We start from the raw sequence: 55,611 nt of genomic DNA on the forward strand, positions 1-55,611 counted from the left end.
CGGGAGCACGTCCGGCGGGAGCGGCTTTGCCGCGATACGGGTCAGTAAGGCGGTATATGGCTTGGTGGGAGCGGCTTTAGCCGCGAAAGCGCCAGGAAATTCACTGCATCTGTCGTGAACAGGCGGTCGCTTCGCGGCTAAAGCCGCTCCTACCCGGTCTAACTGACCCGTATTGCGGCTAAAGCCGCCCTCACCTGAGGCTGCGACCGCCCAGCCGGGCGCAACAACAGACTGGCAGGCTCACGCCACCTCCCCCTTGAGATACATCCCCGCCCTGAGTAACGTGGCGGCACCTGTCCTTGAGGTTGCCCCATGTCCGCTTTCCGCTCTGCCCTCGTCTTCTCCCTGCTGCCCCTGTTCGCCGGCTGCCAATGGCTGGGCGTGCAATCTGCTGCACCGGCCAAGGTCTCCATGGTGGGCATGACCCGTATGCAGGGCACGCTCAGTGGCGAAAATGGCAAGTTGCTGTTCCAGCCCTGTGGCGAACCACGCCGCTACGTGGTGATCGATCGCGGCGACACCGCCATCCTTCAGGAAGCCGCCAGCCTGGCCGACGCCCAGGGCAAGGTGTTCGCCGACCTGCGCGGACGCTTCAACGCCAGCAAGGCCCAGGGCGGTGACGGCCAGCTCGACCTGTACCAGCTGTATCGCGTCGAACGCCCCGGCCAAGCCTGCGAAGACCCGAACTTCAAGCGCCTGACCCTGCACGCCGACGGCCTGAATCCGGTATGGAACGTCGAGGTCAGCGGCAAGGGCATGATCATCGATGTACAGGGCCAGCCGCCGGTCGCGCTGCCTTACCTCGAAGAGCAACTGCCCGACGGGCGTTTCAACCTCAGCAGCGAAGCCAACGGCCAGCGCATCGACATGTGGGTCGCGCCACAACGCTGCGTCGACAGCAAGAGCGGCGCGGTGCGCCACCTGAGCGCCGAGCTGCGCATCAACGGCCAGGCAGTGCGCGGCTGCGGCTATTACGGCGGCTCGCGCAACGACTGAACGGCCGCGCCCGTCAATTGGGCATAACGGTCCAGGCCTCAGGCCGCATATAATGCCCGGTTCTTGTAGTGCTGCCGGGCTGAACCTGCGGCCCGAAACCGGACCCCTGAATGTTACGAATCAACGAACTCAAGCTGCCTCTCGATCACCCTGACGAAGAACTGCGCAGCGCCCTGGTCCAACGCCTGGGCATCGCCGACAGCGATCTGCTGGATTTCACCGTCTTCAAGCGCAGCTACGATGCGCGCAAGAAATCCTCGGAAATGCTGTTCATCTACACCCTGGACTTCAACGTCCGCGACGAGACCGCGCTGCTGAAGAAACTGGCCGGCGACCGGCAGATCGGCCCGGCTCCGGATGTCAGCTACAAGTTCGTCGGCCACGCACCGCAGGGTTTCCCCATTCGCCCCATCGTCATCGGCTTCGGCCCCTGCGGCATCTTCGCCGGCCTGCTGCTGGCACAGATGGGCTTTCGGCCGATCGTCCTCGAACGCGGCAAGGAAGTGCGCCAGCGCACCAAGGACACCTGGGGCCTGTGGCGCAAGAGCGTGCTCAACCCCGAGTCCAATGTGCAGTTCGGCGAAGGCGGGGCCGGTACTTTCTCCGACGGCAAGCTCTACAGCCAGATCAAGGACCCGAACTTCCTCGGTCGCAAGGTGCTGCACGAATTCGTCAAGGCCGGTGCGCCGGACGAAATCCTTTACGTCAGCAAACCGCACATCGGCACCTTCCGCCTTACCGGCATGGTCGAGAACATCCGCCAGGAGATCATCGAGCTGGGCGGCGAGGTGCGCTTCGAACACAAGGTCACTGACCTGCTGATCGACGATGGCCAACTGGTCGGTGTCGAGCTGGACAACGCCGAGCGCATCGAGTCGCGCCACGTGGTGCTGGCCCTGGGGCACAGCGCTCGCGACACCTTCCGCATGCTGCACGCCCGTGGCGTATACATGGAGGCCAAGCCGTTCTCGGTAGGTTTCCGTATCGAGCACCCGCAGTCGCTGATCGACCAGGCGCGCCTGGGCAAGTACGCCGGCCACCCGAAGCTGGGCGCCGCCGACTACAAACTGGTCTATCACGCCAGCAACGGCCGTTCGGTGTACAGCTTCTGCATGTGCCCTGGCGGTACGGTGGTGGCGGCCACTTCCGAACCCAACCGGGTGGTCACCAATGGCATGAGCCAGTACTCGCGCAACGAGCGCAACGCCAACTCGGGCCTGGTGGTCGGCATCGACCCGGAACGCGACTACCCCGGCGGCCCGCTGGCGGGCATCGAACTCCAGGAACGCCTGGAGTCCCTGGCCTTCGAACTGGGCGGTGGCAACTACGAGGCACCGGCGCAACTGGTCGGCGACTTCATCGCCGGCCAGGCGTCTACCGCGCTGGGTAGCGTCGAGCCGTCCTACAAGCCCGGCGTCAAGCTGGTCGATCTGGCCCAGGCCCTGCCGCCCTTCGCCATCGAGGCGATCCGCGAAGCGCTGCCGGTGTTCGACCGCCAGATCAAGGGCTACGCTCTGCACGACGCGGTGCTCACCGGCCTGGAGACCCGTACTTCGGCGCCAGTGCGCATCACCCGCGGCCAGGACATGCAAAGCCTGAACGTCAAGGGCCTGTACCCCGCTGGCGAAGGCGCCGGCTACGCGGGCGGCATTCTCTCCGCGGGCGTAGACGGCATCCGCATCGCCGAGGCGGTGGCCAAGGACTTGCTCGGCCTGCACGACTGAGCCCCTCACCTGCAGCGTCGTCCAGCCAGACTGGTAAGGCGCTGCAGGCAATTTCGGAAAATCCCTACACCACAAGATGCCCCTTCCTCGCCAGCCGGCGCACGCAGCCTTGTTAGGCTTGCTGCCGGCCCGGTCCCGCCTTCCGCTTCTGCCCTTCGGGCACTCCAGACCCGGCCTCTGCCCTCACACGCCACCTGGAGAACAGCCCGGCCATGCGTAACACCCTGATGCGTTTCTTCCAGCTCGAAGCAGCCGGGGGGCTGCTGCTGATCGCCGCCGCCGCGGCGGCACTGATCGCCAGCAACAGCACCCTGTCCAGCCTCTACGCCAGCTTCCTGGACATTCCCGTGACGCTGCGCCTCGGCGCCCTGCTGATCGACAAGCCCCTGCTGCTGTGGATCAACGACGGCCTCATGGCCTTGTTCTTCCTGGTCATCGGCCTGGAGGTCAAGCGCGAGGTGCTCGAAGGCCAGCTGTCCAACCCGGCGCAGATCGTCCTGCCCGGTGCAGCGGCCATCGGCGGCATGGTCATTCCCGCCCTCATCTACGTGCTGTTCAACCTCGGTAACCCCACGGCGCTGGCCGGCTGGGCGATTCCCACCGCCACCGACATCGCCTTTGCCCTGGGCGTGCTGGCCCTGCTCGGCAAACGCGTGCCGCTGTCGCTCAAGCTGTTCCTGATGACCCTGGCGATCATCGACGACCTGGGCGCCATCCTGATCATCGCGCTGTTCTACTCGGGTGAACTGTCCAACCTGGCACTGGGCCTGGCCGGCGCCACGCTGGTGCTGCTGGCGCTGCTCAACCGTACCGGCGTCACCCGCCTGGCGCCTTACCTGCTGCTGGGGGCCGTGCTGTGGGTGTGCATCCTCAAGAGCGGTATCCATGCCACCCTGGCCGGCGTGGCCCTGGCCCTGTGCATCCCACTGCGTGTACCACAAGGCCAGCCCGCCCCCCTGCTGACCCTGGAGCACGGCCTGCATCCCTGGGTCGCGTTCGCCATCCTGCCGCTGTTCGCCTTCGCCAACGCTGGCGTATCCCTGAGCGGCCTGAGCACCGGCAGCTTCCTCCATCCGGTGTCGCTGGGCATCAGCGCCGGCCTGCTGCTGGGCAAGACCCTGGGGGTGTTCGGCCTGACCTGGCTGGTGGTCGCCAGCGGTCTGGCGAAGCTGCCGGCCGGCGCCAACTGGGGGCAGGTGCTGGGGGTTTCGATCCTGTGCGGCATCGGCTTCACCATGAGCCTGTTCGTCGGCACCCTGGCCTTCGATGCCGGCACCAGCCCCTACACCGGCACAGACCGCATGGGCATCCTCACCGGCTCGTTGCTGGCGGCCTTGCTGGGTTATGGAGTGATGGCGCGGGCGAGCCGCAAGACGGCTTGAGGGTATCGGGCATTGGCGAGCAAGCTCGCTTCCACACAACGCTTCCACACAACGCTCAGGCAAAAAAAACCGATCCAGAAGGATCGGTTTTTGGGTATTGCGAGCTGGGTCAGTGCGTCACGCGGCTGGTGCCGTTGACGGTCATGATGCGAACCCGGTCGCCAACACGGAAAATCTCGTTTTCCTGCACTTGCTGCACATAGGCGCGCATGCTGCCGTCGTCTTCGCGCACGGTGATTTCCACGCCTTGGGTACGGGTCAGGCCTTCTTCGGTCATGGAGCCGAGTACACCACCGGCCACGGCACCGATGACCGCCGCGACGACACTGCCACGGCCACCGCCGATGGCGCTGCCGCCCACCCCGCCGACCACGGCACCAGCACCGGCACCGATCGGGGTCTTGGTGCCTTCGATCTTCACCGGACGCAAGGACTGTACGGTACCCAGACGGACGGTCTGCACGGTACGCGCTTCTTCACGGGAATAGGAATCACCGGTCAGGCTGGAGGTACAGCCCCCAAGGGTCAATGCCATCGCAGTGAGCGAGGCAACCAGCAGAACGGACTTGCGCATATAGGGTATCTCCTGAAATCGAGTCTCCATTAGACTCCCGGCGAGCGACGCCGTCACGGCTACCGGAGCGGCATCATTGATTCATTCAGGCGCCATACAGCGGGGGCGCCTACCCAGCCTAAGACGGCGACGGCCTGGAATAATTCATCGATGCTACGGAGCCAGGCGCTGCCGAATCCACCCCTCATTTGTTAAACGATAGTTCAAACGATCGTGCAGGCGGCTCGGCCGTCCCTGCCAGAACTCGATGCGGTCCGGCACCAGGCGGTAGCCGCCCCAGTGTTCGGGGCAGTGCGGCTGGGTGTCGTGGAAGCGCTGCTCGGTCTCGTGCAGCAGCCGTTCCAGCTCGGCGCGGTCGGCGATGACCCGGCTCTGCGGCGAAGCCCAGGCCCCCAGGCGGCTGCCCAGCGGGCGAACCTGGTAATAGGCGTCGGACTCGGCGGCGCTGACCTTGGCCACCAGCCCTTCGATACGCACCTGGCGCTCCAAGGCGGGCCAGAAGAAGGTCATGGCGGCGAAAGGCCGGGCCGCCATCTGCTGACCCTTGGCGCTGTCGTAGTTGGTAAAGAAGGTAAAGCCCTGGCTGTCCAGCGCCTTGAGCAGCAGCACGCGGCAGTGCGGCCGACCATCGGCGTCCACCGTGGCGAGGGTCATGGCATTGGCTTCCACCGGCGCCTGCTCGGTTTGCACCGCGTCGGCGAACCATTGATGGAACAAGGCAAAGGGTTCATCCGGTGCCTGGATTTCGGTCAGGCCGTCACGGGTATAGTCACGGCGCATATCGGCCAGGGATGAGGTCATGGCGGGGTTCCTTCGCGGCAGTTCAGCAAAGCTGTTGAGCACGGCAGTTAAGCACATTGGCCTGCCGGCGAACAACGCGAAGTGCCGCCGGCCCGGCACCGGTCAATGTTTGCGGTGCCGGGCTGGCGCTCAGGTCAGTTGCTGGCCTGGGCGTCGCTCTTCTTGGCCACGGTCTTGGCCGGTGCCGCGTCTTTCTTGGCCGGAGTAGCAGCCTTGGCGGTGTCTTTCTTCACCGGCGTGGCGGGCTTCTTGGCGGTGTCCTTCTTGGCCGGGGTGGCGGCCTTCTTCGCGGTGTCTTTCTTGGCGGTTGCGGCCTTGGCCGGCGCGGCTTTCTTGGCCGCCGGTGCCGGGGCAGCGGCGGGCTTGACGTCCTGCACGGCGACCATGGTCGGTGCTACGGCCGGCACGTCGTAGCGGCTCATCAGGGCGCGCATGGTGTCCTGACGGGTGAGCAGAATCTCCACGCGACGGTTCAGCGCACGCCCCTGGGCACTGTCGTTGGCCGCACGCGGCATTACCGCGCCCATGCCACGCTGGCTCAGGCGGTTACGCTCCAGGCCGCTGAGGCGGAAGATCGCGGCGATCGACTGGGCACGCTCCTGGCTGATCTTCTGATTGACCGCAGCCGCGCCGGTGGTGTCGGCGTGACCAAGAATCAGCACGGCGGTTTTAGGGTCGGCTTCGACCGCCTTGGCCAGACGGGTGATCGGACCCAGCTTGACCGGCAGCAGCATGGCCGGGCGGTCAGGGTTGAAGGACGAGTCTACCGGAGCGGTAACCACCAGCAGGTCTTCACGGCGCTCCAGCTGGAAGTCGCTGTCCTGAATGGCGGTACGTACACGCGGCTCGTACTCGTCCAGCCAGGCCTGGGTGATCTTCGGGTCAGGCATTGGCGCGGCCTTGACCTCTTCCTTCTTGTCGCTGCTGCCGAACGGCCACCACCAGTGGCTGTCGGTCTCCGACTTGGCGACCATGGCCGGAGCGGGCTTGGGCTCGGGCTTTTTGGCGACCGCCTCGGCAGGCGCATCGGGTTTGGACTCGGCCACCTCGTCGGAACCGAACGGCCAGTACCAGGGGCTGGATGCCGCGGCAGATTCGGTTTTCGGGGTTTGGGCGCAACCGGTAACGGCAGCGATGCACAACGCGAGAGCGAGACTTCTTTTCGAGGACATGGACGACCTACAGCGAAATGGACCAGACGAATGGACGCGAGCAACGTCCGTATAACACGCCTCAAGGCAGAGTGGAAAAGGAAACCGTCCTACGGTTCAGTTTTCATCCACGAACTGACAATCGGTATTAAACAAGCACTTATGAGCGATAGTTACTGCAAAGCTTCACGCAGTATAGCCACCAGCCGCTGGGCACGCGGATCCATCAGTACATAAGGCCCCAGGGTGTTGGTGACGAAGCCGAACGCCACGTCGTAATCGGGGTCGGCGAAGCCCACCGACCCGCCCGCCCCCGGATGCCCGAAGGCACGCGGACCCAGGCCATAGGTGGCGTTGACGAGGCCGGGCTGGTCGAGCATGCAGCCCAGGCCAAACCGCGTGGAGGTCAGCAGGGTCTTGTCCTCACCGAGGCTGTGCTCGCGGGTCATTTCGCCGAGCAGCTCGGCTTCCAGCAGGCTGCCGTCGAGCAGGCCGCTATAGAAGCCGGCCAGGCTGCGCGCGTTGCCGTGACCATTCGCGGCCGGCTGCTGGAAGCGCCGCCACTCGGGCTTGTTGGTACTGGTGAGGATCGACGGCGGGTTGGTGAACGCCTTGCAGGTGATGGAGTCCGGCTCACGCAGGGTGGCCTGCAGCAGGCGCTGGGCGGCGGCATCGCCGAGGTTGCCCTTGCCACGCGCGATATGCGCAACGCGGTGGAACTGCTCATCAGCCAGGCCGACGTGAAAGTCCAGACCCAGCGGACGTGCCACCCGGCCGACGATGGCATCGCCGGGCTGGCGGCCATCGGCACGCCGCAGCAGCTCACCGATCAGCCAGCCATAGGTGATCGCCGCATAACCGTGACCTTGCCCCGGCGTCCACCAAGGTGCTTCGGCGGCCAGGGCGGCGGTCATGGTGTCCCACTGGTAAAGGGCTTCGGCCGGCAGCACCTGACGCAGTGCCGGCAGGCCGGCCTGGTGGCAGAGCAACTGGCGCAGGGTGATGTGTTCCTTGCCGGCAGCAGCGAACTCGGGCCACAGCCGCGCCACGGGCTCGTCCAGGCGCAGCTTGCCTTCGTCAACCAGTTGCAGGGCAGTGACTGCCGCGAACGGCTTGGTGCAGGAGAACAGGTTGGCGATGGTGTCGCTATGCCAGGCCTCGCTGCCCTGCTGGTCGGCGGTGCCGGCCCACAGGTCGACCACGGTCTCGCCGCCGATCTGGATGCACAGCGCGGCGCCACGCTCCTGGGGATCATCGAACAGGGCCGCGAAGGCCTCGCGGACGGCTTCGAATTCGAGCTGGAAATGACCCTGGATCTGCAACGCGTGGCTCCTGGCAGGCTGACGTGAAAAAACAGCGTGCATTGTTCCAGTGATCAGGCCGGTTGTGAACCGGCACGGCGCTCAGGAAATCTCACGGTGGAACGGCGGCAGGGCATTGAGAATCGCCTTGCCATAGCGTTGGGTGACCACCCGACGGTCCAGCAGGGTAATGGTGCCGCGGTCGGCCTCGGTGCGCAGCAGCCGTCCGCAGGCCTGGATCAGACGCAACGAGGCGTCAGGTACGGCGATTTCCATGAACGGATTGCCGCCACGCGCCTCGATCCACTCGGCCAGCGCCGCCTCCACCGGGTCGTCCGGTACGGCGAAGGGGATCTTGGCAATCACCACGTGTTCGCAATAGGCACCGGGCAGGTCGACGCCCTCGGCGAAGCTGGCCAGACCGAACAGCACGCTGGACTCGCCGCTGTCGACCCGCGCCTTGTGCTTGTTGAGGGTCTCCTGCTTGGACAGGTTGCCTTGGATGAACACCTGCTTGCGCCAGTCGCGGTCCAGGCCGTCGAACACTTCCTGCATCTGCTTGCGCGACGAGAACAGCACCAGGCTGCCCCGCGAGCCTTCGACCAGTTCCGGCAGGTCGCGGATGATCGCAGCGGTGTGCTCGGCGGCGTTGCGCGGGTCGGCCTTGAGGTCGGGCACCCGCAGCACACCGGCATCGGCATGGTGGAAGGGGCTCGGCACTACGGCGGTCACGGCATCGCGGGGCAGGCCGGAGCGCATGCGGTAGCGGTCGAACTTGCCCAGCGCGGTGAGCGTCGCCGAGGTCACCAGGGCGCCGTAGGCGACGTTCCACAGGTTGCGGCGCAGCATGTCGGCGGCGAGGATCGGGCTGGCGTTGACTTCGATGTCGAACAGCGCGCCGCTGTCGGCCAGGGTCAGCCAACGCGCCATCGGCGGCGTGTCTTCGGGGTCTTCGGCGGTGAAGGCGGTCCACAGCTCCCAGTTGCCCTGGGCACGGGCCAGCAGGCTGCCGAACAGCGGATACCACTCCTCGGCCTGGTGGCTGGCGATGCCGATGTTCACCTCGCCGTCCATGCCTTCCTTGAGCAGGTCGGCCAGGCGGGTGAACAGGTCGTTGAGGCGCGAGAAGCCCTTTTTCAGTTCGATGCCGATGTCACGGATGTGCTCGGGAATCACCCCGCCCACGAAGCGGTGCCGAGGGCGCTCGCGACCCTCCATGTCTTCACCGGCGCGAAAATCGGCCAACTGTTCGCAGGCGGCGAACATGAACTGCTGCTGGTTCTTCACTTCCCGCGCCAGTTCCGGCACCTGTTCGATGAGCCGCCCCAGGTCGCCGGGCAACGGGTGCTGGGCCAGCAGCTTGGTAAGGTTCTTGGCGGTCTGTTCCAGCCAGTCGGCGGTGGAACGCAGCCGAGTGTAATGGGCGAAGTGACCGATGGCTTTGTCGGGCAGGTGATGGCCCTCGTCGAACACGTAGATGGTGTCGCGCGGGTCGGGCAGCACGGCGCCGCCGCCCAGGGCCAGGTCGGCAAGCACCATGTCGTGGTTGGTGACGATCACGTCGACCTTGCCCATGCCTTCGCGGGCCTTGTAGAAGGCGCACTGCTGGAAGTTCGGGCAATGCCGGCCAGTGCACTGGCTGTGGTCGGTGGTCAGCCGCGCCCAGGTCGGGTCGTCCAGCTCCTGGGGCCAGCTGTCGCGGTCGCCGTCCCATTTGTTGCCGGCCAGCTTCTGCAACATGCTGTTGAAGAGCTTCTGGCTGACTTCGTCGACCTCGATCTTGAAGCCTTCTTCTTCGAACAGCTGCGCTGTGGCGTTGGTCTGGTTGGTTTCCTGCAGCAGCAGGTCGAGCTTGGACAGGCACATGTAGCGGCCACGCCCCTTGGCCAGGGCGAAGCTGAAGTTCAGGCCGCTGTTGCGCATCAGGTCGGGCAGGTCCTTGTAGACGATCTGTTCCTGCAGGGCCACCGTGGCGGTGGCGATCACCAGGCGCTTGCCCGCCGCCTTGGCCGCCGGGATCGACGCGATGGTGTAGGCGACGGTCTTGCCGGTACCCGTCCCGGCCTCCACCGCGACCACCGCCGGGTCACCGCTGCGTCGCCCTTCCTCGTCGGTCTCGACATCCCCCAGCACCTTGGCCACCTCGGCGATCATCAGGCGCTGGCCGTAACGTGGCTTGAGGCTTTTGGCTTCGAGAAAACGCGAGTAGGCGCCCTGGATCTGGGATTTGAGTTCGGTACTGATCATCGCTCGGGTTCGGGATACGGCAGAAAGGCTGGATAAATTTTCAGTGTTTCGAAGTGGGCGCTATCATAGCGCGCTAATTCCATCTGCGCTGGACGCATCGCGGCAAAAGCGCCTTCATTGGTCGGACGACCGGCTCGTTCGCTCATCGCTCCCGAGGTTTCCATGACCCTTTCCAGCCTTGTCTACACCTTGCACGTCCTGGCCGCACTGGTCTGGGTCGGAGGCATGTTCTTCGCCTGGATGGTCCTGCGCCCGGCCATCATCGCAGCCCTGGAGGGGCCGCTACGCCTGAAACTATGGGTCCAGGTGTTTCCGCGTTTCTTCGCCTGGGTGTGGGCGGCGGTGCTGATTCTGCCGGTCAGCGGTGTGCTGGTTGCCCGGGACAAATTTCCCAGCCTGGAGCTTGCGCCGCATTACGTGCAGGCCATGATCGGCCTGTATGTGGTGATGGTCGCGCTGTTCCTGCGTATTCATTCGTTACAGTTGCCGGAGCTGAAACAGGCCGTGGCCGCCGAGCAATGGGCTGACGGCGCCGCCGTGCTGGGGCGCATCCGCCGCATCGTGGGTATCAACCTGCTGCTGGGCCTGGCCGTGGTGGCGTTGGCCGCCGCACGACCGATGCTCTGATCAGAAGCGCTGCACGTTGACCGCACCGGCAGGCCCGGCCATACCGGCCTGCCCTGCCTGGCCACCATTACCGGCCTTGCCACCGGCCGCACGGTAGACGATGCAGCCCTTGGACTCACCGCCACGCCCGGCCTTGCCGCCCTCCCCGCCAGCGCCACCGGCACCGCCCTGGACATTCACCTCGATACGCTCGGCCGGAAAGGCCACTGGCAGCTCCAGGCGCACCAGACCGCCGGCGGCGCCATCATGGCCGTTGCCGCCATTGTCGCCGTCATAGCCGCGCCCGGCCTGGCCCCAGGTGCAACCCGGCGCCTGGCCGTTGGCGCCATCCAGGCCGACGAAACCCGGCGCCCCGGTGCCGCCACGCGCGTCCACCGACAGGCGTTCGGCCTGCAGCTCATGCATACGCAGGGTCAGGCTGCGACCGGGGGTCGGCGCCTTCTCGAAGGTGCCAGGCGCACCGCGGGCGGTGATCTGGCTACCGCTACCCAGTTGCCCCTGCCCCACTTGCAGGCTGAGCGGCTGTGCGCTGGGCACGATGGCGATGCGCGCCTCGTGACCGAGCACCAACTGGCCGACCTTCAGTTCCGTGATATTGCCGGGCACCAGCAGGGTGCCGTAGTCGGCAACCTCCAGGCGCTGGATATCCAGCGACGTACCGCCAGCCGGCAGGCGCAGCAAAGAGTGCGACTGCACCAGGATGTCCTGGGCCATCGCCAGGGGGCTGCACAGGGCAGCGAGCAACAGCAGCTTACGCATGGCGAACCTCGGGTGTACCAATGGCCTTGATATGGAAAATGCCGAACAGGATGATCTTGCCGCGATCTCGCCAGGGCTGGGGGCGACCGCGCAGGCGGGCGTTGAACACAAGGATGTCCAGCACATGGACCGCCAGCAGCAGGCCGCCGGCCAGGTCGAACAGCACATCGAAGGGGCCCGGCAACCTCACCGCCAGGTTGAGCAGAATCACGGCCCAGACCACCAGCATCAGCAGCTTGCCCAAGCCCCAGAACAGTTTCATCGTTGCTCGCCCCTGATATGCCCCCGGCGATCGCCGCCGCGTTGGTAGCGCACAGTACCGCCAAGCCGGTACGCGGCGCCAGCGGAGTTTGCCGAGCCATGGCGCAGGAACGAAAAGGCCCGCCCGGCGCGCTGCGCCAGTCGGGCCTTGGAACACGCAGCCGTGAAGATCAGCGGTTGATCTTGATCTCGACGCGACGGTTCAGGGCACGGCCTTCGGCGGTGCGGTTGTCAGCCACAGGATGGGCCTCGCCTTCACCGGTTACCGAGACGAACGAAGCACGCGGCACGCCGGTGCTGATCAGGTAGTCGGTCACCGAATGGGCACGGCGCTCGGACAGCTTCTGGTTGTAGGCGTCACTGCCGACGCTGTCGGTATGGCCGGTCACACGCAGCTGCACGTTGGCGGCTTCTTTGCGCAGGCGCCCGGCGATCACGTCCAGGTTGGTGCGGTCCGAAGCGGTCAGGCGTGCCGAGTCGAACTCGAACAGCACTTCCTTGTTGATGTTGATGACTTCTTCACGAGGCATCGGTGTAGGGGCGACCGGGACCGGCTCTGGCGCCGGTGGCGGGGCCAGCGGGCAGCCCGAAGCGTCGACCGGCGTGCCGCGTGGGGTGTTCGGGCACTTGTCGCGGCTGTTCGGTACACCGTCGCCATCGTCGTCACCGTCGCCATGCACGTAGCAGTAGGCGCCGGCCATCACGCCGACCGCGCCACCCAGGCTGGCCGCCACCGCCGCGGTCTGGAACGCGCCCACCGCCGCGCCGCCGAGGAAGCCGCCGGCCGCACATTTTGGCCAATCTTCCTTCTGCAGACCCGCACAACCCGTCAAAACACTGCTCACCAGAATCAAAGGTACAGCTGTCCGAAGCATATTCATTGTTCTGCACTCCCTAGGGGGCGGCGAGTCTGCCGCTGATGACGTTGCGAGGGCAATTTGCCACCGCGCTAGCGTTTGTCCTTTATCGATTCAAGAAGGTTCACCGCCCGGGCAGATAAAATTGCCGATTTTGCGAGCGTTTCGTCCTTTGCCGCTCGGCATTTGCCCCCCAGGGTGCAGACTAGAGGGGCTGGGAGGGTCGAGCGAAAAAACCGCCGATCCAGTAGACTTTTCGCCTGTCCCACCACCCTGTACCTGTCGCTTGCTCAGGAGAGCGTTTCGATGACTGCCGGTTTTTCCACCCGCACCCCGCAGCAAGCCCTGGCCGCCCTGCTCGACCGCTACGTCCCGGCACGCTTGCTGCTGATCGGCGCCGAAGACTTTCCGGCCCTGCAGGCGTTCCGCGAGGCACACCCGCAAACGCACGTGGCCGTCGCCGGCCCCGGCCCGCTGCCCGCCGAGCTGGCCGCGCAGCGCTTCGACCTGGCGCTGGTGGTCGATTGCCTGGAACACATGCCGCGCCGTGACGGCCTGCAACTGCTGGGCGGCATCCGCAACCTCAACGCCAGCCGCATCGCCGTACTGGCCGACCTGGCGGCCTGCGGCTGGCAGGAAACCGACTTCTTCGCCCTGGCCCTGCAGGCCAGCGAGCGCTTCGCCCGGAATGAGCAAGTGCTGACGCTGTTCACCTACGACCTGCGTGAATACAAGCAGGTGCCGGACTGGCTGAATGCCAAGTTCTGGGCCAACCCGGAAAACTTCGGCAAATACTGGTGGTAAGACCGCCGTTGCCCCCAGGCTGACGCCTGCAACGCGGCGTCAGCCGCGATAGCGACCCGGCTTGTGCCAGCGGATCAGCACCAGATTCATCGCCACGGTGCCGATCAGCGACCAGATCAGCTTGTCGGCCGGCATGAAGAACGCCGCCACGCCGAACAGGATGCAGTCGCAGACCAGCTGGGAGATGCCCGCGTTGATCGCGAACCGGCGCTGAATCCACAGCACCATGGCCCCCGTGCCGCCCATCGACGCGTTGTGCCGGGCCAGGCACAGGATGCCCATACCCAACAGCGTGCCGCCAATTACCCAGCCAATCTCCGGATTGATTCCCGAAGCATTGAGCGCCGGTGACACCAGCTTGACCCCCGCGCCCAACGCGAAGCTCACCAGCACGCTCTTGAGGGCGAAGCTGCGGCCCATGGTGAACAGGGCGAACAGCAGGAACGGCACGTTGATCAACGGCACCAGCAAGGCGGCCGAATAAGGACTGAGGAACGAGCCGAGCAGCGCCATGCCGGCGATACCGCCGGTAATCAGCCCGCTTTGACCGAGGATGGCGATGCCGGTAGCGGCCAGGGTGATGCCGGTGAACAGCCCGTAGGCATCGTCCACAGCGGTGTGCCGGGGGTAGGTGGTAGGGCTGTCGAGTGGCGTGTCTGTGCGGCCTGCTCCCCTGCTCTCGGCGTGCGGGCCGGCGGGGTTGCCAGAGCGGCTGTGTAGCGAGTGGACGGGATGGCCGACGAGGGCCTGCGGCGTCTGCTGATCGAGTGGATGCATGGCATGTCCTTGTGGGATTCCTGCCCTTGGCACCGCCCAGGTGGATCGCACCATCGGGCCTGCGCTGAAACCTTCTGGGTCTCGGGGCTGCGCCGCTATTGTGTGCGTCTTCGCACAAAAAGTGCTTCCGATTTTTTTGGCTGAAACCCTAAGATCCGAAAATATTTTTCTCGGTGGCCGGAAAATGCAAAAAAACCATCTCGACGACATAGACCGACGCATTCTCCAGATCCTCAGCCGCGATGCCCGCGCCAGCCTGCAGGAAATCGGCAAGCAGGTCGGCCTGTCGTCCAGCCCTTGCTGGCAGCGGATCAAGCGCATGGAAGAGTCCGGCCTTATCCAGGGCTACCAGGCACGTATCGACATGGCCGGGCTCGGCTATGGCGAAGGCCTGATCGTGATGGTGACCCTGGACCTGCATGGTGATGAAGCCATGCAGAAGTTCGAACAGGCGGTGGCCGAGATACCCGAGATCATTGAAGCGTGCCTGGTGTCGGGCGAGTACGATTACTTCCTGCGCCTGGCCGTGCGCGACACCCGCGACTACGAGCGCCTGCTGCGCGAGAAACTGTACAAAATCCCCGGCTTGCGACACTCGGTGTCGAGCTTCGTACTGCGTCAGCTAAAGGCCACCACTGCCCCGCTGTAGCGAACGCTGCGGGTCAGATCGCCCTTGCGGTCTGCCCGTCTCTCACCAACACTGTCTGCTGCTTTGTCCCGTTGCCCCGAGGTTTGCGATGCCCCCAATGCCACCTGGCTGTATGTCCATCAACGCCCTGCTACCGGCTTGGCCGCTGCGAGTGCCGAGCCATGAATAGCGCCAGTTGCCCCTGCGGCAGCGGCGACCTGCTGGCCAGCTGCTGCGGACGTTTTCATGGCGGGCAGCCGGCGCCCTGCGCCGAACGGCTGATGCGCTCGCGCTACAGCGCCTACGTGCTGGGTGAAGTGGATTATCTGCTGGGCACCACCTTGCCGGCGCAGCAACCAGGCCTCGATCGCCAGGCCATCGCCCAATGGAGCGCACAGAGCACCTGGCTGGGCCTGGACGTGGAAAGCACCGAGGTGCTGGGCGGCAAGCCAGAGCATGCCTTCGTGACCTTCACCGCGCGCTGGCACGACGAACAGGGCGAACACAGCCACCGCGAGCGTTCGGCCTTCGTGCAGAACCAGGGGCGCTGGTATTTCATCGACCCCACCGTGCCGCTCAAGGCTGGCCGCAACGACGCCTGCCCCTGTGGCAGCGGGCAGAAATTCAAGAAGTGCTGCGCAGCTTATCTATAAGTTCGGGGCGGGAACGGCTTTAGCCGCAATACAGGTCAGTTAGACCGGGTAGGAGCGGCTTCAGCCGCGAAGCGACTGTCTGTTCACAACAGATGCAGTGAATTTCCTGGCATTTTTGCGGCTAAAGCCGCTCCCACCGGGCCACATGACGCCTAACCGAACAGTATTGGCTTCAGCCGCGAATTCCCCAGCCCGGAAATCCGTCAGAGAATCTTGAGATGCGAGGTATCCGGTGCAGGGGCGGGCGCCGGTTTTTTCGCTTCGCCCATGTCGCTGCCCGGCGGGGCCAGGGTGATAGCGGACAGGTCAAGCTGTGGCGCCGGGGCGGGCGGAAGCGGGTCCTGCAGGGCGGCGCCCACCTCGGCCAACGGCAGGTCGGGCGCATCGACCGCACTGAAGGCAGCCATATAGACGTCACGCGGGGCGACTTCCAGACGCCCGGCCGCGGGTTTCTCACGCTGCAGCCAACTGGATGGGCCAGGCGGTGGGGCCAGCTCCACCTCCTCGATACGCGGGTGCATGTCGACCACTTCGCACAGCGCCCCGGCACGCTCCAGGGTCGAGCGGTACTTTTCTGCCGCCTGGGCATCGAGGTTGTTCTTGAGCACCAGGCGGCGGCCGGAAAACAGCAGCGCCATGCGTTGTTCGTCGGCCTGGAACAGCCGCGCCAGGTTGGCCTTGACCTTGTCGGGCTGCGCGCCTTCGAGCAGCCGACCGCTGAAGACGATTTCATAAAGGGTCATCGCGGGCCCTCCGGGTACATGTCGGCCGAGTATGGCCCAGGGCTGTTCGCGGGAACAAGACGATGGCTAAACTGGGCTCACAGGCAGGGTCACCGATGTCCGCTGCCATCGACGGAGCCCTGCATGGCGAACCCGGCATTGATCTGCACCCGCATTGGCCTGCTGGCCCTGCTGCTCGGCGCGCTGGGCGGCTGCGCCAGCTGGTGGGGCGGCGAACCCTATCAGCCACCGGGCCTGCGTCTGGTGAAGGTCGAGCCGGTGAAAATGCGTCTGCTGCAGCAGGACTTTCGCCTGTATTTCGAGATCGACAACCGTAATGACTCGCGCCTGTTCGTGCGCGGGCTGCACTACAAGGTGATGCTCGGCGAGCTGACCCTGGCCGAAGACCGGGTCAGCGACTGGTTCTTCGTCGCCCCGCACAGCCATGAACTCTACGAGGTGCCGGTGCGCACCAACCTGTGGCGCTACGCCAAACCCATCGCCGAGCGCCTGCGCCAGCGTGACCGGCCGATCCCCTACCGGCTCGAAGGCCGGCTCAAGACCGGGTTGCTGTTCAGGGACAGCGTGCGTATCGGCATCAATGGCGAGATAATGGGCGCCGATTCAATCATGGAGTTACCCCGATGAACCAACCCCACGTCCACGGTCCTGACTGCAACCACGATCATGACCACGACCATCATCACCACGGCCATGTACATGGTCCGCACTGCAACCACGAGCCTCAAGAGCCGGTGCGCAACGCCCTGAAGGACGTCGGTCGCAACGACCCCTGTCCCTGCGGCAGCGAGAAGAAATTCAAGAAGTGCCACGGCGCCTGACGCGCCGCCCGGTATCCACGGCCGGCCCCTCGCAGGCCGTTTTTGTTTGTGCCGGCAGCGCCCTGGAGGTAAAACAGCCGTTGCTTTCGGGTCATACCTTCAATGGAGCTGCCGATGATCGACCTGTATTACTGGACCACCCCCAACGGCCACAAGATCACCCTGTTCCTTGAGGAGGCCGGGCTGCCTTACCGGGTCATCCCGGTGAACATCGCCAAGAACGAGCAGTTCGCCCCCGCCTTCCTGGAAATCGCCCCCAACAACCGCATCCCGGCCATCGTCGATCAGGCACCGGCCGATGCCGGCGAGCCGCTGAGCCTGTTCGAGTCCGGGGCCATCCTGCAGTACCTGGCAGAAAAGACCGGGCGCTTTCTGCCCGCCGACCTGCGCGGCCGCCAGGAAACCCTGCAATGGCTGTACTGGCAGATGGGCGGGCTGGGGCCCATGGCCGGGCAGAATCACCACTTCAACCGCGCCGCTCCGGAAAAACTGCCCTACGCGATCAAGCGCTACGTAGACGAGACCGTACGGCTGTATGGCGTACTGAACAAGCGTCTGGCGGACCGACCGTTCGTCGCCGGCAGCGAGTACAGCATCGCTGACATGGCCATCTATCCATGGATTGCAAGGCACCCGTGGCAGAGCCTGAACCTGGACGACTTCGCTCACGTCAGGCGCTGGTTCGACACCATCGCCGAGCGGGACGCCACCCGCCGCGCCTACGCCGTGGCCGAGCGCATCAACCCTACCCCGCCCTGAAAGATCGCCCCCGGCGCAGGGCGCGGCGTGAGGTGCGGAAAATCCCGGCTGAAGCCGGTCCCACCGGGATGAGCGAGAGTCAGCCCGGCAGGCCCACTCGAGCGGGCGCGCCAGGGCCGAAATATTCCGCAATAAACCGCCCTGTCACGCTTGCGTGGCGCCGGGCGGCTCACTAACGTAGCGGCTTTTGCAGTTGCCACGTCGCCGGAGTTTCGCCATGGCCTCGCTTGTCCCTTCCCGTTCGCCTTCCCGCCTCGGCCTGGCCGCCGCCACCGCCGGTTTTCTCGGCCTTGCCGGCTGCCAGTTGGGCGGCGAAGACGCTTCGACCCTGCTGCCAGCTTCCGGCACCGTGGCCATCAAGGGCCTGGCCCAGAATGTCTCGATCCGCCGCAACCCGCAGGGTATGGCGCTGATCGAGAGCAGTTCGTTCCACGACGCGCTGTTCAGCCTCGGCTACCTGCACGCCGGCGAGCGCGCCGGGCAGATGTTCGGCATGCGCCTGCTGGCCCAGGGCCGCCTGGCCGAGGTCGCCGGTGCCGAGGCGCTGCCGGTGGACCGCCTGATGCGCGCCGCCAACCTCAAGCGCAGCGCCAGCGAGCTGTACAAGTCGGCCTCGCCACGCCTGCAGAAGTTCTTCGAAGTCTATGCCCGCGGGGTCAACGCCTACCTGTTCCGCTACCGCGACAAGCTGCCGGCGGAATTGGCCGACTACCGCCTGGAATACTGGCAACCGGAAGACTCGGCGCTGATCTTCGCGCTGCTGAGCTTCAACCAGTCGGTCAACCTGCAAGAAGAACTCGGCGCCCTGGCGCTGAGCCAGAAGGTCAGTGCCGACAAGCTCGCCTGGCTGCTGCCGACCTGGCCCGACGAGGCCCTGCCGTTCGCCGAGGCCGACAAACTCAAGGGCCTGAGCCTGGCCGGCCAGGGCCAGGCGTTGAACGACCTGAACCGCGTGGCCCGGCAACTGGCCGACCTCAACCTGATGGGCAACGCGCTGTCCAGCCAGTGGGCGGTAGGCCCGCAGCGCAGCCGCAGCGGCAAGAGCCTGCTGGCCAGCGAGATGCAGGTGCCTGCCGGACCTGGCGCTGGCTGGAGCCTGGTGCAGATCAACGCCCCCAAGTACCAGGCCTCTGGCGTGACCCTGGCTGGCCTGCCGCTGCAGCTCAGCGGCTTCAACGGCAAGCTGGCGTGGAGCATGGGCAGCCTGAAGGGTGACAACCAGGATCTGTTCCTGGAAAAGCTCAAGCGCGACAACGGCCGCGTGCAGTACCTGGCCGACGGCAAATGGCTGCCAGCGGCCAGCCACCAGGAAACCTTCCTGGTCAAGGGCGGCCAGCCGGTGCGCGAAACCGTCTACAGCACCCGCCATGGCGACCTGCTCGACACCGGCAACGGTGCCCTGGGGCTGGCCCTGCAGCTGCCGGACTTCAAGGATGACAAGAGCCTCGACGCGTTCTTCGACCTGTCCCGCGCCACCAACGTGGAACGCGGCTTCGACAGCAGCCGCGAGATCCGCGCCATCGGCCTGAACATGCTGTTCGCCGACGCCGGCCATGTGGCCTGGCAGGTCACCGGCCGCTACCCGAACCGTCGCGACGGCCAAGGCCTGCTGCCCTCGCCGGGCTGGGACGGCCGCTACGACTGGGACGGCTTCGCCGACGCCATGCTCCACCCCTACGACCAGGACCCGCAGCAAGGCTGGCTGGGCACCGCCGGCAACCGCGTGGCGCCCAAGGGCTACGGCATGCAGCTGTCCAACAGCTGGGGCTACCCGTCACGTGCCGAACGCCTGGCCGAGCTGGCCAACGCCGGCAAGCAGGACGTGCGCAGCAGCATCGCCATGCAGTACGACCAGAACACACCATTCGCCACGCGGCTCAAGCAGATGTTCGAGGCACCGGGCATGGCCAAGCCGCTCAAGCAGGCCATCGACGCGCTGCCCGAAACCGAGCGCGGCAAGGCGCGGGAAGCCTACAGCCGGCTGATGGCCTTCGACGGCAACCTGAGCGCCGGCTCCGCCGATGCCGCCCTGTTTGAGCTGTTCTTGCAGGAAAGCGCACGGCTGACCTTCCAGGACGAACTCGGCGGCGCCGACAGCCCGGCCTGGCAGGCCCTGGTGGCGCAGGCGCGTTCGACCTGGTCGGCGCAGGCCGACCACCTGCTGGGCCGCGACGACAGCCCGTTCTGGGACGACACGCGCACCGCGCAGAAAGAAGACAAGCCAACGATTCTGGCACGCAGCCTGGCTGCGGCGATCAACGCCGGGGAAAGCCAGTTGGGCAGTGACCACAAGGCCTGGCAGTGGGGCAAGCTGCACCGCTACGACTGGAGCCCGTCGCGCAACCCACTGGCCCGCTACCTGGGCGGTGAAGGCCGCTTCGAGCACGCCCCGGTGCCTTTTGGTGGCGACCACGGCAGCCTGGCCGCCGCGCCTTACGCCTGGGGCCAGGACTTCAACGTCCTGCCGGCCGCCAGCCTGCGCATGATCATCGACTTCAGCCAGAGCGAACCCTTGCAGGCGGTAGTCAGCACCGGCCAGTCGGGCAACCCGGCCAGCCCGTACTACGCCAACAGCATCGACGCTTGGCTGAAAGCGCAGTACAGCACCCTGCCGGTACAGCAACAGAACTACGAACGCGGCTACGGCAAGCAGCGCCTGACCCTCACCCCCGGCAAATAAGCCTGGGCTCTGTATGAAAAATCGCCGAGCGAAGGTCTGGCGTCATGGGTCTCGGGTTGGCTTTAGCGGCGAAAGCGCCAGGAAATTCACGGCATCTGTTGTGAGCAGGCGGTCGCTTCGCGGCTGAAGCCGCTCCCACCGGGCCATATGCCGCTTAACCGAACAGTATTGCGGTTAATCCCAATGCAGGTCAGTTAGGCCGTGGGAGCGAGCTTGCTCGCGAAGGCGGCGTCACGTTCACAACAGATGCAGCGACTTTGCCAGCTTTTCGCGAGCAAGCTCGCTCCCACTAAAGCCGCAAAGCGCTTAACCGAACAGTATTGCGGTTAAACCCAATACTGGTCAGTTAGCCGGGAAGCGCTTGATCGAAGGGGATTGAGCCTGAGGATGGATCACTCAGGCGCGGGTTGGTTTTTTCCGGGAGCAAGCCGATTGCCCCCCTTCAAGCCTTCAGCCGGCCCCGGGCACTGACGGGGCCGACCGGCCCGGCGCCGCGCCCTTCACCCACTGCTCATAGAACGCCAGGCTGGCCAGGTTCTTGTCCTTGGCTTCGATCATCATGTCGAAACGGTCGAGGAACTGCAGTGCATAGCGGTTGCTCCAGTGGTTCCACATGCGCTCGCTATGCCCGTACAGGTCACGCTTGGACACGCGTCGCAACAAGCGCTCCATTTCCAGCTTGCGGTTGGCAGCGAAGCCCAGCGCCTGCAGGTCCTCGGGAGGCTGCGAGTAGTGCATCACCGGGCGCACCCCCCGCCAGCTGTCGATGATCTGCGCCACCCGTGGATCGTGCGGGTCGATGTAACCTTCCTCGTGAATCCAGCAGTGATGGATGTCCAGCACCACCGGCGCCAGGTCGGCCAGCTGCAGGCAGTCGTCCACGCCGTAGGTCTTCTCTTCGTTCTCGAAGGTGATGCACAGACGCGCCACCTGCGACAGGCGTGGCCACAGCCGGCGGATGCCCTCCACCCCCAATCGCCCGGCAACATGCACGTTGCACTTGAAGTCCTGGAACTGCCGCCCGTAGCCCAGCATACGGATCACGTCGGCGTGGTACTCGAACTCGGCCAGGCTGTTCTCCACTACCGCTGGCTTGTCCGAACCCAGCACGCAGTATTGCCCGGGATGCAGCGACAGACGAATGTCCGCCGCCCTTGCCCGCTCGCCCACCGCCGCCAGACAACGCGCCAGCCACTGCTCGATGGCCGGCTCACGGTAGAAGTCACGCCATTGCGGATGGCTGTAGAACGGCAGCAGGTCGCTGGACAGCCGCAGCATATGCAGCCTGGGAGGCAACTGCGCCACGTAGTCGAGCAGGCGCAACTGCGCGTCGAGGTTATGCGTGACGACCTCCACCAGTTTGGCCCGCGCCAAGGCAGGCTCGACGCTGTTCAACCAGCGCAGGGTTGTCGTACGCGGGTTGAACGGCGCTTCCACCCGCTTGATGGAGGCCGCAGAAAGGCCTCGCTCGGGGTGGCGATACTGACAGGCGAAGCCGATTCGCGGTGCGGTCATGGCAACTTCCGGGATGAGGTCATTTCCCTCAGACCGCGCCCATCGGCACACGTCCCCGGAAAATAATGGCCAGTAGCTACATATAGTGACGCCACACCCTAGCCAGTTGCCATACACCGCGACAAAAATACCGCGCCAGCCACCCGTCAGTCAGCATCCCGGGCACGAGAAGCCCCTATTGGCCCCTGTCCACCCGCTCAGATGACGAAGCGCCCCACCAGCGTGTCGAGCTGCCCGGCCAGGCGCGACATTTCCTGGCTGGCCGCCGAGGTCTGCCCGGCAGCCGCCGCACTGCGTGCCGACAGGTCGCGGATGCTGACCAGGTTCTCGTCTACCGAGCGCGCGACCTGGGCCTGCTCCTCGGACGCCGTCGCGATGAGCAGGTTGCGCTCGTTGATGTCGCTGATGGCTTCGGCGATCTGGGCAATGGCCTCGCCGGTGTCGTTGGCACTGGCCAGGGTTTCGCCCACTTCGCTGTCGCTGCGGCGCATCGAGGTGACCGTTGCTTCGGAATTGCCCTGAATCTCGGCGATCATCTTCTCGATCTCCTGAGTCGACAGCTGGGTGCGGTGCGCCAGCGCCCTGACCTCGTCGGCTACCACCGCAAAACCTCGCCCCTGTTCACCGGCCCGCGCCGCTTCGATGGCCGCGTTGAGGGCCAGCAGGTTGGTCTGTTCGGCAATGGTGCGGATCACATCCAGCACCTTTGCGATGTCGTGGCTTTTCGAAGCCAGGTCTTCGACATCACTGCGGGTCTTGCGCACGCTGTCGCTGAGCCGCTTGATCGAGGCGATGGTGGTGTTGACCTTGTCCTTGCCCAGCCGCGCGGCCTGCTCGGAACGCTGACTGGACTGCGAGGCCGCCGAGGCGTTGCGCGCCACCTCCTCCACCGCTGCGGTCATCTCGTTCACGGCCGTGGCGGCCTGGTCGGTTTCCATGCTCTGCTGCTCGGCCGTGGCGGTGGTTTCGCGGGTAACGGTATTGAGCTGGCCAGCGGCCTGGCTGAGTTGCATGGACGACTGGCCGATCAGGTCGAGCATCGAACGCAGGTTATCGCGCATGGTCAGGGTCGCGCTTTCCAGGCGAGTGAGTTCGTCCGCGCCCTGGGCGCTGATATCGGCGCGCAGGTTGCCGTTGGCGATCTGCTCGGTGGCCACCAGCAAGGCACGCACCGGGCGCAGGATGCTGTTGATGAACACCCGCGCGATCAGCACTGTCAGCACCAGCGCCAGCAGGCTCACGCCACCGATCAGGCGCACGCCGCTGACCTGTGCCTCATGGGCCTCATTGCTGGACGCATCGGCACCGGCCTCGTTGATGGCAATGAGTTTTTCCAGGTCGACCTGCAACTTGGCGGCCACCGGTTTGGTCACGGTACGGATGATCCCGCCCAGCTGCTGCACCGTGGCATCCTTGCCGGCAGCGACCAGCTGGTCGATAGAGGCGATATAGGCGTCGACATCGGCCGACACCTCGCGGTACAGCGCTGCCTCCTCCGGCGAGGACACCAGCGGGCCGTAGGCTTGTACCTCGGCCTTCATGCGGCTGCGGAACTGGTCCAGTGTCGCCAGCGACTCAGCGCTCATGCGGTCATCGTCCATGGAGAAACGCCGCGCATCGACGCGATACATCAGCGCGGCCGTCTGGACCTTGCCAGCCTGGCGTACGCTGGGCATCCAGTCGCGGTGCAGCTCGACCACCGACTCGTCGATGGTGCGCAGCTGCCAGACCGCGCTGCCGCCAATCACCAGCAGCAACAGGCAGATGCAACCGAAGGCCAGGACGGTACGGGTGGTGAGTGACAGGTTTCTTGTATTCATGGTCATTCCCCCTGCGGCAGAGCGGAGCATTCCCTGATCGCGCCACACCGGATTAATGGCAGTGTGCCTTTTCTCTGTGTCTGCCACTGCCATGCTTTCTTTACACGTAAGGGGAAAATTACAGCCGAACGGTCAAGGACGCCCGCAAACCGCGTTCCAGACGGTTCTCCAGGCTTATGGAACCGTGCAGGCGGCGGGCGATGGCCTGAACGATCGCCAGCCCCAGGCCCACGCCCTCTTCGTTGCCCTGGCTGAAGAAACGCTCGAACAGACGCTCCTGCTGCGCCGGGCTGATACCCGGCCCTTCGTCGTCGACCTGCAGGGTCATCGCCGTTGTGCTGAACAACAGCGACACCGTGACCTGGCCACCAGGCGGGGAAAACTTCACGGCGTTGGAAACCAGGTTCTGCAGGGCGATTTCCAGCAATGCGGCATCGGTGTCCACCGTACGCCGCGCTTCATCGCACTGGAACGCCAGCTCCACGCCACGGCCGATGACCCAGGGCGTGAGCTGGGCGATGGCGTCACGAATGACCGCCACTGCATCCACCGCACCCAGGTGAATCGGCGCATTGGGTTCCAGGCGGGCAATGGTCAGCAATTGGTTGACCAGCCGCGTGGTGCGCTCCACCCCCACCATCAGGTAATTCAGCGAGGCCCGGCGCTCCGCCTCGGTGGGGGCTTCCTGCAGGCTCTGCGCATGCACCTTGAGCACCGCCAGCGGCGTGCGCATCTCATGGGCGGCATCGGCAATGAAGCGCCGCTCGCGGTGCAGCAGCTCCTGCACCTGGGCCAGCAGACGGTTGAGCGCCGCCTGCATGGGTTCCAGCTCCAACGGCAGAGGCGCCAGGCTCAGCGGCTCCAGCGAACCGGGACTGCGGTTGCGCAAGGTGCGCGCCAGATCGTTGAGCGGCTTGAGGCCGATGCCGATGGCCAGCCAGACAATGGCCACCAGAATCAGGCTGCCGACGATGTTCGGCAGCAGGGTGTGATGGATGATGCGCCCGACCAGGTCGGCGCGCACATCATCGCGCTCGCCCACCCAGATCCGCAGGTCGTGCTGCGCATCGTCCATGACGAACACCCGCCAGCGGCGACCTTGCGGGTCGGTGAGGTTGTGAAAGCCGAGCACCTGCGCAGAACCGTCGAGCGTCGGCGCGCTGGTGGTGTGGACCAGTAGGCGGCCATCACCGGCCCAGACCTGAAAGGCCATCTTGCCCTCGTAGGGATGCCCTGCAGTACGCGGGTCGGCCTGCTGCAAGGCACGGTCGAAGGCCTGGTAGAGCTGCTCGTGTTCGGCACGCTCCAGTGGCATGCGCATCACCCCCTGCAGCAGGCGAGCGTGCTGGGCCAGCTGCGCGTCGTAGATCTCGGCAATTTCGTGATTGCTGTCGTGGACGTTGACCAGGGTCATGATCGACAGGCCCACCAGCAAGACGCCGATGATCAGCGTCAGGGTCCGGCGCCGGATCGACCTCAAGGCTGCTGCTCCGCCATGTAGCCCACGCCGCGAATGGTGCGGATCAGGCTGCTGTAGAACTTCTTGCGCAGGTTATGGATGTGCACTTCGAGGGTGTTGCTCTCGGCCTCCTCGCTCCAGCCGTAAAGCAACTGCACCAGGCGCTCGCGGGTCATCACCCGGCCTGCCGGTGACAACAGTTCGTGCAGCAGTTGGTATTCCTTGGGGGTCAGGGACACCGGCTCGTCGTCGAGGGTCACCCGCTGGGAACCGGGGTTGAGGGTAATGCGCCCGTGCTCGATCAGCACCTGCGCACGCCCGGCGCTGCGCCGCAGCAAAGCGCGCAGGCGGGCCTTGAGTTCGGCCAGGTCGAAGGGCTTGACCAGATAATCGTCGGCACCGGCATCCAACCCGGCGATGCGGTCTTCGGTGGCATCGCGGGCGGTAAGGATCAGCACCGGCAGTGTCGAGCCACTGGCGCGCAGGCGAGACAGCACCTGCAGGCCATCCAGGCGCGGCAGGCCCAGGTCGAGTACCGCCACGTCGAAACTCTCGCTGAGCAAGGCATGCAGCGCGCTGGCGCCATCCTTGAGCCAATCCACGGTGTAGCCGTCGCGGGTGAGCACTTGATGGATGCCCTCGCCCAGCGCCGTGTCGTCCTCGATCAGTAACAGCCGCATGCCTGCTCCACTAGTTCAACTTCTTGTCGACGTCTGCCAGCAACTGCTGGATTTCCTGGCGCCGCCCGGCGTCGGCCACTTCCCGGCCCGGACGCGGTGCGGCCTGCAGGGCCTGCTTCAGCGCATCCCTGGCTTGAGCATAGTGCCCCTGGCGGAACAGATGGTCACCCCAGAAGTACAGGGTATCGATGCCTTGCGGGTTGATCTTGAGGGCCTGCTGCAAGAGTTTGTCGGCCTTGTCGGCATCGCCGAAGCCCACCGGCCAGCCCGGCACCCGGTCGTAGAGCGCCGCCAGGCTGGTGTAGGCCGAGCCTTGCAGCGCCTGCGGGTCGATGGCCATGGCCTTTTCCAGTTCCTCGCGGGCCAGCTTGACCTTGCTCAGCGCACCCAGGCCGCCCTGGGCACCGGCCCAGCTGCTATGCACGATGCCCGACCAGATCCACGCCTCGGCAGCAGCGGGCCGCTCGCGGGTGAAACCTTCGGCCTGTTGCGACAATTGCTCGAAGGCGGCTGCGCGCTGCGCTTCGGGGGTCTGGTACTGGATCTTCGCCCACTGTTGCTGGATACCGGCCAGGCGTTGCTGGTCGGCGTTGTCGAGGGCCCAGGCCGGCAGGCTGAGCAGGCAGGCCAGGGCGATCAGGGGATATTTCATGGCTGGCGGGGTCCTTGTGGGTCGTGGGCACTGAACTGGCGGATCAGCGGCAGGTGTTTGCGCAGGCCGCGGTCGATCAGCGCGGGCAGCAGGTTGTTGATGCGCACGAACAAGCGCTCCGGCCAGCCCAGGTACAGCTCGGTACGGTCGCCGGCAATGGCATGCACCACTGCGCTGGCGACCCGCACCGGGTCGTCCACCTGGGTATTGAGCGCCGCATTCAGGGCTTGGGCGGCGGAGCTGTTCATGCCGGTGCGGGTCGCCCGTGGCGCCACGTACAGCACATGCACATTGGAGTCGGCCAGCTCGCGCCGCAGCGCCTCGGAGAAACCGCGCAGCCCGAACTTGCTGGCGCAGTACGCGGCATAACCGGCATAGCCCAGCGATCCGTAGGTGGAGCCGACATTCACCAGCATCGCACTGCCGGCCTGCTTGAGGCCCGGCAGCAGCTGGCGGGTCAGCAGCATTGGCGCCAGCAGGTTGATCTGCAGCATCGCCTCGATGTCGGCTTCCGGCAGCTGTTCGAGCATGGCGAAGTGATTGACGCCCGCGGCGTTGATCAGCAGGTTGAAACCGTCCATGCCCTGGCTGGCGGCCAGCACCCGCTGGCGCCCGGCCGCAGTGCCCAGGTCGGCCTCCAGCCACCGCAGGCGCTCCGGGTAGAGCTTGAGCAGCGGCTCCAGTGCCGCACCGCTGCGCGACACCGCCAGCACCCGGGCACCCTCGGCGCACAGCGCCGCCGCAATTTGCAAACCGATGCCACCGCTGGCCCCGGTCAGAATCACCCGCGCATCATGCAGCTGCATGGCAGTCTCCAGACGACAGTGCATCACCGTCGGGCAAGGTTTCGAACATGGCGGCGTACAGGCGGTACACCACCTTGCAGGCATGGATCACCGCCTGCTGGTCGGCCGGGTCGTCGAGGCGGTCCATCAGCTTGCGGAAGTGCTCCATGTGGCCGATGTCCAGGCTGCCGTGCGACTGCAGGTAGCTGAACGCGGTTTCCGGCAGGCCCAGACGGGTCTTGATCGCCCCGGCGGCGTGGGTGGCCAGGGCGATGCTGGTGCCTTCCAGCACGTTGACCATGCCGAACAATCCCACCGGGTTGCCACGCGCGACCTGGTCGTAAAGGAACGCCACCATCAGTTCGATCGGCAGGCTCGGGGTGCCATCGCGTACCGCGTCGGCATCCGCGCCACAGGCGCGCAGGTCGTTGAGAATCCACTGCTCGTGGCCGTATTCCTCTTCGATGTACTCGCACACCGCGCCGCGCAGCCACTCCAGGCGGGTCGGCAGGCGCGCGCCGCAGGCCATCATCAGCGGTACGGTATGCCGCACGTGGTAGAACGCCTGGGCCAGGAACGCCTGGTAGCTCGGCAGAGTGACCTCGCCGGCCAGCGCCTTGCGAATGATCGGCTGATTGAAGAGCGCCTGGCGCTCCTGCTCGGTGGCGGCTTGCAGTTGCTGGAAGAAACTCATGAGGCGATGTCCTCGGCGGCAGGGTTGGCAGTGAGCAAATGCTGGTAATGCGCGATGATCGCGTCGCGGCGCGGGCGCCCGTTGCTGGTGAGCATCCCGTTGTCGGGAGTGAACGGCTGGTCCAGGCGACTCCAGGCATGCACCTGGGCATAGCCCGGCAGGGCCTGGTTGGCGCGTTCCACGGCCTCCTGGATCTGCGTGTCGGCGCTGGCCGGATTCAGCGGCCACAGCAAGGCGTGATTGCGCGGTTGCGCCTCGCCGTACACGAAGGCCTGGGCAATCACACCGCCCTGGGTCAGCTCGGCCTCGATCCATTCCGGATTGACGTTGCGGCCGTAGCTGGTGATGAACTGGTTCTTCTTGCGACCGTGCAGGTACAGGTAGCCGTCCTCGTCGAACTGACCCAGGTCGCCGGTCGGCCACCACACCGGCACGGCCGAGGGCTCGCCCAGGTAGCCGAGCATCGCGTGGCTGCTGACCAGCACTTCGCCGTCGTCGGCCAGGCGTACCTGCACGTGGGGCAGCGGCTTGCCGACACTGCCCGGCCGTTGCAAACCGGGGCGGTTGAGCGACACCACCGAGGCGCACTCGGACAAGCCATAGCCTTCATGCACCGGCAAGCCCAGCGCCAGGGCGCGTTGCAGCAACGGCGTGCTGACCCGCGCACCGCCCACCGCCAGGAAACGGAACCAGCCAGGCGCCAGGTAGCCCTGCTCCGCTGCACCGACCAGCACTTGCAGCAACTGCGGCACCAGGATCAGGCTGTCCGGGCGGCGCTCGGCGAGGGTCGCCAGCAACACCGGCAGGTTCAGGTTCGAGGCGCCCTGCAGGCCCAGGCGTTGTTGCGAAGGCAGGCTGACGGTCGCGCCCAGCCACAGGGCCGCGTAGCAACCGACGTTTTCCAGCAGCACCGCCAGGGGCAGCAAGGCCATCTGGTGGCTGGCACCACTGGCCTGGGTGGCGGCCGCCAGCGCCTGGGTCACGCCCAGAATGCCGGCGGCGCTCAGGCACACCCCCTTGGGCGTGCCGGTCGAGCCAGAGGTGTAGGTCAGCTTGGCGGTGCCCGGCGGCAGCAGGGCCTGAGCCCGCTCGCGGAACCAGAACAGACCGGCGCGCTGGTAGCCGGCGCCGGCCAGCTCGTCGTCATGCACCGGGTCGGCGAGCACCGTGTACACCTGGCTCTGCTCCAGGCAATGGCGGCGCTGCGCAGGGGTGAAAAATGGCGGCAAAAGAATGCAGGGAATCTCTTCGAACAGCGCGGCCAGGTCCCACAGCAGGGTATTGCTGGCGTCAACCAGCGCCAGGGCCAGCGAACGGGCCTCTACATCGCGCAGCCACTCGCGACGCCGATCGATTTCGGCCAGCAGGCTGGCGTAGTCGATGCGGCGCTCGTCGCCCCACAGGGCCGAAACCTGCGGGCGCTCGACGGCGTGTAGCGCCAGGCGCTGTTGAAAGGCGTGCAGTTCAGGCGACATGACAATGAGGCTCCAGGGTCAGGGGCAGACCGTAACGGTCGAACAGACCCAATTGGCTGAGGTGGGCAAAGCCGGCGCGGATGTCGCCGATGTGCACGCTGGGCTGGGTGTCGTAGTAGCGGCCCCATTCGTGGCGTTGTTCGCCCAGGCGCCGTGGGTCGGCCGTGCACAGGGTCACGGGGCGCAGGCCCAGGCGGCGGAAGCTGTTCACCAGGGCGGTGTTGCCGGTGAAGGTCACCCATTGCAGACCGCGCACGGCCAGCAGCCAGGTCACGGTGATGATGCTCAGCCGCGCACTGCCCAGGCTGCAGGCGGCCAGGTTGCCGACTTCGACGATCGGTTGGCGGTCAATCTGGATGGCGCTGCGTTCAGCTACCAGTTGCTCGATGGGCGCATCCAGATACTGCTCCAGAAACAGCCGCTGCTCGGCGGCCAGGCGTACCCCGGCGGCGGCGCACAGTTCACCGTCCGGCCCGCGCAGGCCCCAGAGTTCGGGCATGAACTGCCGTACCTCGGCGCCGTGGGCTTCGAAGAAACGCTGCTGGATGAAGGTTTCCAGCGCAGCACGCTGCGGCTCGCCGGCCAACTGCCGTTCCAGGGCCAGGGACGCGCTGCTGCCGTGGCCGAACCACAGGGGACTTGCAAGATTCCAATCGACAGCGGGCATCGGGGCACCCCCAGAGCAATGTGTGGGGCGAGTATCGACAGCGAGTCTTAAGGAAGTCTGAAGAGGCCTTAGGTTTTGTACGAAAAGTGCCTGCGCTCGGCCATGCTGCGTTAAAAACAGGCTGGATCGCCAGCCCGGTCGGAATGCTCATTTACTCCAGTAAACTCCGCTTCCTCGCCTGTTTTTGCCTTGCCTGACCTTCGCTCGCCGACTTTTCGTACAGAACCTAATCAAGGCTGAATGAGTGGAACTGGAGACAGCGGCTGTGGTGACCCGGTAGGAGCGGCTTCAGCCGCGAAGCGCCCGCATGCTCACAACAAATGCACTGAATTTCCTGGCGTTTTCGCGGCTAAAGCCGCTCCCACCGGGCCACATGCCGCTCAAGCGAACAGATTGGCTTTATCCGGGATTTTCGCGGCCGCTTCTACCGGGGCTGCGCTGCCCTCTTCACCCGGCGCGAAAGATCGCCTGCTCCATTCCCTGCGCCTGGCACAGCATGCGAAAGCGCCCGTGGCGACGATGCAGTGCCTCCGGGGGGCCGTCTTCGACCACACGGCCGTCCTGCAGCACCAGAATGCGGTCGAAGCCGGCTAGGGTCGACAAGCGGTGCGCCACGGCCAGCACGGTGCGGCCCTGCATCAGCCGTTGCAGGGCCAGTTGCACCATCGCTTCGGACTCCGAATCCAGCGCCGAAGTCGCCTCGTCGAGGATCAGGATCGGCGCATTCTTCAGGAATGCCCGAGCCAACCCCAGACGCTGGCGCTGGCCGCCGGAGAGCAGCACCCCGCGTTCACCCACGCGGGTCTGCATGCCCTGTGGCAGCGCCGCGATGAACGTCTCGCAACAGGCATGCCGCGCCGCTTCGGCGATCTGCTGGGCGGTGGCGTGGGGCTGGCCATAGCCGATGTTCTCTTCGATGCTGCGATTGAACAGCGCCGGTTCCTGGGGCACCACGGCGATCTGCCGACGCAGGCTGTCCTGGCTGACCGAACGCAGATCACGGTCATCGATGAGAATCGCCCCGGCACTGACGTCGTCCAGACGCTGCAACAGGTTGATCAGTGTCGACTTGCCGCTGCCGGAGGGGCCGACGATCCCCACCTTCTGCCCTGCCGGAATGTCCAGGAACAGATGCTCGAAGGCCGGGCGGCCGTCGGCGTGCCGGTAGCTGACATCCACCAGGCGGATACTGCCGCGCCCGCCGGCGATCTGCTGGCCGCTGTCGTGCAAGGCATGGGGTCGGGCGATGATCGCCAGGGTTTCGGCAATCACCCCCAGTTGCTGCGAGCTGTCCACCAGCGCCAGGGCCAGGTCCCGCGAGCCATGCAGGATACGAAAGGTCAGCGCACTGACCATCACCACGTCGCCGGGGCTGACGCGCCCCAGTTGCCACTGCCACAACGCCCAGCCGAGCATGGCGCCGGCCATCAGGGTCATGCACAGGTCGTGCACAGCACGGACCTTTTCCAGGTGCAGCCAGCTGCGCCGCTGGGCCCGTGCTTCGATGCCGATGGCGCGCTCCAGGCGACTGCGCTCGCGCTCCCTGGCCGAGAACGCCTTGATCGTCCAGACATTGTTCACCTGATCGACGATCTCACCGCTCACCTGTGCGGCCTGGGTGGCGAACGCCATGTGCAGGGTACGCCCGCGCAAGCCCATCAGGGTGATGACCCAGGCCACCAGCAACACGCTGCCCAGCAGGCCGAGGCCCATGGACAATTGCACGCTGAACAGCACGATCACCGCACCGAGGAAGTCCACGCACGGCGGAATGATCTTCCACGCCAGGCCGGCGTACAGGTACCCGGCAACACCGCCGGCCGAGGCGATGCGGTTGGCCAGGGCGCCGGCAAAGTGCCTGCTGAAGTAGCCCATGGCGTGGCCGGTCAGGTGGTGGAACAGGTCGACACGCAGGTCTGCACAGGTGGCCACCACCGTGCGGCAACCTAGGTAGCCACCCAGGCGCCAGAGCAGGTTCTCCAACACGATCAGCGCGATGAACAGGCTGAACGGCTGCCAGATGTGCGCACTGCCGGAACCGCCGGCGGCCATGCCATCGACCAGCAGCTTCATGGCGTATTGCACCGCCACTGCGCAGCCGGACGCGCCAACGATCAGCAGCAACAGGCTGCCGAACGCCCCGGCACGTCGCCACACGTAACGCCACAGGAAGGCCAGGGCGCGGCCCGGCAACGGCGTTGCCTCACGGGGGTCAATGTTCATCACGGTCTCGGCCCGTTGCCGGGGCAAAACGCGCCGCAGCAGCCTGCATCGCCACTTGCAACGGGCGGTGCACTGGTCGCTGGCCTTGGGCATCGGGGTAACCGAACAGCCCGGCGGCGCAATAGCGGTCGTTGTCCCAACCGGGGTAGTCGAGAAACGGATACCAGCACAGCCCCTCGACCGGTACGCCACGGGCCAGGGCAAGCTGCAGCTGGTCGACGATGTAGTTCAGCCAGGGCACGCGCTGCTCGCCCTCGGTGCCGGTTTCCGAGAGCAACAGCGGGCGCTGGTAACGCTGGTACACCTCACTGAGCATGCCCACCAACGGGCGGAAGTCCGCGCTGTCGGGCGAGATGCGCGGCCCTTGGAAATACCACTGGTTGGCCGGGTAGTAATTGACGCCCAGAACATCCAGGTAGTCTTCACGACCGCCCAGCCCCGGCCAGCGGCGCCCAGTAAGCATGTCCAGGGCCTGGAACTGCGCCTGGCGGTAGGCTTCGGCGGCGGCGACACGCTCGGCACGCCGAGAGGCAGAAACCACGTTCACCAGCGGCTCGCACTGCATGAAGCGCGCGCCAGGGTCGACCTCGCGGATCGCCTCGATCGCCGCGATGCTGGCGCGCACCAACTGGTGCTTGAGTTCATCGCCACGGCCCTGGGCAGCGGGCCTGATGCCCCCCACCTCGCCGCCTGCCCAGCTCCAGTAGGAGATTTCATTGACCGGCGTATAGAACGGCGCCGCGATGCCCTCCTCGCGCAGCCAGCGTGCGGCGGCCCCGGCGTAGCGTGCGAAGCGCTCGACGAACGCCGGGCGCCAGATGTCCAGGTCGTCGGGGTAGCCGTAGTGGCACAGGTCCCAGATCACCTGCACGCCGCAGGCCTGGGCGGCGCCCAGTTGCGGCCGCAGGCTGCGCCAGTCGTAGCGCCCGGCCTGGCGCTCGATCAGGTGCCAGCGCAGGCCATCGCGCACGCAGCGGATACCCAGCGCGGCCAGTTGCTGGTAGTCCTGCGTGGCCCAGGCCGCATGCCCGGTGGACGCCAGCAGGTCGAGGCGTTGGCCGTCGGCGCGTCGGTGCGCGGCGCATTCGTAGCCGGCCATCAGGAAACTGCTGAAGATACGCCCTGGCACGTGGCGACCTCCTTGCACGGGCAATGCCGGTTCAGCCTGGCTCATCGAAACCGCTCACCGGCACGCCCGCCTGCCGGGCGATGCGCTGGAACAGTGCCAGTGCCTGGCCGACCACCTGATCCATGTTGTAGTACTTGTAGGTGCCCAGGCGGCCCAGGAAGGTGACGTTGGCGGTGCGCTCTGCCAAAGCCTTGTAGCGCCGGTACAGCTCGGCATTCTCCGGGCGCGGCACCGGGTAATAGGGCTCGCCCTCGGCGCACGGGAATTCCCGAGTGATGCTGGTACAGGCGTGGCGCTGGCCAGTGAGGTGCTTGTATTCGGTGATGCGTGTCCAGGGCACCTCGGCGGCCGGGTAGTTGACCACCGCCACCGGCTGGTACCACGGCTGTTCCAGCGTCTGGTGTTCGAAACGCAGCGAGCGGTAGGGCAGGCGCCCGTAACAATGCTCGAAGTACTCGTCGATCGGCCCGCAATACACCAGTTGGCGATAGCGCAGCGCATGGCGCACGCGGCGAAAGTCGGTGCCCAGCAACAGGTCGATGCCCGGCTGGTCGAGCATGCGTTCGAACATTCGCGTATAGCCGTGCAGCGGCATCATCTGGAAGCTGTCGGTGAAATAGCGATCGTCGTCGCTGGTGCGGGTCGGTACACGGGCGGTGACGGACCTGTCCAGCTCGGCAGGGTCCAGCCCCCATTGCTTGCGGGTGTAGCCACGGAAGAACTTCTCGTACAGCTCGCGGCCCACCTGGCTGACCACCACGTCTTCGGCACTGCGAATCGGATCGACCGGCTCGGCGCGCGCCGCCAGGAAAACCTCGGCCTGCGCCGGGTCCATGGCTAGGCCGTAGAGGCGGTTGAGGGTGGTGAGGTTGATCGGAATCGGCAGCAACTGACCGTCCACCTGCGCCAGCACCCGATGCTCGTAAGGCCGCCAGGCGGTGAAGCGCGACAGGTATTCGACGATACGCGGGGCGTTGGTGTGGAAGATGTGCGGGCCATAGCGATGCACGCGCACACCGGCAGCGTCCAGGTGGTCGTAGGCATTGCCGCCAATGTGCTCACGGCGGTCGAGCAGCAGCACACGGCGGCCCAGCTGGCTGGCCAGGCGCTCGGCCAATACGCTGCCAGCGAAGCCGGCACCGACGATCAGGTAATCGTAGGCTGGCGCGCCCAAGGCTTGGGGCAAGTTCAGCGCTGGCATTCGATCTGCTCCCTGATCAGCTCGCAGGTGCTGTCCCACGACATGTTCTTGATCAGGCTGTCGACCTTCTCCACCACTTGCCACGGCTCGCGGGCCAGCTGCAGGGCCGCTTCGGCGGCGGCAATGAATTCGTCGGGCGTGGCGCCGATCAGTACCGCGCCGTTGCCGTCGAAGCGGTTGAGCACGTCATGAATGGGCGTGGACACCACCGGCCTGCCTCCGGCCAGGTACTCGGGGGCCTTGGTCGGGCTGATGAAGCGCGTCGACTCATTCATGGCAAAGGGCATCAGCGCCACCTCCCAGCCCGCCAGGTAGGCCGGCAGCTCGGCGTACGGCCGCGCCCCCAGGTAATGCAGGTTGGCCAGGCGCGGCAGCGTGGCCGGGTCGATCTTCACCACCGGACCGATCAGCACGATCTGCCAGGCCGGTCGCTGGCGGGCCAGCGCTTCGAGCAAGGCCAGGTCGAGCCGCTCGTCGATGACACCGAAGTACCCCAGGCGTGGCCGGGCGATGCCCGCCTGATCTGGCGGCTCGGGCTGCGCCTCACGGGCCTTGGCGAAATGCGCGATATCCACGCCGCTGGGCAACAGGTGCACGTTGCCGTGACGCTGGGTGCGGGACTTCCACAGGCTGTAGCCGCCGGCGAACACCACGTCGGCGCGCGCCAGCAGTTCGTGCTCCAGCTCCGTCAGGCGCGCCGGTGCATGGCGAAACGCCGACAGCTCGTCCATGCAGTCGAAGATCACCATCTGCCCTTGCAGGTGCACGCTGAAGGTCATGCTCATCGGCGTGAAGTACCACAGCAGCAGCGAGGTCAGCGACTGCGGCGCCAACCAGGTATCGAGCAACTGGCGCTGGGCCTCGGCCACCTGGGCTTCGTCCAGCCCGGCCGGCAGCCGTGGCAGCAGCACCGTCACCCCCTCGGCCACCGTCTGGGTATCCAGCACGGCGTCCGGGCGTTCTTCGAACAGCGGTTCTTCGAAGAACGCCACGTCGTAGTCACGCGCCAGACGCGACATCAGTTGCTGCGGGCGCTGCCAGACGAAATTCCAGCGCAGGTGCGAAAAGCACAGCAGCAGCGGCCGCGCCGAGCTGGGTGGCAAGGGGGTCAACGGGGACTGTCCGGGCTGTCGCTCAGGCTTCATGGAGGCGCTCCTGTCAGGGTTGGGTCGAACGACCGGCACCTTGAGGGTCCCGGCGCTCTGCGGCTGGCCAAGCAAGGACCGGGACCACTGACACTCCGCCTTGTGCCTGTTTGGAGGCCCCTCCGCGCCTGCCGTTCAGCCCTTTCGTCGGCAGCCGATGAAGGGCCACCGCCGCTGGCCCCCTGGCCCTGAACTCCAGCGCCACCCCGGCACCCTGAAGAGAATGATCCGCTATCCGAGCCCGCTTCCCGGATGCGCACGCTGGCCGTGCCGCCGGCACGGCCCACCGGGAGGGCTCACGGATGATTCTGGTCACAGGGGGTACCGGCTACATTGGCGCGCACATCGCCGTGGAGCTGTTGGCGCTTAACCACGAGGTGCTGCTGCTCGACAACCTGAGCAACAGCTCACCCGACGTGCTGGCGCGCATCGCCCGGCTGAGCGGGCAGGCACCGCGCTTCATCCGCGCCGACGTGCGCCACCGCCCGGTGCTGGACAACCTGCTGCGCCGCCACCGCATCACGGCCGTCATCCACTGCGCCGGGCTCAAGGCAGTGGCCGAGAGCGTGCGCGAGCCGCTGCGCTACTTCGACACCAATGTCAGTGGCAGCCTCACGCTGTTCCAGGCCATGGCCGACGCCGGGGTGTTCAAGCTGGTGTTCAGTTCTTCGGCCACGGTATATGGCCAGTGCGAGCACATGCCCATCGCCGAAAGCTGCCCCACCGGCCTGCCGGCCAGCCCCTATGGGCAATCCAAGCTGATGGCCGAACAGGTAATCACCAGCATGGCCGCCGCCGACCCGCGCTGGTCGGTGGCCCTGCTGCGTTATTTCAACCCGATTGGCGCGCATGCTTCCGGGCTGCTGGGCGAACGCCCCAGCCATACGCCGAACAATCTGCTGCCCTACCTGCTGCAGGTGGCCAGCGGCGAGCGCGCGGTGCTGCGCATTTTCGGCCACGACTACCCGACCCCGGACGGCACCGGGGTGCGTGACTACGTGCATGTGGCGGACCTGGCCGCCGGGCACTGCCATGCGCTGCGCTACCTGCAGGCACATGACGGCGTGCACCTGTGGAACATGGGCACCGGTCACGGTCATTCGGTGCTGGAAGTGGTAGCGGCCTTCGAGCAGGTCACCGGCGTGCGCATTGCACGGGTCTTCGAGGCGCGCCGCCAGGGCGATATCGCGCGCTGCTGGGCCGACCCGAGCAAGGCCGCCCGGCAACTGCAATGGCGCGCCCGGCATGGCCTGGAGCGCATGCTTGCCGATGCCTGGCGCTGGCAGTGCAACGGCCTGGCGGACCAGGACCGCAGTCGCCAGGCGCTGGCCGAGTAAGCGGCTTGAGCCACGAGGCGGCGTCATGTTCACAGCAGATGCAGGGGCTGTGCTGACCCTTTCACGGCTGAAGCCTGCCAGCCAGAACCGGGCTCAGTGCTGACTGGCCCCTGCGGCCGACAATGGCTCCAACTGGTCAATCAAATGGTGCGTCAGCTGGCGCGCCTGGACGACCAGGTGCATGGTGCTCATGGCCAGGTCGCGGGCCTGACCTTGCAGGCTGTCACCGCACTCGTAGGCCGTGGCAGTGGCGCAGCGCAGCACGTCGTACAGCTCGCAGAGCTGGGTCTCGAAGGCGGTGATGAGGTGTTCGGGAACCGGAACGGGGAATGGCGGATCGGGGACGAGTTTCTTGGTCATCGGTACAACTCCTATTGATTGAAGGAAGTCGCCACCGGGATCGCGGCCAAGCGAATGGTGGCAACTGCACAAGGGTTGGCCGACCGGACAATAGGCAACCCGGCACACCCGAAGGTGTCCCTTGCGCAGCTGCCATGGAGCATCGTCGTGAAAGTCTCTTCACGATGAAGGTTCTGGCGTGCTGCGCCTATTGATCGAGTAACCGGGCGGCCAAGCCCTGCCGCTTTGTCAGCGACGGCAGGCAGCCTAGTCAGCAGGGTCCATGGGCGCAAGCGGCCGGGATTCTCTCGGAAAAGTCCTTCAAGAGAAAGAGAGGCATCTTGCAATCAGACCGCGAGACCGGCCGTCCCTTGACCTTTTTGTCCTGGCCGCCAGCGCACCACGCCTACGCCAGACGACAGGCGCCATAAAACCGTAGCTGCTGGCCCTCGGGGTGATATAGGATGCCGGGCTGCTGAGGGATCAGCATGGGACCGTTCCGGGCCCGGCGCGACACTCACCGCTTCACCGGTCTCCATTACCTGACTCGGGGTTCCCTTGGCTGAGCACTTCCCTCTCCTGCAACGGACAATGGCGCTGTCCAACGCGCTGCGCGCCCGTCCGCGGCTGGCCTACAGCGTGAGCGTGATCATGTTCGCCCTCAGCCTGTTCGCCCGGCTCGAACTGATGGAAGAACTGCCGCAAGGCTTTCCCTACCTGACCTTCTTTCCGGCGGTGATTCTCACCGCGTTCTTCTGCGGCACCCTGCCCAGTGCACTGTGCGCCTTGTTGTCCGGGCTGGCCGCCTGGTACTGGCTGATTACCCCCGGACAGCCGTTCAGTTTCAGTGGCGGCGCCCTGCTGGCCCTGGCGTTCTTCGCCTTCATCGTCATCGTCGATATCGTGCTGATCCACTTCATGCACAGCACGGGCACCCGCCTGCTACGCGAGCAGCGGGTCATCCGCGAGCTGTACGACCGACAGAACGTGATGTTCGCCGAGCTGCAGCACCGCGTGGCCAACAACATGCAGTTCATCTCCAGCATCCTGTACCTGGGCAAGCAGAACATCCGCAAAGGCGCAGACCCGGTGGAAGTGCTCAAGGACGCACAGCAGCGTCTGCATGGGATCTCGCGTATTCACCGGCGCCTCTACGACCCCAGCCGCGCCGACCTGCCGGTGTCGGCCTGCCTGGCCGAGCTGTGCGAAGACTTGATGGAAATCAGCGACAACTCGCAAGTGCGCTGCGAAGTCGAACCCAGCGAGGCACGCCTGGACCTGACGCGCCTGACGACGCTGTCGATGCTGGTCGCCGAGCTGGTGACCAACGCCCTCAAGCATGCCTTCCCCGACGACCAGCCGGGATTGATCACGGTCTCGTTGCAGCCTGTGCAACCCGAGGGATACCGCCTGGTGATCAGCGACAACGGCAAAGGCTTCACCGGCCCGGACGGCCACCCCGACCCGCGCAGCCTGGGCCTGAAGATCATCGCCAGCTTCGCCGCGCAACTGGGCGCCACGCCGGTATGGCGCAATGATCAGGGTACGCAGGTGGAGATGGTGTTTCGTTGATTGGCCCGGGTTGGGCGAGCTTTTCAGGCGGCGGCTTCAGCCGCGAAAGGCTTTCCGGCCGAAGCCAATACTGTTCGATTAAGCGCTTTGCGGCTTGTGGGAGCGAGCTTGCTCGCGAAAAGCGGGCAAAGTTGCTGAATTTACTGTGAACGTGACGCCGCTTTCGCGAGCAAGCTCGCTCCCACGGTCTAACTGACCAGTATTGCGGCTAACGCCGGTCCTACTGCGAAAAGCCTTCAGAGGCTCCAGAGCACCCCTTGTGCCTTGGCTCGCTCATGGCACAGAACCAATACGGCGCGGCGTTCGTCGTTGCTCATGCGGCTCCAGCCGGTGATTTCCTGCACGCTGCGCTGGCAGCCGGTGCAGATGTCGGCTTCGTCCAGCGAACAGATGCTCACGCACGGCGAACGCACGGGTTTTTCCGGGGGCTGTTCAGTCGTCATTGTCTTCCTGCACTGCCAGGTCGCGGGCGTAGCGCTGAGCGTTGTGGACGTAATGCGCAGCGCTGGCTTCGAGCAGCTTCTTCTGTGCGTCGTTGAGTTCACGCACCACCTTGCCCGGCGTGCCCATCACCAGTGAACCGTCGGGAATCACCTTGCCTTCGCCGACCAGCGCATTGGCGCCGATGATGCAGTGCTTGCCGATCTTCGCGCCGTTGAGGATCACCGCGTTGATGCCGATGAGGCTGTAGTCGTCCACCGTGCAGCCATGCAGCATGGCGTTGTGACCGATGGTCACGCCCTTGCCGATGGTCAGCGGCGAGCCCATGTCGGTGTGCATCACCGTGCCGTCCTGCACGTTGCTGTCTTCGCCAATATGAATGAGTTCGTTGTCGCCGCGCAGCACGGCGCCGAACCAGACACTGGCGCCCTTCTCCAGGCGTACCTTGCCGATCAGCGTGGCAGTGGGCGCGGTCCAGCTTTCGGGGTGGGTCTGCACACGGGCATTGCCCAGGCGGTAGTTCATGGCGGGTCCTCAGGCGTTCTTGTCGTAGGGGCGCGGGGGCAGGCTCAGGTCGATGTTGGCGTCGTAGAGCACGTTCATCAGCTCGACGATCATCAGCGCGGTCAGGCCCCAGATCTTGTACTCGCCATAACGATAGCTGGGCACGTACCAACTGCGACCCTCGTAGTCGATACGGTGGGTGTGTTCGCGTACGTCTTTGCGGAAGAACTCCAGCGGCACACTGAAAACCGCGGCGATCTCGGCATCATTGGGCCGGTACTCGACGAAATCGGGAATGATCCCCACGTAGGGAGTGACCTTGATGCCGTAGCGCGACACCACCGGGCTCAACGGCCCGACCACCTCGACCAGGCCCGGTGGCAGGCCGATCTCTTCTTCGGCCTCGCGCAGGGCGGTGAAGGTCAGGTCGGGGTCTTCGGGGTCGCGGCGCCCGCCGGGAAACGCCACTTCGCCGCCGTGGGTGGACAAGCCGCTGGCGCGCAGGGTCAGCACCAGTTCCGGCTCGTCACTGCGGGTGACCGGCAACAGCACGGCGGCTTCCGGAAAGCGCTGATCCGTCTCCAGAACACCTGGCACATGACTGCTTACGCGGCGAAGTAGCTCATCCAGCATGGAAAATCCCGATCAGTTAAGCGACACCGGCCCGGAGCCGGACCGGCCTGGAATCAAGCGGCGACAACCTTGGCATCATGCACCAAAGCGGCGGCACGCCCAAGCCCCTGTCGGCCAACGCCGCGTCTGCACGCCGCGCAGAACTTGCTGACTGCCCATGCGAAAGGCCAAGATGGACGCCTGCATCCAGCGATCGAATACCCCATATGAATTTCTGCAGTCATTGCGGCCAACCCGTGGCCTTGCGCATTCCCGAAGGCGACAGCCGCCTGCGCTACGTGTGCGACCACTGCCACACCATTCATTACCAGAACCCCAATATCGTGGCCGGCTGCCTGGTCACCGTGGGCGACCAGGTGCTGCTGTGCCGTCGCGCCATCGAACCCCGGCATGGCTACTGGACCCTGCCAGCCGGGTTCATGGAGAACGGCGAGACCATCGAGCAGGCCGCCCGCCGCGAGACGGTCGAGGAAGCCTGCGCCAGCCTGCACGAGTTGCAGTTGTACATGCTCATCGACGTGCCGCACATCAACCAGGTGCACGTGTTCTACCGTGGCGAACTCGCCGAGGGCGGCTTTGCCGCCGGTGTCGAGAGCCTGGAGGTGCAATTGTTCGACGAAGCCGACATTCCATGGGATGACCTGGCTTTCATGACGGTCAGGCGTACCCTAGAATGCTTCTTCGCAGACCGGCGTAAACAGCACTACCCTGTGCATACCCAGGCCCTGCCCCCTTCCCGTCCCGTTCAATAACCTAGCCTGGCCCGTCACGGACGCGCCTTCAGGAAGATGTCGATGCGCTGGTTGTTCGCTGTGTTGTGCCTGTCGTTCGCTTCCGCCTCCCAGGCGGCCTTCACCCAGACCATCGTGCCCAAGGGCAGCGAGCAGAAGGTCATCGGCGACAAGGTGATCAACACCACGCCGCTGACCCAGCGGCGTATCGACAAGGTGCTGGTGCTCAAGTCGAGCCGCCAGTTGCAGCTGATCAGCGAAGGCGAGGCGCTGAAGACCTACCGCATCTCGCTGGGCAAGAACCCCAAGGGCGCCAAGTTGCAGGAAGGCGACAAGCGCACGCCAGAGGGCTTCTACTGGCTCGACTGGCGCAAGCCCAGCAACAAGTACAACCTGTCCATGCACATTTCCTACCCCAACGCCGCCGACAGCGAACGCTCGCGCCGTGAAGGCGTGAAGCCGGGCAGCATGATCATGATCCACGGCACGCCCATCGACGAAGAGTACCCGGAGTGGTACTTCCATACGCTGGACTGGACAGAAGGGTGCATCGCGATGAAGAACAACGACATGCGCGAAGTCTGGGACTTGGTGAAGGACGGGACGCTGATCGAAATCAGACCCTAGGGCACTCTAAAAGCTGGCTGCGTTGCCATCGCGGCGTTAAAAACAGGCTGGATCGTCAACCCGGTCGGAATGCTCATTGACAACCAGCCACCTCCGTTTCCTCGCCTGCTTTTGCCTTGCGCTGCCTGCCTCGCCTACGTTCATCCCAACCGTTGTGGCAAGCGAAGCACTCACATGAAGAGGCTTAGAGGCAATACAGGTCAGTCAGGCGTCATGTGGCTTGGTGGGAGCGGCTTTAGCCGCGAAAGCGCCGGGAGATTCACTGTATCTGCTGTGAACAGGCGGTCGCTTCGCGGCTGAAGCCGCTCCTACCCGGTCTAACTGACCAGTATTGGGGGCAGTTCACTTTGTGGGAGCGAGCTTGCTCGCGAAAGCGTCAGGAAATTCACTGCATCTGCTGTGAACAGGCGGTCGCTTCGCGACTGAAGCCCTACCCGGTCTAACTGACCCATATTGGGCTTAGAAGTCTTCCAAGCGCCAGACTTCGTAGGCTGGCGTTTCATACGGGTGGCTGTGCTTGAGGGCCGCCACTGCCGCACGAATCAGCTCATCGGCGACGACCAGCTCGACCTTCCACTCCTCGACCTGTTCAACCACTCCGCTCTGCCCGATGAACGGCTGGCTGCCGTCCAGCGGGCGGAACTGGCCAAGGCCCAACACCTGCCACGCACAGTGGTCGTAGTCGCCGATCCGGCCGCCACCGGCGGCGAATACGGCGGCCTTGACCGGCTCCAGGTGGCTGGTCGGGACGAAGAAGGCGAGCTTGTACACCCTGTCAGTCGACCCAGACGCGGGCGTTGCGGAACATGCGCATCCAGGCGCCGTCTTCGTTCCAGTCGTCCGGACGCCAGGAGTTCTGCACGGCACGGAACACCCGCTCTGGGTGCGGCATCATGATGGTCACGCGACCGTCACGGGTCGTCATGCCGCCGATACCGCGTGGCGAACCGTTCGGGTTGGCCGGATAGGTCTCGGTGGTCTTGCCGTGGTTGTCGACGTAACGCAGCGCCACGGTGCCCGAGGCGTCGGCCTGTTGCAGCGCGCTGGCACTGGCGAACTCGGCATGGCCTTCGCCGTGGGCGATGGCGATCGGCATGCGCGAACCGGCCATGCCCTGCAGGAAGATCGACGGCGACTCCTGGATCTGCACCAGCGCCACACGGGCCTCGAACTGCTCGGAGCGGTTGCGCACGAAGTGCGGCCACAGCTCGCTGCCTGGGATCAGTTCGTGCAGGTTGGAGAGCATCTGGCAACCGTTGCACACGCCCAGGGTGAAGCTGTCGCTGCGCTCGAAGAAGCCCTGGAAGGCGTCACGGGCACGGGCGTTGAACAGTGCCGACTTGGCCCAGCCTTCGCCAGCGCCCAGCACGTCACCGTAGGAGAAGCCGCCACAGGCCACCAGGCCCTTGAAGGTGTTGAGGTCGACACGACCGGCAAGGATATCGCTCATGTGCACGTCGACGGCGTTGAAGCCGGCGCGGTCGAAGGCTGCCGCCATCTCGACCTGACCGTTGACGCCCTGCTCGCGCAGCACCGCGACCTGTGGACGCACACCGGTCTTGATGTACGGCGCGGCGATGTCTTCGTTGACGTCGAAGCCCAGCTTGACGTTCAGGCCCGGGTTGTCTTCTTCCAGCAGCAGGTCGAATTCCTGGTCGGCGCACTCGGGGTTGTCGCGCAGACGCTGGATGCGGTAGCTGGTTTCAGCCCACTCGCGATGCAGCTGGTGGCGCTGACCGCTGAACACGGCCTGGCCCTGGTAGCTGATGGACACTTCGTCGTTGTTCAGCGGCTTGCCGATCACCGACACGCAGTTGGCCGACAGGCCGGCAGCGCTGAACTGGGCCAGCACACCGGCGGTGGCGTCCTGGCGAACCTGGATCACCGCACCGAGTTCTTCGTTGAACAGGATGCCGGCAACTTCGCTGACGTTCTCGGCCAGACCGTCGAGGCACAGTTGCAGGCCGCAGTGGCCGGCGAAAGCCATTTCCAGCACGGTGACCAGCAGGCCACCGTCGGAACGGTCGTGGTAGGCCAGCAGGTGGCCGTCGGCGTTCAGGCCCTGGATGACCGCGAAGAACGCCTTGAGGTCTTCGGCGTCGTCGACGTCAGGGGCGCTACGGCCCAGCTTGCCATGCACCTGGGCGAGGATCGAACCGCCCATGCGGTCCTGGCCACGGCCGAGGTCGATGAGGATCAGGTCGGTTTCGCCCTTGTCCATGCGCAGTTGCGGGGTCAGGGTCTGGCGAATGTCGGTGACCGGGGCGAAGCCGCTGACGATCAGCGACATCGGCGAGGTGACGCTCTTGTCAACGCCCTCGTCGCTCCAGCGGGTCTTCATCGACATGGAGTCCTTGCCCACCGGAATGGTCAGGCCCAGCTCGGGACACAGTTCCATGCCGACGGCCTTGACGGTGTCGTACAGGCGGGCATCTTCACCCGGGTGGCCAGCGGCGGACATCCAGTTGGCCGACAGCTTGATGTCGGACAGCTTGCCGATACGCGCGGCGGCCAGGTTGGTCAGGGTCTCGCCGATGGCCATGCGGCCGGAGGCCGGGGCATCGAGCAGGGCCAGCGGGGTGCGCTCGCCCATGGCCATGGCTTCACCGGTGTTGACGTCGAAGCTGGTGGCGGTCACGGCGCAGTCGGCGACCGGCACCTGCCACGGGCCGACCATCTGGTCACGGGCCACCAGGCCGGTGATCGAACGGTCGCCGATGGTGATCAGGAAGCTCTTGCTGGCTACGGCCGGGTGATGCAGCACGCGCTGCACGCTGTCGGCGATGTCCAGGGTGCTCGGGTCGAAGTCGTCGCCCAGCTCGGCTTCACGCTGCACAGAGCGGTGCATGCGTGGCGGCTTGCCAAGCAGCACTTCCAGCGGCATGTCCACCGGACTGTTGCCGAAGTGGCTGTCGGTCACGGTCAGGTGCGGCTCGGCGGTGGCTTCACCGACCACCGCGAACGGGCAGCGCTCGCGTTCGCAGATGGCCTTGAAGCGCTCGAAGTTTTCGGCGCTGACGGCCAGCACGTAGCGTTCCTGGGATTCGTTGCTCCAGATTTCGTGCGGCGCCATGCCCGGTTCGTCGTTAGGCACGTTGCGCAGCTCGAAACGGCCGCCACGGCCACCGTCGTTGACCAGTTCAGGGAAGGCGTTGGACAGGCCGCCGGCACCGACGTCGTGGATGAACGCGATCGGGTTGGCGTCGCCCAGTTGCCAGCAGCGGTCGATGACCTCCTGGCAGCGGCGTTCCATTTCCGGGTTCTCGCGCTGCACCGAAGCGAAGTCGAGGTCTGCCGAGCTGCTGCCGGTGTCGACCGACGAAGCCGCGCCGCCGCCCAGGCCGATGAGCATGGCCGGGCCACCGAGGACGATCAGCTTGGCACCGACTTCGATTTCGCCCTTCTGCACGTGCTCGCCACGGATGTTGCCCAGGCCGCCGGCCAGCATGATCGGCTTGTGGTAGCCGCGTACTTCGCTGCCGCGCGGGGTGTCGATGGACTGCTCGAAGGTCCGGAAGTAGCCGGTCAGCGCCGGACGGCCGAATTCGTTGTTGAACGCCGCGCCGCCCAGCGGCCCTTCGATCATGATGTCCAGGGCGGTGACGATGCGCTCGGGCTTGCCGTAGGGTTTCTCCCAGGGCTGTTCGAAGCCGGGGATCTGCAGGTTGGACACGGTGAAGCCGGTCAGGCCCGCCTTGGGCTTGGAGCCGCGACCGGTGGCGCCTTCGTCGCGGATCTCGCCGCCGGAACCGGTGGAAGCACCGGAGAATGGCGAAATGGCGGTCGGGTGGTTGTGGGTCTCGACCTTCATGAGGATGTGCACCGGCTCCTGCACCGCGCCGTACTGGCGGGTCTCAGGATTCGGGAAGAAGCGCCCGGCCACGTTACCGACGATCACCGAGGCATTGTCCTTGTAAGCGGACAGCACGCCTTCGCTGTGCATCTGGTAGGTGTTCTTGATCATGCCGAACAGGCTCTTTTCCTGGCTTTCGCCATCGATGTCCCAGCTGGCATTGAAGATCTTGTGGCGGCAGTGCTCGGAGTTGGCCTGGGCGAACATCATCAGCTCGATGTCGTTCGGGTTGCGGTTCAGGCCGATGAAGCTCTTCACCAGGTAGTCGACTTCGTCTTCAGCCAGGGCCAGGCCCAGGTCGACGTTGGCCTTTTCCAGGGCCGCACGACCACCGCCGAGCACGTCGACGCTGGTCAGCGGTTTGGGCTGGGCGTGGCTGAACAGGCCGGCGGCCTGCTCCAGGTCGCTGAGCACCACCTGGGTCATGCGGTCGTGCAGTACGGCGGCGATGGCCTGCTGGTCGGCTTCGGCGAAGTCTCCCTGTACATAGAAGGCAATGCCCCGCTCGATGCGCTGGATCTTGTCCAGGCCACAGTTGCGGGCAATGTCGCTGGCCTTGCTGGACCACGGCGAAATGGTGCCGAAGCGCGGCATGACCAGGAACAGCCGGCCGACCGGCTCCTGTACCGCAACGCTCGGGCCGTACTTCAGCAGACGGTCGAGGACCTGCTGCTCCTGGTCGCTCAGGGCGCCGGAGACTTCAGCGAAGTGAGCGAATTCGGCGTACAGGCCATGAACAGCTGAAACTTTTTGTTTCAGTTGTTCCAGCAATTTGCTGTGGCGAAAGGCAGAAAGGGCAGGAGCACCACGCAGGATCAACATCGTCGGGACAGCCTCGGGAAGGGGGGTGTACTTTGAGGCCACGCATTCTAGCCTAAAGCAGCCTTTCTAGCATCCAAAACGGCGGCCGGACTGTCGCAGGACGGATGATCGGACACGTAATGCCAATTTGCTTATCAGACGCGGGCTCTGCTGTCGATATATGGCGCTCGTTGTGCTTTGCGTATACTGCACCGATGTTCTCCCGACCTGATTTTCGCACTCGTTGCGTCAGATGGCTCATCGCAACCGCACTCTTCCTGATGCTCGGCGCCTGTGTGGATAAACCCAACACACTGGAGCGAGTCAAGGAGGACGGTGTCCTGCGCGTCATCACCCGCAACAGCCCGGCGACCTACTTTCAGGATCGCAACGGCGAGACCGGCTTCGAATACGAGCTGGTACAGCGCTTCGCGGAAGATCTGGGCGTGAAGCTGGAGATCGAAACCGCCGACAATCTCGACGAGCTGTTCGACCAGTTGCACAAGCAAGGTGGCCCGGTACTGGCCGCCGCAGGCCTGATCGACACGCCGACCCGTCGCCAGCAGGCGCGCTTTTCCCACCCTTATCTCGAAGTGACCCCGCAGGTGGTGTACCGCAACGGCCAGTCCCGCCCTACCGAACCTGCCGACCTGGTCGGCAAGCGCATCATGGTGCTCAAGGGCAGCGTGCATGCTGAGCAACTGGCCGAGATCAAGAAGCAGTATCCGGCGCTGGCGTACGAAGAGTCCGATGCCGTCGAGGTGGTTGACCTGCTGCGCATGGTCGACGAAGGCCAGATCGACCTGACTCTGGTGGACTCCAACGAACTGGCGATGAACCAGGTGTACTTCTCCAACGTGCGCGTGGCCTTCGACCTGGGCCAGGCCCGCGAACAGCGCTGGGCCGTGGCGCCGGGTGAAGACAACAGCCTGCTCAACGAAATCAACGCCTTCCTCGACAAAGCCGAGAAGAACGGCACTCTGCAGCGCCTCAAGGACCGCTATTACGGCCATGTGGACGTACTGGGCTACGTGGGCGCCTACACCTTCGCCCAGCACCTGCAGGAGCGCCTGCCCAAGTACGAGAAGTTCTTCAAGGCCTCGGCCAAGAAGGAAGAAGTCGACTGGCGCCTGCTCGCGGCCATCGGCTACCAGGAATCGATGTGGCAGCCTACGGTCACCTCCAAGACCGGCGTGCGCGGCCTGATGATGCTGACCCAGAACACCGCCCAGGCGATGGGCGTGTCCAACCGTCTGGATGCGCGGCAGAGCATCCAGGGCGGTTCCAAGTACTTCGCGCAGATCAAAGAACAGCTCGACAGCGACATCCAGGAGCCGGACCGCACCTGGCTGGCGCTGGCAGCCTACAACGTGGGCAGCGGCCACCTGGACGATGCACGCAAGCTGGCGGCCAACGAGGGGCTCAACCCCAACAAGTGGCTGGACGTGAAGAAGATGCTGCCACGCCTCTCGCAGAAGAAGTGGTACAGCAAGACCCGCTACGGCTATGCCCGGGGCGGCGAGCCGGTGCATTTCGTGGCCAACATCCGCCGCTATTACGACATCCTGACCTGGGTGACCCAGCCGCAGCTGGAGGGCAACCAGGTGACTGACGGCAACATGCACGTGCCCGGCGTCGACAAGAACCCGCCACCCAACCAGCAGCAGCCACAGCCCGGCTCCTGAATCCCCCCTCTAAACACTGGGCCCTGCAGGAACGGCTTCAGCCGCGAAAAGCTTCCCGGCTGAAGCCGGTCCTACAAGGTGCAGGTGGCAGGACCTCAGCCGCGTGCTGCGGCGACGATCAGGGCTTTCATTTCGGCCACGGCGGCCTTGAAGCCGACGAACAGCGCATGGGCCACCAGGGCGTGACCGATGTTCAGTTCATTGATGCCCTTGATCGCCGCCACGGCCTCGACGTTGTGGTAATGCAGGCCATGCCCGGCGTTGACGATCAGCCCCTGCCCCACCCCGAACGCCACGCCATCGGCGATGCGCTGCAGCTCTTCGGCGACTTCGGCAGGGGTTTGCGCATCGGCGTAGCGGCCGGTGTGCAGTTCGATGGCCGGGGCGCCGACACGCCGGGAGGCTTCGATCTGCCGCTCATCGGCATCGATGAACAGTGACACTTCGCAACCGACCTTGGCCAGGCGCTCCACCGCCGCCTTGATGCGCGCTTCCTGGCCCGCCACGTCCAGACCGCCTTCGGTGGTCAGCTCCTGGCGGGTTTCCGGCACCAGGCACACATGCGCAGGGCGCAGGCGCTCGGCGAATGCCAGCATCTCCTCGGTCACGCCCATCTCGAAGTTCATGCGCGTCTGCAGCACTTCGGCGAGCAGCAGCACGTCACGGTCCTGAATGTGCCGGCGGTCTTCACGCAGGTGCACGGTGATGCCGTCGGCGCCCGCCTCTTCGGCGTCCAGCGCGGCTTTCACCGGGTCCGGGTAGCGGGTGCCACGAGCCTGACGCAGCGTGGCCACATGGTCGATGTTCACGCCAAGAAGGATGCGAGAGCTGTGCGTCACGGGTGTCTCCTGAAAAATAGAGCGAAGCGGGCCGCAGAGCATAAAGCCTGTTCAGCGCTTGCGAAACAGTTCCCGGCTGACCAGCGGGCGCCCACCCAAGTGCACGGCCAGGGCCTGGCGCATCAGGCGCTTGGCGGCAGCCAAAGCGCCCGGCGCGCTCCAGTCGGCTTCGGCCATGGCCAGCAGCTCCGCGCCATGGAACAGCCCCGGTTGCAACAGCCAGACCCGCTCCAGGCCCGCATCGACCTGCAAGCGATAAAGACCAGCGGCGTCCAGCGGTTCGCCATTGATGTCGGTATCCAGCGCGAAACCGTAGCCGAGATCATCGAGCAGGCGCCATTCGAAGGCGCGCAGCAGCGGCTCCAGTGGTCGGCCCTCGGCCAGGGCCAGAAGCGTGGCGGCATAGTGATCGAACACCGCCGGGTGCGGGTCTTCGGCAGGCAGCAGACGAATCAGCAACTCGTTGAGGTACATGCCACTGAACAGCGCTTCACCGACCATCCAGCGAGCCACCCCGGCGCTTTCCATGCGTGCCACCGTCTTGAGTTCGCCACGCCCTCGAAACTCGGCCTCCAGCGGCACGAAGGGCCGTGCCAGGGTGCCGGCCTTGCCACGGGCATTGCGCAGCACCGCCCGTAGACGGCCCTGGGGCGTGAGGAAATCGACCAGTGCGCTGTTTTCGCGATAGGCCCGGCTGTGCAGCACATAGGCAGGTTGAGCGGTTGGCGTGCTCATCGGCGGGCTCGCAGAAGGAAGGATGGCGCCCGGCGCAGAACCGGGCGCCCGTGGCTCAGAGCTCGTTATAGCCCAGCGAACGCAGGGCGCGTTCGTCGTCGGACCAGCCGCCCTTGACCTTGACCCACAGATTGAGCATCACCTTGGAGTCGAACATCACCTCCATGTCGCGGCGCGCATCGCTGCCGATGCGTTTGATGCGCTCGCCCTTGTCGCCGATGATGATCTTCTTCTGGCCATCGCGCTCGACCAGGATCAACGCGTGGATGTGCAGGGTATGACCCTGCTGCTTGAACTCTTCGATTTCCACGGTGATCTGGTACGGCAGCTCGGCACCCAGCTGACGCATGATCTTCTCGCGTACCAGCTCGGCGGCCAGGAAGCGGCTGCTGCGGTCGGTGATCTGGTCTTCGGGGAAGAAGTGCTCGTTCTCGGGCAGGTTCTTGGCGATCAGGGCTTCGAGTGCTTCGAGGTTGTGGCCGTTCTGCGCCGAGATCGGCACCACCGAGGCGTTGGGCAGCTGCTCTTGCAGCCACGACAGGTGCGGAATCAGCTCGGCCTTGTCTTCCAGACGGTCGGTCTTGTTGATCGCCAGGATCACCGGGCCCTGGATGTACTGCACGCGCTCCAGGACCATCTGGTCTTCGTCGGTCCAGCGGGTGCGATCTACCACGAAGATCACCACGTCGACGTCTTTCAACGCCGCCGAGGCGGTCTTGTTCATGTAGCGGTTCAGCGCCTTGTCGCTGTTCTTGTGCATGCCGGGCGTGTCGACGTAGATGGCCTGCACTTCGCCTTCGGTCTTGATGCCCAGCATGGTGTGCCGGGTGGTCTGAGGCTTGCGCGAGGTGATCGCCAGCTTCTGGCCGAGGATGTGGTTGAGCAGCGTGGACTTGCCCACGTTGGGGCGGCCGACGATGGCCACATAGCCGCAGCGGGTTGGGGTTGTTTCAGTCATTGCCATTCTCCACGCCCAAGGCGATAAGGGCCGCAGCAGCGGCGACCTGCTCGGCGATCCGTCGGCTGACACCCTGGCCGCGGCTCTTCTCGTTCAGCAGGGTGACTTCACACTCGACGAAAAAGGTCCGGCAGTGCGGTTCGCCCTGGATATCCACCACTTCGTAGCGTGGCAGTTCGCAGGCCCGGGACTGCAGGAATTCCTGCAGGCGGGTCTTGGGGTCCTTGTTGGTGTCGACCAGGGTCAGACTGTCGAACTCGTTGGTCAGCCAGGCCAGCACGCGCTCACGGGCGGTGTCCATGTCCGAGTCGAGGTAGATGGCCCCGATCAGCGCTTCCAGGGCATCGGCAAGAATCGACTCGCGACGGAAGCCACCGCTTTTCAGTTCACCGGAACCCAGACGCAGGTAATCGCCCAGGGCAAAGCCCTTGGCCAGCCGGGCCAGGGTCTCGCCCTTCACCAGACGCGCACGCAGGCGCGACAGCTGGCCTTCGCGGGCCTGCACGAAACGCTCGTAGAGCGCCTCGCCAGCGACGAAGTTGAGGATGGCGTCACCCAGAAACTCCAGGCGCTCGTTGTTACGCCCCGCGTAACTGCGATGGGTCAACGCCAGGATCATCAGGTCCTGGTCCTTGAAGGTATAGCCGAGCTGGCGCTCGAGGCGGCTCAGGGATGCACTCACGGTTTGGCCACGCTGAATTGCTCGTCGAACGTCATGATCAGATCGACATTGAAAAACAAGTGTTCACGCTGTTCGTAGTTCAGGTGCGCCAGGAACTTGCCGTCCTCGCTGCGCACGGTTAAAGCCTTTTTCAAATCCACGTCCCGGATGTTGTTGACCTGCATGTTCTTACCGACATAACTGTAGAAATCATCGACCGTGTCCACGCCCAATGCCTGGTTGTGTCCGGCGAGCTGGATACTTTGCTTGATTGAAAAGTAGTCCATGTAGTGCGGGATCATCTTGACTGCAAGGGTGATCACCAGGCCGATAGCGCCCAGCAACAGCAGCAGCCCAATCAGCGACATGCCCTTCTGCCTGCGTTCCAATGCCATGGTGTTCCCCAGCAATGGCCGGCGACACGGGGGTCGGCGACCGTCTCAAATGACATACGGCGCTGCCCGAGCAGCGCCGTATCGATTACTTGATCAGCCCGACCCGCGAAAAGGTCGGGAAATGGCTGAGCTTCGGCTCTGGCCAGCTCATCCACACAGCGAAGGCCTTGCCGACGATATTGCGGTCGGGAACCATGCCCTGCTCGTCCTTGGGAATATTGGGGTCATCCCAGTAACGGCTGTCGTTGGAGTTGTCGCGGTTGTCGCCCATCATGAAATAGTGCTCGGCCGGCACGGTCCACTCGGTATCCGGTGGCGTGCGGTAGCGGCTCATTTCCTGGCGGATCTGGTGCTCGACCTCACCCAGCTTCTCCATGTACAGCTCGGCGCTGCCCAAGGTGCCTGGTTCGCTGCCGATCAGGGTCTTGGCGACCAGTTGGCCGTTGACGAACAGGCGCTTGTCGCTGGTGTAGCGAATGCGGTCACCCGGCAGGCCTACCACGCGCTTGATGTAGTTGACGCTTGGGTCGCTGGGGTAGCGGAACACCATCACATCGCCGCGCTGCGGGTCACCGACCTCGATGACTTTCTTGTCGAGCACCGGCAGGCGGATGCCGTAGGAGAACTTGTTGACCAGAATGAAATCGCCCACGTCGAGGGTCGGCTTCATCGAGCCTGACGGAATCTGGAACGGTTCGACCAGAAACGAGCGCAGCACCAGCACGATGAACAGCACCGGAAAGAACGACTTGCCGTATTCGACCAGCAGCGGCTCCTTGCTCAGTCGCTCGACGACCGCCATGTCCGGTTGCCCGACGCTGCCCTGATAGCTGGAAATGGCCGCCCGGCGCCGCGGCGCCAGGAATACCAGATCGATCAGGGCCAGCAGACCGCATACGAATACAGCGATGACCAACAACAGCGGGAAATTTAGTGACGACATAGGACCCTGACTATTCCAACCTGAGCACTGCGAGGAAGGCTTCCTGTGGAATCTCCACGTTGCCGACCTGCTTCATGCGTTTCTTACCGGCCTTCTGCTTCTCCAGCAGCTTGCGCTTACGACTGACGTCACCGCCATAACACTTGGCCAATACGTTCTTCCTGAGTGCCTTGACAGTGGTACGCGCGATGACCTGGCCGCCAATGGCTGCCTGGATCGCCACGTCGAACATCTGCCTCGGGATCAGCTCTTTCATCTTCTCGGTCAATGCGCGGCCTTTGTAGGCTGCGTTATCGCGGTGCACGATCAGCGCCAGGGCATCGACCTTGTCGCCGTTGATCAGTACATCGAGCTTGACCAGGTTGGCCGACTGGTAACGATCGAAATGATAGTCCAGCGAGGCATAGCCGCGGCTGGTGGACTTCAGACGGTCGAAGAAGTCCAGTACCACTTCGTTCATCGGCAGGTCGTAGCGCACTTGCACCTGGCTACCGAGGAACTGCATGTCGCGCTGGATGCCGCGCTTCTCGATGCACAGGGTGATGACGTTGCCCAGGTGCTCTTGCGGTACCAGGATGGTGGCCTGGACGATCGGCTCGCGGAAATCTTCGACCGACGAGACATCGGGGAGCTTGGACGGGTTGTCGACGTAGATGGTTTCGCCATTCTTGAGCTTGAGCTCGAAGATTACGCTGGGCGCGGTGGTGATCAGGTCCAGGTCGTATTCGCGCTCCAGGCGCTCCTGGATGATCTCCATGTGCAACATGCCGAGGAAGCCGCAACGGAAGCCGAAGCCCAGGGCGTCGGAGCTTTCCGGCGCATACTGCAGCGACGAGTCGTTGAGGGTCAGTTTCTGCAGGGCGTCGCGGAAATCCTCGAAGTCGTCGGAACTGACCGGGAACAGGCCGGCATAGACCTGCGGCTGGATACGCTTGAAACCTGGCAGCATATCGACTTCAGGGGTCGTGCTCAGGGTCAGGGTATCACCCACCGGGGCACCCAGGATTTCCTTGATGCTGGCAATGATGAAGCCCACTTCACCGGCCTTGAGGTCGGCGGTGACCGTATGTTTGGGGTTGAACACGCCAACGCTGTCGACCAAGTGCACCTTGCCGGTGGACTTGACGAGAATCTTGTCGCCTTTCTTGACCCGACCCTGACGGACACGAACCAGCGACACCACGCCGAGGTAGCTGTCGAACCAGGAGTCGATGATCAGGGCTTGCAGCGGTGCGTCGATATCGCCGGTCGGCGCCGGAATGGTCGTCACCAGGCGCTCGAGCACCTCGTCCACGCCCATGCCGCTCTTGGCACTGCAGGCCACGGCATCGGTGGCATCGATACCGATGATCTTCTCGATCTCGTCCTTGACGCGGTCAGGGTCGGCCTGGGGCAGGTCCATCTTGTTGAGGACCGGCATGACCTCCAGGCCCTGCTCGATGGCGGTGTAACAGTTGGCCACGGACTGGGCCTCGACGCCCTGGCCGGCATCGACCACCAGCAGCGCACCTTCGCAGGCCGCCAGCGAGCGGCTGACTTCGTAGGTGAAGTCGACGTGGCCAGGGGTATCGATGAAGTTCAGCTGGTAGGTCTTGCCGTCTCTGGCCTTGTAGTACAGCGTGACGCTGTGCGCCTTGATGGTGATACCGCGTTCACGCTCCAGGTCCATGGAGTCGAGCACCTGCGCTTCCATCTCGCGATCAGACAAGCCACCGCACATCTGAATGAAGCGGTCGGCCAGGGTCGATTTGCCATGGTCAATGTGGGCGATGATGGAGAAATTGCGGATATGACTCAAATCACTCACGGATCAACACTCGAAAAGGTCGCAGGCACGTCGCCCGCCGAAAAATAGCCGGGAATTGTACCTGAAGCGAAGCCGGGGCGTCACGCTTGCCGCAATGGCCCGGCGTGCCTCACCCGACAGGCACGAAAAAGGGCGGCCATGCCGCCCTTCCCGCTTCAAGCCAGACGGATCACTCCGCCAGTTTGAAAGTGATGAAGCTCGCTCGACCCTGGCGCAGCACGCGCATGGATACCGAGCGGTTCTTCGGTAGGTTCTTGGCCACTTCGGTGAACTGCTTGGCCGAGACGATTTCCTGGTTGTTCAAATGGGTGATGACGTCACCGCTCTGCAGGCCGATCAGCGCCGCCGGGCCGCCCTGCACTTCCTTGATGACCACACCGCCCTTGAGTTCCAGGGTTTTCTTCTGCTCGCCGGTCAGCTCGGCCACCGAAACACCGAGGCGGTTGCTGCTGCGCTCGGCACCCGCGCCCGGCACGCCGGTCTCGTCGCCTTCGTCTGGCAAGGCCCCAACGGTCACGGTGAGCTTCTGGCGCTTACCGTCGCGGATCACTTCCAGCTCGGCCTTGCTGCCATCCTTGAGGTTACCGATCAGGTGCGGCAAGTCGGCGGACATGACGATCGGCTGGCCGTTGGCGCTGAGGATCACGTCACCTACGCGCAGGCCACCCTTGGCTGCCGGGCTGTCTTCCAGTACCTGGGCGACCAGCGCGCCGGCCGGGCGGTCGAGACCGAAGGATTCGGCCAGGTCCTTGTTGACCTC

54 protein-coding genes (1 of these 54 cut by a window edge) are annotated in these 55,611 nt (G+C 65.0%); 16 read left to right on the top strand and 38 right to left on the bottom strand.

What is annotated here, in order from left to right; translation table 11 throughout:
* Positions 1-312: 312 nt before the first annotated feature.
* From RRX38_RS10200 to nhaA, 3 genes are all read left to right on the top strand, one after another.
* Positions 313-996, top strand: a complete 684-nt coding sequence (locus tag RRX38_RS10200) for a hypothetical protein (RefSeq protein WP_315962417.1) — start codon at positions 313-315, stop codon at positions 994-996.
* A 110-nt stretch (positions 997-1,106) separates the two neighbouring features.
* On the top strand, positions 1,107-2,720 hold the full coding sequence (locus tag RRX38_RS10205; protein ID WP_315962418.1) for an NAD(P)/FAD-dependent oxidoreductase: 1,614 nt from the start codon (positions 1,107-1,109) through the stop codon (positions 2,718-2,720).
* 212 nt (positions 2,721-2,932) lie between these two features.
* Positions 2,933-4,102, top strand: a complete 1,170-nt coding sequence (gene nhaA / locus RRX38_RS10210; protein WP_315962419.1) for a Na+/H+ antiporter NhaA — start codon at positions 2,933-2,935, stop codon at positions 4,100-4,102.
* Positions 4,103-4,211: 109 nt separating this feature from the next.
* Here nhaA and RRX38_RS10215 read toward each other — a convergent pair whose 3' ends face one another.
* The 6 genes from RRX38_RS10215 to RRX38_RS10240 all read right to left on the bottom strand — a co-directional run bounded on the left by RRX38_RS10215 (position 4,212) and on the right by RRX38_RS10240 (position 10,340).
* Positions 4,212-4,676: a glycine zipper 2TM domain-containing protein gene (locus RRX38_RS10215; RefSeq protein ID WP_315962420.1), complete on the bottom strand. Its 465-nt coding sequence runs from the start codon at positions 4,674-4,676 to the stop codon at positions 4,212-4,214.
* Between the two features lie 153 nt (positions 4,677-4,829).
* Positions 4,830-5,477 carry a pyridoxamine 5'-phosphate oxidase gene (gene pdxH / locus RRX38_RS10220; RefSeq protein ID WP_315962421.1) on the bottom strand — a complete coding sequence of 216 codons (648 nt, stop codon included), beginning with the start codon at positions 5,475-5,477 and terminating at the stop codon, positions 4,830-4,832.
* A 134-nt stretch (positions 5,478-5,611) separates the two neighbouring features.
* A complete protein-coding gene (locus RRX38_RS10225; protein ID WP_315962422.1) occupies positions 5,612-6,649 on the bottom strand; it encodes an OmpA family protein in 1,038 nt (345 codons plus the stop codon).
* 152 nt (positions 6,650-6,801) lie between these two features.
* Entirely contained in the window at positions 6,802-7,950 is a 1,149-nt protein-coding gene (locus RRX38_RS10230; protein WP_315962423.1) for a serine hydrolase domain-containing protein, read from the bottom strand.
* A gap of 81 nt (positions 7,951-8,031) precedes the next feature.
* Positions 8,032-10,176, bottom strand: a complete 2,145-nt coding sequence (gene dinG, locus RRX38_RS10235) for an ATP-dependent DNA helicase DinG (RefSeq protein ID WP_295473579.1) — start codon at positions 10,174-10,176, stop codon at positions 8,032-8,034.
* Positions 10,173-10,340 (bottom strand): hypothetical protein, encoded by a 168-nt coding sequence (locus RRX38_RS10240; protein ID WP_295473582.1) that lies wholly within the window; start codon positions 10,338-10,340, stop codon positions 10,173-10,175. Before RRX38_RS10240 ends, dinG begins: the two co-directional genes overlap by 4 nt.
* Between RRX38_RS10240 and RRX38_RS10245 the strand changes: the two genes are divergently transcribed.
* Complete coding sequence (locus tag RRX38_RS10245; RefSeq protein ID WP_295473585.1) at positions 10,339-10,803, top strand: CopD family protein; 465 nt, start codon at positions 10,339-10,341, stop codon at positions 10,801-10,803. The two genes, RRX38_RS10240 and RRX38_RS10245, sit on opposite strands and share 2 nt — an antisense overlap.
* Here RRX38_RS10245 and RRX38_RS10250 read toward each other — a convergent pair whose 3' ends face one another.
* The 3 genes from RRX38_RS10250 to RRX38_RS10260 form a co-directional block, all read right to left on the bottom strand.
* Entirely contained in the window at positions 10,804-11,562 is a 759-nt protein-coding gene (locus RRX38_RS10250; protein WP_315962424.1) for a collagen-like protein, read from the bottom strand.
* The gene (locus RRX38_RS10255; RefSeq protein ID WP_315962425.1) at positions 11,555-11,824 is read right to left on the bottom strand and encodes a DUF1145 domain-containing protein; all 270 of its coding nucleotides are present in this window, start codon (positions 11,822-11,824) and stop codon (positions 11,555-11,557) included. Before RRX38_RS10255 ends, RRX38_RS10250 begins: the two co-directional genes overlap by 8 nt.
* 169 nt (positions 11,825-11,993) lie before the next feature.
* Positions 11,994-12,704 (bottom strand): OmpA family protein, encoded by a 711-nt coding sequence (locus RRX38_RS10260; protein WP_295473594.1) that lies wholly within the window; start codon positions 12,702-12,704, stop codon positions 11,994-11,996.
* A 282-nt stretch (positions 12,705-12,986) separates the two neighbouring features.
* On the opposite strand from RRX38_RS10260, the gene RRX38_RS10265 reads away from it, so the two are divergent.
* On the top strand, positions 12,987-13,484 hold the full coding sequence (locus tag RRX38_RS10265; protein WP_315962426.1) for a DUF6231 family protein: 498 nt from the start codon (positions 12,987-12,989) through the stop codon (positions 13,482-13,484).
* 39 nt (positions 13,485-13,523) lie between these two features.
* On the opposite strand, the gene RRX38_RS10270 is transcribed toward RRX38_RS10265, so the two are convergent.
* On the bottom strand, positions 13,524-14,261 hold the full coding sequence (locus RRX38_RS10270; protein WP_295473600.1) for a YitT family protein: 738 nt from the start codon (positions 14,259-14,261) through the stop codon (positions 13,524-13,526).
* 184 nt (positions 14,262-14,445) lie between these two features.
* On the opposite strand from RRX38_RS10270, the gene RRX38_RS10275 reads away from it, so the two are divergent.
* A complete protein-coding gene (locus RRX38_RS10275; protein WP_295473603.1) occupies positions 14,446-14,910 on the top strand; it encodes an Lrp/AsnC family transcriptional regulator in 465 nt (154 codons plus the stop codon).
* Positions 14,911-15,071: 161 nt separating this feature from the next.
* A complete protein-coding gene (locus RRX38_RS10280; protein ID WP_295473606.1) occupies positions 15,072-15,542 on the top strand; it encodes a YchJ family protein in 471 nt (156 codons plus the stop codon).
* A 203-nt stretch (positions 15,543-15,745) separates the two neighbouring features.
* Here RRX38_RS10280 and RRX38_RS10285 read toward each other — a convergent pair whose 3' ends face one another.
* Complete coding sequence (locus RRX38_RS10285; protein WP_315962427.1) at positions 15,746-16,285, bottom strand: hypothetical protein; 540 nt, start codon at positions 16,283-16,285, stop codon at positions 15,746-15,748.
* 123 nt (positions 16,286-16,408) lie between these two features.
* On the opposite strand from RRX38_RS10285, the gene RRX38_RS10290 reads away from it, so the two are divergent.
* From RRX38_RS10290 to RRX38_RS10305, 4 genes are all read left to right on the top strand, one after another.
* Positions 16,409-16,912, top strand: coding sequence for an LEA type 2 family protein (locus RRX38_RS10290; protein WP_295473612.1), 504 nt, complete (start codon positions 16,409-16,411; stop codon positions 16,910-16,912).
* Positions 16,909-17,106: an SEC-C metal-binding domain-containing protein gene (locus RRX38_RS10295; protein WP_295473614.1), complete on the top strand. Its 198-nt coding sequence runs from the start codon at positions 16,909-16,911 to the stop codon at positions 17,104-17,106. The genes RRX38_RS10290 and RRX38_RS10295 overlap by 4 nt, the downstream gene beginning before the upstream one ends.
* Before the next feature lie 114 nt (positions 17,107-17,220).
* Complete coding sequence (locus RRX38_RS10300) at positions 17,221-17,865, top strand: glutathione binding-like protein (RefSeq protein WP_315962428.1); 645 nt, start codon at positions 17,221-17,223, stop codon at positions 17,863-17,865.
* Between the two features lie 217 nt (positions 17,866-18,082).
* Complete coding sequence (locus RRX38_RS10305; RefSeq protein WP_315962429.1) at positions 18,083-20,545, top strand: penicillin acylase family protein; 2,463 nt, start codon at positions 18,083-18,085, stop codon at positions 20,543-20,545.
* A gap of 450 nt (positions 20,546-20,995) precedes the next feature.
* Here RRX38_RS10305 and RRX38_RS10310 read toward each other — a convergent pair whose 3' ends face one another.
* The 13 genes from RRX38_RS10310 to RRX38_RS10370 form a co-directional block, all read right to left on the bottom strand.
* Positions 20,996-22,060: a UV damage endonuclease UvsE gene (locus RRX38_RS10310; RefSeq protein WP_315962430.1), complete on the bottom strand. Its 1,065-nt coding sequence runs from the start codon at positions 22,058-22,060 to the stop codon at positions 20,996-20,998.
* A gap of 197 nt (positions 22,061-22,257) precedes the next feature.
* Positions 22,258-23,973 carry a methyl-accepting chemotaxis protein gene (locus RRX38_RS10315; RefSeq protein WP_410524883.1) on the bottom strand — a complete coding sequence of 572 codons (1,716 nt, stop codon included), beginning with the start codon at positions 23,971-23,973 and terminating at the stop codon, positions 22,258-22,260.
* A 25-nt stretch (positions 23,974-23,998) separates the two neighbouring features.
* On the bottom strand, positions 23,999-25,360 hold the full coding sequence (locus RRX38_RS10320) for an ATP-binding protein (protein ID WP_315962432.1): 1,362 nt from the start codon (positions 25,358-25,360) through the stop codon (positions 23,999-24,001).
* On the bottom strand, positions 25,357-26,019 hold the full coding sequence (locus tag RRX38_RS10325; protein ID WP_315962433.1) for a response regulator: 663 nt from the start codon (positions 26,017-26,019) through the stop codon (positions 25,357-25,359). The genes RRX38_RS10320 and RRX38_RS10325 overlap by 4 nt, the downstream gene beginning before the upstream one ends.
* Positions 26,020-26,029: 10 nt before the next feature.
* Positions 26,030-26,671, bottom strand: coding sequence for a tetratricopeptide repeat protein (locus RRX38_RS10330; protein WP_295473631.1), 642 nt, complete (start codon positions 26,669-26,671; stop codon positions 26,030-26,032).
* Positions 26,668-27,477 (bottom strand): SDR family oxidoreductase, encoded by an 810-nt coding sequence (locus RRX38_RS10335; protein WP_315962434.1) that lies wholly within the window; start codon positions 27,475-27,477, stop codon positions 26,668-26,670. Before RRX38_RS10335 ends, RRX38_RS10330 begins: the two co-directional genes overlap by 4 nt.
* Entirely contained in the window at positions 27,464-28,150 is a 687-nt protein-coding gene (locus RRX38_RS10340) for a TenA family transcriptional regulator (protein WP_295473636.1), read from the bottom strand. The genes RRX38_RS10335 and RRX38_RS10340 overlap by 14 nt, the downstream gene beginning before the upstream one ends.
* Positions 28,147-29,625, bottom strand: coding sequence for an AMP-binding protein (locus tag RRX38_RS10345; RefSeq protein WP_315962435.1), 1,479 nt, complete (start codon positions 29,623-29,625; stop codon positions 28,147-28,149). The genes RRX38_RS10340 and RRX38_RS10345 overlap by 4 nt, the downstream gene beginning before the upstream one ends.
* Positions 29,615-30,292, bottom strand: a complete 678-nt coding sequence (locus tag RRX38_RS10350; protein ID WP_315962436.1) for a thermostable hemolysin — start codon at positions 30,290-30,292, stop codon at positions 29,615-29,617. The genes RRX38_RS10345 and RRX38_RS10350 overlap by 11 nt, the downstream gene beginning before the upstream one ends.
* A gap of 447 nt (positions 30,293-30,739) precedes the next feature.
* Positions 30,740-32,515, bottom strand: coding sequence for an ABC transporter ATP-binding protein (locus RRX38_RS10355; protein ID WP_315962437.1), 1,776 nt, complete (start codon positions 32,513-32,515; stop codon positions 30,740-30,742).
* Positions 32,505-33,689: a beta-glucosidase gene (locus RRX38_RS10360; protein ID WP_315962438.1), complete on the bottom strand. Its 1,185-nt coding sequence runs from the start codon at positions 33,687-33,689 to the stop codon at positions 32,505-32,507. The genes RRX38_RS10355 and RRX38_RS10360 overlap by 11 nt, the downstream gene beginning before the upstream one ends.
* A complete protein-coding gene (gene glf / locus RRX38_RS10365) occupies positions 33,676-34,845 on the bottom strand; it encodes a UDP-galactopyranose mutase (RefSeq protein WP_315962439.1) in 1,170 nt (389 codons plus the stop codon). Before glf ends, RRX38_RS10360 begins: the two co-directional genes overlap by 14 nt.
* Positions 34,833-35,990, bottom strand: coding sequence for a glycosyltransferase (locus tag RRX38_RS10370; protein ID WP_315962440.1), 1,158 nt, complete (start codon positions 35,988-35,990; stop codon positions 34,833-34,835). Before RRX38_RS10370 ends, glf begins: the two co-directional genes overlap by 13 nt.
* A gap of 302 nt (positions 35,991-36,292) precedes the next feature.
* Here RRX38_RS10370 and galE point away from each other — a divergent pair, with 302 nt between their 5' ends.
* Positions 36,293-37,327 (top strand): UDP-glucose 4-epimerase GalE, encoded by a 1,035-nt coding sequence (gene galE / locus RRX38_RS10375; RefSeq protein ID WP_315962441.1) that lies wholly within the window; start codon positions 36,293-36,295, stop codon positions 37,325-37,327.
* A 93-nt stretch (positions 37,328-37,420) separates the two neighbouring features.
* Here the strand turns inward: galE and RRX38_RS10380 are convergent, their stop codons facing one another.
* On the bottom strand, positions 37,421-37,687 hold the full coding sequence (locus RRX38_RS10380; RefSeq protein WP_315962442.1) for a DUF6124 family protein: 267 nt from the start codon (positions 37,685-37,687) through the stop codon (positions 37,421-37,423).
* Positions 37,688-38,257: 570 nt separating this feature from the next.
* On the opposite strand from RRX38_RS10380, the gene RRX38_RS10385 reads away from it, so the two are divergent.
* Complete coding sequence (locus RRX38_RS10385; protein WP_315962443.1) at positions 38,258-39,238, top strand: sensor histidine kinase; 981 nt, start codon at positions 38,258-38,260, stop codon at positions 39,236-39,238.
* A 236-nt stretch (positions 39,239-39,474) separates the two neighbouring features.
* Here RRX38_RS10385 and RRX38_RS10390 read toward each other — a convergent pair whose 3' ends face one another.
* From RRX38_RS10390 to RRX38_RS10400, 3 genes are read right to left on the bottom strand one after another with little or no spacing between them, the layout of a single operon-like run.
* Positions 39,475-39,681 carry a DUF1289 domain-containing protein gene (locus tag RRX38_RS10390; protein ID WP_315962444.1) on the bottom strand — a complete coding sequence of 69 codons (207 nt, stop codon included), beginning with the start codon at positions 39,679-39,681 and terminating at the stop codon, positions 39,475-39,477.
* Positions 39,671-40,204 (bottom strand): gamma carbonic anhydrase family protein, encoded by a 534-nt coding sequence (locus tag RRX38_RS10395; RefSeq protein ID WP_315962445.1) that lies wholly within the window; start codon positions 40,202-40,204, stop codon positions 39,671-39,673. Before RRX38_RS10395 ends, RRX38_RS10390 begins: the two co-directional genes overlap by 11 nt.
* A 9-nt stretch (positions 40,205-40,213) precedes the next feature.
* Positions 40,214-40,816 (bottom strand): CoA pyrophosphatase, encoded by a 603-nt coding sequence (locus RRX38_RS10400; protein ID WP_295473668.1) that lies wholly within the window; start codon positions 40,814-40,816, stop codon positions 40,214-40,216.
* A gap of 206 nt (positions 40,817-41,022) precedes the next feature.
* Here RRX38_RS10400 and RRX38_RS10405 point away from each other — a divergent pair, with 206 nt between their 5' ends.
* Together RRX38_RS10405 and RRX38_RS10410 are read left to right on the top strand one after the other, a co-directional pair.
* The gene (locus tag RRX38_RS10405; RefSeq protein ID WP_295473670.1) at positions 41,023-41,568 is read left to right on the top strand and encodes an NUDIX hydrolase; all 546 of its coding nucleotides are present in this window, start codon (positions 41,023-41,025) and stop codon (positions 41,566-41,568) included.
* Positions 41,569-41,610: 42 nt separating this feature from the next.
* Positions 41,611-42,174, top strand: coding sequence for a murein L,D-transpeptidase family protein (locus RRX38_RS10410; protein WP_295473674.1), 564 nt, complete (start codon positions 41,611-41,613; stop codon positions 42,172-42,174).
* A gap of 459 nt (positions 42,175-42,633) precedes the next feature.
* Here the strand turns inward: RRX38_RS10410 and RRX38_RS10415 are convergent, their stop codons facing one another.
* A complete protein-coding gene (locus tag RRX38_RS10415) occupies positions 42,634-42,945 on the bottom strand; it encodes a YqfO family protein (protein ID WP_295473677.1) in 312 nt (103 codons plus the stop codon).
* A gap of 4 nt (positions 42,946-42,949) precedes the next feature.
* A complete protein-coding gene (purL, locus tag RRX38_RS10420; protein WP_315962446.1) occupies positions 42,950-46,849 on the bottom strand; it encodes a phosphoribosylformylglycinamidine synthase in 3,900 nt (1,299 codons plus the stop codon).
* 194 nt (positions 46,850-47,043) lie between these two features.
* Between purL and mltF the strand changes: the two genes are divergently transcribed.
* Positions 47,044-48,513: a membrane-bound lytic murein transglycosylase MltF gene (mltF, locus tag RRX38_RS10425; RefSeq protein ID WP_295473683.1), complete on the top strand. Its 1,470-nt coding sequence runs from the start codon at positions 47,044-47,046 to the stop codon at positions 48,511-48,513.
* A gap of 95 nt (positions 48,514-48,608) precedes the next feature.
* On the opposite strand, the gene pdxJ is transcribed toward mltF, so the two are convergent.
* From pdxJ to RRX38_RS10465, 8 genes are all read right to left on the bottom strand, one after another.
* Positions 48,609-49,352, bottom strand: coding sequence for a pyridoxine 5'-phosphate synthase (gene pdxJ / locus RRX38_RS10430; protein WP_295473685.1), 744 nt, complete (start codon positions 49,350-49,352; stop codon positions 48,609-48,611).
* A gap of 51 nt (positions 49,353-49,403) precedes the next feature.
* Positions 49,404-50,087: a DNA repair protein RecO gene (gene recO, locus RRX38_RS10435; RefSeq protein ID WP_295473687.1), complete on the bottom strand. Its 684-nt coding sequence runs from the start codon at positions 50,085-50,087 to the stop codon at positions 49,404-49,406.
* 55 nt (positions 50,088-50,142) lie between these two features.
* On the bottom strand, positions 50,143-51,045 hold the full coding sequence (gene era, locus RRX38_RS10440; protein ID WP_295473690.1) for a GTPase Era: 903 nt from the start codon (positions 51,043-51,045) through the stop codon (positions 50,143-50,145).
* A complete protein-coding gene (gene rnc / locus RRX38_RS10445) occupies positions 51,038-51,727 on the bottom strand; it encodes a ribonuclease III (protein WP_315962447.1) in 690 nt (229 codons plus the stop codon). Before rnc ends, era begins: the two co-directional genes overlap by 8 nt.
* On the bottom strand, positions 51,724-52,101 hold the full coding sequence (locus tag RRX38_RS10450; protein ID WP_295473695.1) for a DUF4845 domain-containing protein: 378 nt from the start codon (positions 52,099-52,101) through the stop codon (positions 51,724-51,726). Before RRX38_RS10450 ends, rnc begins: the two co-directional genes overlap by 4 nt.
* A gap of 85 nt (positions 52,102-52,186) precedes the next feature.
* Positions 52,187-53,044 (bottom strand): signal peptidase I, encoded by an 858-nt coding sequence (lepB, locus tag RRX38_RS10455; RefSeq protein WP_315962448.1) that lies wholly within the window; start codon positions 53,042-53,044, stop codon positions 52,187-52,189.
* Between the two features lie 10 nt (positions 53,045-53,054).
* Positions 53,055-54,851: a translation elongation factor 4 gene (gene lepA, locus RRX38_RS10460; protein WP_295473700.1), complete on the bottom strand. Its 1,797-nt coding sequence runs from the start codon at positions 54,849-54,851 to the stop codon at positions 53,055-53,057.
* 169 nt (positions 54,852-55,020) lie between these two features.
* Positions 55,021-55,611, bottom strand: partial view of a DegQ family serine endoprotease gene (locus RRX38_RS10465; protein WP_315962659.1) — the final stretch only. Its footprint extends 786 nt past the window's final position; 591 of the gene's 1,377 nt are visible here — the last part of the coding sequence; its start codon lies beyond the right edge, outside the window — the gene reads right to left on this strand; the stop codon is at positions 55,021-55,023.

Origin of the sequence: Pseudomonas sp. DTU_2021_1001937_2_SI_NGA_ILE_001 (assembly GCF_032463525.1) — a bacterium.
GTDB lineage: Bacteria > Pseudomonadota > Gammaproteobacteria > Pseudomonadales > Pseudomonadaceae > Aquipseudomonas.

Bases quoted from the DNA above. Each gene is read 5' to 3' on its own strand.
- RRX38_RS10300 (WP_315962428.1), top strand. From the start codon at position 17,221: ATGATCGACCTGTATTACTGGACCACCCCCAACGGCCACAAGATCACC.
- RRX38_RS10350 (WP_315962436.1), bottom strand. From the start codon at position 30,292: ATGCCCGCTGTCGATTGGAATCTTGCAAGTCCCCTGTGGTTCGGCCAC.
- RRX38_RS10335 (WP_315962434.1), bottom strand. From the start codon at position 27,477: ATGCAGCTGCATGATGCGCGGGTGATTCTGACCGGGGCCAGCGGTGGC.
- RRX38_RS10215 (WP_315962420.1), bottom strand. From the start codon at position 4,676: ATGCGCAAGTCCGTTCTGCTGGTTGCCTCGCTCACTGCGATGGCATTG.
- RRX38_RS10395 (WP_315962445.1), bottom strand. From the start codon at position 40,204: ATGAACTACCGCCTGGGCAATGCCCGTGTGCAGACCCACCCCGAAAGC.
- RRX38_RS10260 (WP_295473594.1), bottom strand. From the start codon at position 12,704: ATGAATATGCTTCGGACAGCTGTACCTTTGATTCTGGTGAGCAGTGTT.
- RRX38_RS10325 (WP_315962433.1), bottom strand. From the start codon at position 26,019: ATGCGGCTGTTACTGATCGAGGACGACACGGCGCTGGGCGAGGGCATC.
- mltF (WP_295473683.1), top strand. From the start codon at position 47,044: ATGTTCTCCCGACCTGATTTTCGCACTCGTTGCGTCAGATGGCTCATC.
- RRX38_RS10380 (WP_315962442.1), bottom strand. From the start codon at position 37,687: ATGACCAAGAAACTCGTCCCCGATCCGCCATTCCCCGTTCCGGTTCCC.
- RRX38_RS10400 (WP_295473668.1), bottom strand. From the start codon at position 40,816: ATGCTGGATGAGCTACTTCGCCGCGTAAGCAGTCATGTGCCAGGTGTT.
- RRX38_RS10390 (WP_315962444.1), bottom strand. From the start codon at position 39,681: ATGACGACTGAACAGCCCCCGGAAAAACCCGTGCGTTCGCCGTGCGTG.
- RRX38_RS10255 (WP_315962425.1), bottom strand. From the start codon at position 11,824: ATGAAACTGTTCTGGGGCTTGGGCAAGCTGCTGATGCTGGTGGTCTGG.
- RRX38_RS10225 (WP_315962422.1), bottom strand. From the start codon at position 6,649: ATGTCCTCGAAAAGAAGTCTCGCTCTCGCGTTGTGCATCGCTGCCGTT.
- RRX38_RS10285 (WP_315962427.1), bottom strand. From the start codon at position 16,285: ATGACCCTTTATGAAATCGTCTTCAGCGGTCGGCTGCTCGAAGGCGCG.
- RRX38_RS10345 (WP_315962435.1), bottom strand. From the start codon at position 29,625: ATGTCGCCTGAACTGCACGCCTTTCAACAGCGCCTGGCGCTACACGCC.
- nhaA (WP_315962419.1), top strand. From the start codon at position 2,933: ATGCGTAACACCCTGATGCGTTTCTTCCAGCTCGAAGCAGCCGGGGGG.
- RRX38_RS10385 (WP_315962443.1), top strand. From the start codon at position 38,258: ATGGCGCTGTCCAACGCGCTGCGCGCCCGTCCGCGGCTGGCCTACAGC.
- RRX38_RS10410 (WP_295473674.1), top strand. From the start codon at position 41,611: ATGCGCTGGTTGTTCGCTGTGTTGTGCCTGTCGTTCGCTTCCGCCTCC.
- RRX38_RS10310 (WP_315962430.1), bottom strand. From the start codon at position 22,060: ATGACCGCACCGCGAATCGGCTTCGCCTGTCAGTATCGCCACCCCGAG.
- RRX38_RS10305 (WP_315962429.1), top strand. From the start codon at position 18,083: ATGGCCTCGCTTGTCCCTTCCCGTTCGCCTTCCCGCCTCGGCCTGGCC.
- RRX38_RS10200 (WP_315962417.1), top strand. From the start codon at position 313: ATGTCCGCTTTCCGCTCTGCCCTCGTCTTCTCCCTGCTGCCCCTGTTC.
- RRX38_RS10315 (WP_410524883.1), bottom strand. From the start codon at position 23,973: ATGGCAGTGGCAGACACAGAGAAAAGGCACACTGCCATTAATCCGGTG.
- RRX38_RS10405 (WP_295473670.1), top strand. From the start codon at position 41,023: ATGAATTTCTGCAGTCATTGCGGCCAACCCGTGGCCTTGCGCATTCCC.
- RRX38_RS10290 (WP_295473612.1), top strand. From the start codon at position 16,409: ATGGCGAACCCGGCATTGATCTGCACCCGCATTGGCCTGCTGGCCCTG.
- RRX38_RS10270 (WP_295473600.1), bottom strand. From the start codon at position 14,261: ATGCATCCACTCGATCAGCAGACGCCGCAGGCCCTCGTCGGCCATCCC.
- RRX38_RS10245 (WP_295473585.1), top strand. From the start codon at position 10,339: ATGACCCTTTCCAGCCTTGTCTACACCTTGCACGTCCTGGCCGCACTG.
- RRX38_RS10340 (WP_295473636.1), bottom strand. From the start codon at position 28,150: ATGAGTTTCTTCCAGCAACTGCAAGCCGCCACCGAGCAGGAGCGCCAG.
- pdxH (WP_315962421.1), bottom strand. From the start codon at position 5,477: ATGACCTCATCCCTGGCCGATATGCGCCGTGACTATACCCGTGACGGC.
- glf (WP_315962439.1), bottom strand. From the start codon at position 34,845: ATGCCAGCGCTGAACTTGCCCCAAGCCTTGGGCGCGCCAGCCTACGAT.
- purL (WP_315962446.1), bottom strand. From the start codon at position 46,849: ATGTTGATCCTGCGTGGTGCTCCTGCCCTTTCTGCCTTTCGCCACAGC.
- era (WP_295473690.1), bottom strand. From the start codon at position 51,045: ATGACTGAAACAACCCCAACCCGCTGCGGCTATGTGGCCATCGTCGGC.
- RRX38_RS10280 (WP_295473606.1), top strand. From the start codon at position 15,072: ATGAATAGCGCCAGTTGCCCCTGCGGCAGCGGCGACCTGCTGGCCAGC.
- RRX38_RS10275 (WP_295473603.1), top strand. From the start codon at position 14,446: ATGCAAAAAAACCATCTCGACGACATAGACCGACGCATTCTCCAGATC.
- lepB (WP_315962448.1), bottom strand. From the start codon at position 53,044: ATGTCGTCACTAAATTTCCCGCTGTTGTTGGTCATCGCTGTATTCGTA.
- RRX38_RS10370 (WP_315962440.1), bottom strand. From the start codon at position 35,990: ATGAAGCCTGAGCGACAGCCCGGACAGTCCCCGTTGACCCCCTTGCCA.
- RRX38_RS10265 (WP_315962426.1), top strand. From the start codon at position 12,987: ATGACTGCCGGTTTTTCCACCCGCACCCCGCAGCAAGCCCTGGCCGCC.
- RRX38_RS10240 (WP_295473582.1), bottom strand. From the start codon at position 10,340: ATGGAAACCTCGGGAGCGATGAGCGAACGAGCCGGTCGTCCGACCAAT.
- RRX38_RS10295 (WP_295473614.1), top strand. From the start codon at position 16,909: ATGAACCAACCCCACGTCCACGGTCCTGACTGCAACCACGATCATGAC.
- RRX38_RS10250 (WP_315962424.1), bottom strand. From the start codon at position 11,562: ATGCGTAAGCTGCTGTTGCTCGCTGCCCTGTGCAGCCCCCTGGCGATG.
- RRX38_RS10360 (WP_315962438.1), bottom strand. From the start codon at position 33,689: ATGAGCCAGGCTGAACCGGCATTGCCCGTGCAAGGAGGTCGCCACGTG.
- dinG (WP_295473579.1), bottom strand. From the start codon at position 10,176: ATGATCAGTACCGAACTCAAATCCCAGATCCAGGGCGCCTACTCGCGT.
- RRX38_RS10355 (WP_315962437.1), bottom strand. From the start codon at position 32,515: ATGAACATTGACCCCCGTGAGGCAACGCCGTTGCCGGGCCGCGCCCTG.
- galE (WP_315962441.1), top strand. From the start codon at position 36,293: ATGATTCTGGTCACAGGGGGTACCGGCTACATTGGCGCGCACATCGCC.
- RRX38_RS10330 (WP_295473631.1), bottom strand. From the start codon at position 26,671: ATGAAATATCCCCTGATCGCCCTGGCCTGCCTGCTCAGCCTGCCGGCC.
- recO (WP_295473687.1), bottom strand. From the start codon at position 50,087: ATGAGCACGCCAACCGCTCAACCTGCCTATGTGCTGCACAGCCGGGCC.
- RRX38_RS10205 (WP_315962418.1), top strand. From the start codon at position 1,107: ATGTTACGAATCAACGAACTCAAGCTGCCTCTCGATCACCCTGACGAA.
- RRX38_RS10450 (WP_295473695.1), bottom strand. From the start codon at position 52,101: ATGGCATTGGAACGCAGGCAGAAGGGCATGTCGCTGATTGGGCTGCTG.